45 protein-coding genes and 2 pseudogenes are annotated in these 40,643 nt (G+C 63.4%); 19 read left to right on the top strand and 28 right to left on the bottom strand.

Features of this window, described 5'->3' with window-relative positions:
- The 3 genes and pseudogenes from AKJ13_RS30925 to AKJ13_RS26920 all read left to right on the top strand — a co-directional run.
- A partial coding sequence (locus AKJ13_RS30925; protein WP_144426405.1) for a carbohydrate porin occupies nucleotides 1–198 on the top strand: 198 nt, incomplete at its 5' end.
- A 230-nt stretch (nucleotides 199–428) separates the two neighbouring features.
- Nucleotides 429–854, top strand: a pseudogene (locus AKJ13_RS26915) (hypothetical protein).
- 299 nt (nucleotides 855–1,153) lie between these two features.
- Entirely contained in the window at nucleotides 1,154–1,399 is a 246-nt protein-coding gene (locus AKJ13_RS26920; RefSeq protein WP_244471751.1) for a hypothetical protein, read from the top strand.
- A 35-nt stretch (nucleotides 1,400–1,434) separates the two neighbouring features.
- Here the strand turns inward: AKJ13_RS26920 and AKJ13_RS26925 are convergent, their stop codons facing one another.
- Entirely contained in the window at nucleotides 1,435–2,505 is a 1,071-nt protein-coding gene (locus AKJ13_RS26925) for a hypothetical protein (RefSeq protein WP_050736077.1), read from the bottom strand.
- A gap of 269 nt (nucleotides 2,506–2,774) precedes the next feature.
- Between AKJ13_RS26925 and AKJ13_RS30930 the strand changes: the two genes are divergently transcribed.
- A complete protein-coding gene (locus AKJ13_RS30930; RefSeq protein ID WP_082317151.1) occupies nucleotides 2,775–2,945 on the top strand; it encodes a DUF3606 domain-containing protein in 171 nt (56 codons plus the stop codon).
- Between the two features lie 234 nt (nucleotides 2,946–3,179).
- Here the strand turns inward: AKJ13_RS30930 and AKJ13_RS26930 are convergent, their stop codons facing one another.
- Both AKJ13_RS26930 and AKJ13_RS32905 read right to left on the bottom strand, forming a co-directional pair.
- Complete coding sequence (locus AKJ13_RS26930) at nucleotides 3,180–3,650, bottom strand: tellurite resistance TerB family protein (protein ID WP_050736078.1); 471 nt, start codon at nucleotides 3,648–3,650, stop codon at nucleotides 3,180–3,182.
- A 400-nt stretch (nucleotides 3,651–4,050) separates the two neighbouring features.
- Nucleotides 4,051–4,338: a hypothetical protein gene (locus AKJ13_RS32905; RefSeq protein ID WP_082317154.1), complete on the bottom strand. Its 288-nt coding sequence runs from the start codon at nucleotides 4,336–4,338 to the stop codon at nucleotides 4,051–4,053.
- 433 nt (nucleotides 4,339–4,771) lie between these two features.
- On the opposite strand from AKJ13_RS32905, the gene AKJ13_RS32910 reads away from it, so the two are divergent.
- Together AKJ13_RS32910 and AKJ13_RS26935 are read left to right on the top strand one after the other, a co-directional pair.
- Entirely contained in the window at nucleotides 4,772–4,999 is a 228-nt protein-coding gene (locus AKJ13_RS32910; protein WP_082317155.1) for a hypothetical protein, read from the top strand.
- A gap of 220 nt (nucleotides 5,000–5,219) precedes the next feature.
- The gene (locus tag AKJ13_RS26935) at nucleotides 5,220–5,477 is read left to right on the top strand and encodes a hypothetical protein (RefSeq protein ID WP_050736079.1); all 258 of its coding nucleotides are present in this window, start codon (nucleotides 5,220–5,222) and stop codon (nucleotides 5,475–5,477) included.
- Nucleotides 5,478–6,426: 949 nt separating this feature from the next.
- Here the strand turns inward: AKJ13_RS26935 and AKJ13_RS26940 are convergent.
- A pseudogene (locus tag AKJ13_RS26940) lies at nucleotides 6,427–6,645 on the bottom strand (transposase); the annotation flags it as partial.
- Between the two features lie 329 nt (nucleotides 6,646–6,974).
- Between AKJ13_RS26940 and AKJ13_RS30955 the strand changes: the two are divergent.
- The gene (locus AKJ13_RS30955) at nucleotides 6,975–7,742 is read left to right on the top strand and encodes an alpha/beta hydrolase (protein ID WP_244471752.1); all 768 of its coding nucleotides are present in this window, start codon (nucleotides 6,975–6,977) and stop codon (nucleotides 7,740–7,742) included.
- A 1,952-nt stretch (nucleotides 7,743–9,694) separates the two neighbouring features.
- Here the strand turns inward: AKJ13_RS30955 and AKJ13_RS32915 are convergent.
- The 6 genes from AKJ13_RS32915 to AKJ13_RS26975 form a co-directional block, all read right to left on the bottom strand.
- A complete protein-coding gene (locus AKJ13_RS32915; protein WP_244471753.1) occupies nucleotides 9,695–9,832 on the bottom strand; it encodes a hypothetical protein in 138 nt (45 codons plus the stop codon).
- Between the two features lie 226 nt (nucleotides 9,833–10,058).
- A complete protein-coding gene (locus AKJ13_RS26955) occupies nucleotides 10,059–11,714 on the bottom strand; it encodes a porin (protein WP_050736082.1) in 1,656 nt (551 codons plus the stop codon).
- A gap of 538 nt (nucleotides 11,715–12,252) precedes the next feature.
- Nucleotides 12,253–12,453 carry a hypothetical protein gene (locus tag AKJ13_RS26960; protein WP_050736083.1) on the bottom strand — a complete coding sequence of 67 codons (201 nt, stop codon included), beginning with the start codon at nucleotides 12,451–12,453 and terminating at the stop codon, nucleotides 12,253–12,255.
- 292 nt (nucleotides 12,454–12,745) lie between these two features.
- Nucleotides 12,746–12,988, bottom strand: a complete 243-nt coding sequence (locus tag AKJ13_RS26965; protein WP_050736084.1) for a hypothetical protein — start codon at nucleotides 12,986–12,988, stop codon at nucleotides 12,746–12,748.
- 98 nt (nucleotides 12,989–13,086) lie between these two features.
- Nucleotides 13,087–13,359: a hypothetical protein gene (locus AKJ13_RS26970; protein WP_244471754.1), complete on the bottom strand. Its 273-nt coding sequence runs from the start codon at nucleotides 13,357–13,359 to the stop codon at nucleotides 13,087–13,089.
- Between the two features lie 448 nt (nucleotides 13,360–13,807).
- Complete coding sequence (locus tag AKJ13_RS26975; protein ID WP_050736086.1) at nucleotides 13,808–14,089, bottom strand: hypothetical protein; 282 nt, start codon at nucleotides 14,087–14,089, stop codon at nucleotides 13,808–13,810.
- Nucleotides 14,090–14,708: 619 nt separating this feature from the next.
- On the opposite strand from AKJ13_RS26975, the gene AKJ13_RS26985 reads away from it, so the two are divergent.
- The gene (locus AKJ13_RS26985; protein WP_050736088.1) at nucleotides 14,709–14,957 is read left to right on the top strand and encodes a hypothetical protein; all 249 of its coding nucleotides are present in this window, start codon (nucleotides 14,709–14,711) and stop codon (nucleotides 14,955–14,957) included.
- A gap of 343 nt (nucleotides 14,958–15,300) precedes the next feature.
- On the opposite strand, the gene AKJ13_RS26990 is transcribed toward AKJ13_RS26985, so the two are convergent.
- Nucleotides 15,301–15,771 carry a MucR family transcriptional regulator gene (locus AKJ13_RS26990; RefSeq protein ID WP_050736089.1) on the bottom strand — a complete coding sequence of 157 codons (471 nt, stop codon included), beginning with the start codon at nucleotides 15,769–15,771 and terminating at the stop codon, nucleotides 15,301–15,303.
- 1,645 nt (nucleotides 15,772–17,416) lie between these two features.
- Here AKJ13_RS26990 and AKJ13_RS26995 point away from each other — a divergent pair.
- Together AKJ13_RS26995 and AKJ13_RS32920 are read left to right on the top strand one after the other, a co-directional pair.
- On the top strand, nucleotides 17,417–19,387 hold the full coding sequence (locus AKJ13_RS26995; RefSeq protein WP_200905714.1) for a PAS domain-containing sensor histidine kinase: 1,971 nt from the start codon (nucleotides 17,417–17,419) through the stop codon (nucleotides 19,385–19,387).
- 80 nt (nucleotides 19,388–19,467) lie between these two features.
- The gene (locus tag AKJ13_RS32920; RefSeq protein ID WP_244471755.1) at nucleotides 19,468–19,731 is read left to right on the top strand and encodes a DUF3606 domain-containing protein; all 264 of its coding nucleotides are present in this window, start codon (nucleotides 19,468–19,470) and stop codon (nucleotides 19,729–19,731) included.
- A 78-nt stretch (nucleotides 19,732–19,809) separates the two neighbouring features.
- On the opposite strand, the gene AKJ13_RS27000 is transcribed toward AKJ13_RS32920, so the two are convergent.
- From AKJ13_RS27000 to AKJ13_RS27015, 4 genes are all read right to left on the bottom strand, one after another.
- Nucleotides 19,810–20,355, bottom strand: a complete 546-nt coding sequence (locus tag AKJ13_RS27000; RefSeq protein WP_050736091.1) for a ferritin-like domain-containing protein — start codon at nucleotides 20,353–20,355, stop codon at nucleotides 19,810–19,812.
- 148 nt (nucleotides 20,356–20,503) lie between these two features.
- A complete protein-coding gene (locus tag AKJ13_RS27005; RefSeq protein WP_050736092.1) occupies nucleotides 20,504–20,884 on the bottom strand; it encodes a response regulator in 381 nt (126 codons plus the stop codon).
- A gap of 74 nt (nucleotides 20,885–20,958) precedes the next feature.
- Nucleotides 20,959–23,967, bottom strand: a complete 3,009-nt coding sequence (locus AKJ13_RS27010; RefSeq protein WP_082317159.1) for a PAS domain S-box protein — start codon at nucleotides 23,965–23,967, stop codon at nucleotides 20,959–20,961.
- A gap of 50 nt (nucleotides 23,968–24,017) precedes the next feature.
- A complete protein-coding gene (locus AKJ13_RS27015) occupies nucleotides 24,018–24,809 on the bottom strand; it encodes a helix-turn-helix domain-containing protein (protein ID WP_050736094.1) in 792 nt (263 codons plus the stop codon).
- 218 nt (nucleotides 24,810–25,027) lie between these two features.
- Here AKJ13_RS27015 and AKJ13_RS27020 point away from each other — a divergent pair, with 218 nt between their 5' ends.
- On the top strand, nucleotides 25,028–25,270 hold the full coding sequence (locus tag AKJ13_RS27020) for a hypothetical protein (RefSeq protein WP_050736095.1): 243 nt from the start codon (nucleotides 25,028–25,030) through the stop codon (nucleotides 25,268–25,270).
- 32 nt (nucleotides 25,271–25,302) lie between these two features.
- On the opposite strand, the gene AKJ13_RS27025 is transcribed toward AKJ13_RS27020, so the two are convergent.
- A complete protein-coding gene (locus AKJ13_RS27025) occupies nucleotides 25,303–25,500 on the bottom strand; it encodes a hypothetical protein (RefSeq protein WP_144426407.1) in 198 nt (65 codons plus the stop codon).
- A gap of 153 nt (nucleotides 25,501–25,653) precedes the next feature.
- Nucleotides 25,654–26,028, bottom strand: a complete 375-nt coding sequence (locus AKJ13_RS27030) for a response regulator (protein WP_050736097.1) — start codon at nucleotides 26,026–26,028, stop codon at nucleotides 25,654–25,656.
- Between the two features lie 609 nt (nucleotides 26,029–26,637).
- Between AKJ13_RS27030 and AKJ13_RS32925 the strand changes: the two genes are divergently transcribed.
- Nucleotides 26,638–26,829 carry a hypothetical protein gene (locus AKJ13_RS32925; RefSeq protein WP_244471757.1) on the top strand — a complete coding sequence of 64 codons (192 nt, stop codon included), beginning with the start codon at nucleotides 26,638–26,640 and terminating at the stop codon, nucleotides 26,827–26,829.
- A gap of 7 nt (nucleotides 26,830–26,836) precedes the next feature.
- Here AKJ13_RS32925 and AKJ13_RS32010 read toward each other — a convergent pair whose 3' ends face one another.
- Complete coding sequence (locus AKJ13_RS32010) at nucleotides 26,837–26,995, bottom strand: hypothetical protein (RefSeq protein ID WP_160320633.1); 159 nt, start codon at nucleotides 26,993–26,995, stop codon at nucleotides 26,837–26,839.
- A 183-nt stretch (nucleotides 26,996–27,178) separates the two neighbouring features.
- Between AKJ13_RS32010 and AKJ13_RS30980 the strand changes: the two genes are divergently transcribed.
- Nucleotides 27,179–27,730, top strand: a complete 552-nt coding sequence (locus AKJ13_RS30980; RefSeq protein ID WP_050736098.1) for a response regulator — start codon at nucleotides 27,179–27,181, stop codon at nucleotides 27,728–27,730.
- Nucleotides 27,731–27,785: 55 nt separating this feature from the next.
- Here AKJ13_RS30980 and AKJ13_RS32015 read toward each other — a convergent pair whose 3' ends face one another.
- Nucleotides 27,786–27,950 carry a hypothetical protein gene (locus tag AKJ13_RS32015; RefSeq protein ID WP_160320634.1) on the bottom strand — a complete coding sequence of 55 codons (165 nt, stop codon included), beginning with the start codon at nucleotides 27,948–27,950 and terminating at the stop codon, nucleotides 27,786–27,788.
- A 205-nt stretch (nucleotides 27,951–28,155) separates the two neighbouring features.
- Nucleotides 28,156–29,046, bottom strand: coding sequence for a 3'-5' exonuclease (locus tag AKJ13_RS27040; RefSeq protein ID WP_050736099.1), 891 nt, complete (start codon nucleotides 29,044–29,046; stop codon nucleotides 28,156–28,158).
- Nucleotides 29,047–29,272: 226 nt separating this feature from the next.
- Here AKJ13_RS27040 and AKJ13_RS27045 point away from each other — a divergent pair, with 226 nt between their 5' ends.
- A complete protein-coding gene (locus tag AKJ13_RS27045; RefSeq protein WP_050736100.1) occupies nucleotides 29,273–29,473 on the top strand; it encodes a hypothetical protein in 201 nt (66 codons plus the stop codon).
- Between the two features lie 395 nt (nucleotides 29,474–29,868).
- Entirely contained in the window at nucleotides 29,869–30,297 is a 429-nt protein-coding gene (locus AKJ13_RS27050; protein WP_050736101.1) for a DUF1810 domain-containing protein, read from the top strand.
- 1,246 nt (nucleotides 30,298–31,543) lie between these two features.
- Here the strand turns inward: AKJ13_RS27050 and AKJ13_RS27055 are convergent.
- From AKJ13_RS27055 to AKJ13_RS27070, 4 genes are all read right to left on the bottom strand, one after another.
- On the bottom strand, nucleotides 31,544–32,557 hold the full coding sequence (locus tag AKJ13_RS27055; protein WP_050736102.1) for a hypothetical protein: 1,014 nt from the start codon (nucleotides 32,555–32,557) through the stop codon (nucleotides 31,544–31,546).
- Nucleotides 32,558–32,704: 147 nt separating this feature from the next.
- Nucleotides 32,705–32,989, bottom strand: a complete 285-nt coding sequence (locus tag AKJ13_RS27060; RefSeq protein WP_050736103.1) for a ribbon-helix-helix domain-containing protein — start codon at nucleotides 32,987–32,989, stop codon at nucleotides 32,705–32,707.
- A complete protein-coding gene (locus AKJ13_RS27065; RefSeq protein ID WP_050736104.1) occupies nucleotides 32,964–33,617 on the bottom strand; it encodes a ParA family protein in 654 nt (217 codons plus the stop codon). Before AKJ13_RS27065 ends, AKJ13_RS27060 begins: the two co-directional genes overlap by 26 nt.
- A 315-nt stretch (nucleotides 33,618–33,932) precedes the next feature.
- Nucleotides 33,933–34,889: a toll/interleukin-1 receptor domain-containing protein gene (locus AKJ13_RS27070; RefSeq protein ID WP_050736105.1), complete on the bottom strand. Its 957-nt coding sequence runs from the start codon at nucleotides 34,887–34,889 to the stop codon at nucleotides 33,933–33,935.
- Between the two features lie 295 nt (nucleotides 34,890–35,184).
- Here AKJ13_RS27070 and AKJ13_RS27075 point away from each other — a divergent pair, with 295 nt between their 5' ends.
- From AKJ13_RS27075 to AKJ13_RS27085, 3 genes are read left to right on the top strand one after another with little or no spacing between them, the layout of a single operon-like run.
- A complete protein-coding gene (locus AKJ13_RS27075; RefSeq protein WP_050736106.1) occupies nucleotides 35,185–35,511 on the top strand; it encodes a type II toxin-antitoxin system RelE/ParE family toxin in 327 nt (108 codons plus the stop codon).
- A complete protein-coding gene (locus AKJ13_RS27080) occupies nucleotides 35,511–35,828 on the top strand; it encodes a transcriptional regulator (protein ID WP_050736107.1) in 318 nt (105 codons plus the stop codon). Before AKJ13_RS27075 ends, AKJ13_RS27080 begins: the two co-directional genes overlap by 1 nt.
- A 27-nt stretch (nucleotides 35,829–35,855) precedes the next feature.
- Entirely contained in the window at nucleotides 35,856–36,683 is an 828-nt protein-coding gene (locus tag AKJ13_RS27085) for a hypothetical protein (RefSeq protein WP_050736108.1), read from the top strand.
- A 29-nt stretch (nucleotides 36,684–36,712) separates the two neighbouring features.
- Here AKJ13_RS27085 and AKJ13_RS31675 read toward each other — a convergent pair whose 3' ends face one another.
- From AKJ13_RS31675 to AKJ13_RS27100, 4 genes are all read right to left on the bottom strand, one after another.
- The gene (locus tag AKJ13_RS31675; RefSeq protein ID WP_144426408.1) at nucleotides 36,713–36,988 is read right to left on the bottom strand and encodes a hypothetical protein; all 276 of its coding nucleotides are present in this window, start codon (nucleotides 36,986–36,988) and stop codon (nucleotides 36,713–36,715) included.
- Nucleotides 36,989–37,065: 77 nt separating this feature from the next.
- The gene (locus AKJ13_RS27090; RefSeq protein ID WP_050736109.1) at nucleotides 37,066–37,506 is read right to left on the bottom strand and encodes a hypothetical protein; all 441 of its coding nucleotides are present in this window, start codon (nucleotides 37,504–37,506) and stop codon (nucleotides 37,066–37,068) included.
- Between the two features lie 13 nt (nucleotides 37,507–37,519).
- Nucleotides 37,520–38,209, bottom strand: a complete 690-nt coding sequence (locus AKJ13_RS27095) for a helix-turn-helix domain-containing protein (RefSeq protein WP_050736110.1) — start codon at nucleotides 38,207–38,209, stop codon at nucleotides 37,520–37,522.
- 109 nt (nucleotides 38,210–38,318) lie between these two features.
- The gene (locus tag AKJ13_RS27100) at nucleotides 38,319–38,897 is read right to left on the bottom strand and encodes a recombinase family protein (protein WP_050736111.1); all 579 of its coding nucleotides are present in this window, start codon (nucleotides 38,895–38,897) and stop codon (nucleotides 38,319–38,321) included.
- 402 nt (nucleotides 38,898–39,299) lie between these two features.
- Here AKJ13_RS27100 and AKJ13_RS27105 point away from each other — a divergent pair.
- Nucleotides 39,300–40,643 (top strand): carbohydrate porin (locus tag AKJ13_RS27105; RefSeq protein ID WP_244471758.1); only part of this gene is annotated, 1,344 nt, incomplete at its 3' end.

Consider the following 40,643-nt stretch of genomic DNA (forward strand, 5'->3'; position numbering starts at 1 on the left):
GTACCGGGTCCTCGACGCAGCAGCGAGGCCGTGCTGGAGGCGACCTACCAGGCGGTCCTGGCCCCGGGCATCACCCTGCAGCCGAACTTCCAATACGTGTTCCGGCCGAGCGGCGGCACCGCCAACCCACGCGATGCCGATGGCGATCGGATCAAGAACGCCGCGGTGTTCGGCCTGCGTGCCACTATCCGCTACTAGGGCCGAAGCCGGCGGATCCTATGGGTCCCGATCCGGTGAGATCCTCAAGGGCTCATCAAGCAGCAGACAGGCGTCTGCTCCAGAACCGTTCAGGTCATGCTTCCGAAGACTAGTTCGCGCATGCGCGTGTAGCAAGCCTGCGCGCCGTCGACATGCGATGAGTCCTGTTCGAACTCGAAGGCGGCCCGAATGCTACGCTTCCTTCACATCTAGTGGCACTGTGCGCCACCATGCCGATCCGGCCCGAGCACCGCTTCTTCTACCCGATCGACTGGCGCGAGCTGTCGATGGCGATCCGCTTCGGCCGAGCCCAGGGCCGCTGCGAGAGTTGCGGGCGACCGCACGGGCAGATTGGTCTATCACCTCGGCGATGGCCGCTGGTGGGACGCTGAGGCCAACCGCTGGCGCGATGGATGGGGCGCCGGATCCGGATCGGTTCGGGCGTCGACATCCTCGGCCGCGCTCGCCCGACCAGGGTCGTCCTCGCAGCCGCACATCGGGACCACGACACCGCCAACAACGCGGACGCCAACCTCGCGGCCTTCTGTCAGCGCTGCCACATGATCCACGATCGCCCGGAGCATCAGAGGAGGCGCTGGCGCACGCTGTTCCGGCGGAAGGCGATCGGCGACTTGTTCGGTGGGCCCTACGCTTGAGGCATCGAGCCGGGATCGTCCGTGGTTAAAATTGCGTTGCGACCAACGCACAACTGCGAGTCATTCTGCAAAGCGAGCGCGAAGCACCAAGAGATTTAGGCTGATATACTAATATCTGTTAGGTGACGTGTAGCCAGACTTTGCTAGGTATAGACCTCGAAGATTAGTTTATACAGGTTGTGTCCGTGGCAATTTACAATCTACGCCGCCAGCTTCTCATCGGCGCGCCTATCGCTCTCGTTACGGCGTTGTTCGCGCTCGGGCCAGCCCAAGCCGGTCTCTCCAACGTCGTTCGTATCGTGCTGCAGAAGGGCCGACACTACGATCCCACCGACCTGTTCCTACGCCGAGGTGATATCGTCACCCTCGTCAACGGGGACGACAGCATGGTGCATCACGCCTTCATCGAGGCCGATCGGTTCGCGTTCGACGCCGGCGACCAGGAGCCGGGCAAGCAGGCGACGCTGACGCTGAAGGAGCCCGGCGACTTCATCATCCAGTGCGGCATCCACCCGAAGATGAAGCTCACCCTCCACGTCCAGTAGGAGGGCCGCCACCGGGCTCCGCGTACCGGACAGCCTCAGATCACCGGCAGGCCGGCGAGGCCTTCGTACAGGGCCTCGTGGCCGACGTAGTACAGCGCCAGGAAGGTTGCGAGCGCACCGCCGTAGTAGGCCGGCGCACAGGCGATATCGCGGACCCGCACTGGGCGCCGCACGTCATCGGCGGCGATGCCGAGCAGTACGACGATGATCCCGGAGTGACCGATCGCATCGACCTTGCCAAACTCGAACACCGCCGAGACGAAGATCGCCGCTAGGATCATCGCTGCGGCGCGCCGGACGAGTGGGGTCCAGATCAGCGCGAAGGCCAGGGTGAACTCAATGACGCCGGCCGCCTGCATGAACAGCTCGGGCGTCGCGCCCATGGTCATCTGCGGCTTGGCGGCGAGCAGCGGATCGGTCCACTGCGGGTAAGCCCACTTCTCGACTGAGGCCCACATCAGCGTGATCGCGGCGGTCCAGCGCACGATGTCGAGCGGGCGCAGGCCGAAGGGCTTCAGGTTGAGGCCTTGGCAGATCAGGTAGAAGGCCACACCCAGGAATACCGGATAGTCGGCGAGGTGGAACACGCCGTACTGCGCCGTGGCGAAGCTAAACAGGAACACGATGCCCAGGCCGGTGAGCGGCATGGTGCGGCGCCAGATCAGGCAGGCGGCCAGCGCGAGCTGGAACCACGGGATCCAGGCAACCTCAGTCTTCAGCTCGGGGGTGAGGATGATGCCGCCGAGCTCCCAGAGCGAGACGAAGAAGAAGCCCAGCGTGGCCCGGACCAGCAGCTCGGTGTCGGTCCGGATCCGGGTGGTCACGCGATCCAGCGCGTTCATGAGGGCGCCGCCCAGCGGCGTGCCCTCGGCCAGACACCCGAACATCAGGCAGACCAGGGCCAGGACAGTCAGCCCTTCGAAGTTGGTGCAGAGCACCTGTTCGAGGCCGCGCGGCTGACCGGCGACGTCGTAGGCGCAGAACCATTTCACGTGAGCGCTGGCGGAGCTCGTACCGGCGAGGAGGGCCAAAAGTGGGGCTGCGAGGCTTACTAGCGCGCGCGTACCCAGGCGACGCGTGAGCCTAAGCGCCGAGACCCGAACCATAATGACCTCGAAAGACGTGACGGACACCGGCCCGCCTACGTATTTCCTCACAAAGCAGAGCTTTACGCCAACAATTTGTTAACCTGTGTTACGTGATGGTTAATAGCGCAGATCAGTACGGGTTTAGGGTCGGGAGCATCCTTGTGGGCGGGTTGCCAGGGATCGTTCCGGCGTGCGGTGTATCACCGAGGGGCGGCGGAAACCGCAGAGGCGGCTGTTGAGTTGAAAGCGAAAATCCCGGCGCGGCCGGGAAACCGCTGGATCAGACCATGCCGACCGAGATGCATGACAAGGCCCACATCGACGTGTTCGACCGCGCCGCTCGTGAAGGTTGGGCGCTGCGCTTCGGCATCACCGAGGAACGCCTGCGCAAAGCCGTGCGCATGGTCGGCTCGCGTGTCACGAGCGTTGCCGCTTACCTCGGCCAGCCGGTTCGCTGATCGATAGGCGATGAGCCTTGGGCCGGGAACTCTACGCTAGCCCAAACGGGGATCGGTGGCTCCTGCTACGCGATCCCACCAACTGGCGAAGCTTTGTCCGCCACGAAGCCAACCCTAGCTCTGGTGGGCACATCACGGATACCGCCCTGGCCGCATTCCTAGCTGCCGACCGCGGCGGGCCTGAACATCAAGCGTTATGGTCGTGGATTGGGACGCTGGTCGAGATCGGAGAGCCTAGGTCGACAGGCTTGGCGTGATCCGAGCGACCGGGGTTTGCATCAGCTCAGACTTGTCGACGATGAGGGCCGCGGCGATCTCGGCGAGCGCCTTGTCCTCGATCTCGCTGACGCCCTCATGGTCAGCCACATCGGCAGCGACCAGGAACGCGTCCTGCCGCTGCTCCATCGGACGGCCGGCGATCGCGGCAACCCGGCGTAGGTTCTCCACCCGACCCGCTCGGGTCCGTGCCCGGGCGATTGCCTCGTACAGCGCCTCCTCCAGCATGAGGAGGTCGTAGCCCTTCTCGATGATCGGATTGGCGCGCAGACCGACCAGTGCAGTCTCAAATTCGTCGCCTGCCACTTCGCCATCGGCCACGATGACGTTTGCGGCAGCTGAAATCCCGGCCTGCATCAGCGCTTCGTCGCCGGCATAGGTTGTGAAGGTCCGGCTGAAGCGCGTCAGCAGATCCTTGAAGGCGTTCATTGCGATCCCACCGTTTTTAGACGGCCGTCCTGCAGAGGTGCAGGCGCCATGTTAGAGGCCCGGGATCAGCTTGCCTCTTCAGCAAGCTCCCTCGTTCGGCAGCTTCGAATGACCCGGCTGGCAGAGCTACAGAATAGTCCTGCGTTTCGACAAGCAGTGCTGGCCGTGCGCGGCGCTTCCAGCACCCTGAGTGGTCGAGAAGTGACGGAGGCCGAGGCTCAGTTCCTCGTGGGTATCGCACTGGCGACCTTTGCCAATGCCGGCAGCCTGAACGAGCCGAGCCTCAGTCACCTCGCACGGTTCTCAAGCACGTTGGGTACGTGTGAGACAGTCGATAGCCTGACTCAGCACTGAGCATCGAGAGATGCCCCGCGGCGAGCATCCGCGGGGCCATTGCTGCTCATTTCCCGCTTGGGGCTGCACCGCTGCCGGTGGTGCCGTTCCCAGAGCCACTGCCGGCAGGAGCACCAGGGGTATCAACCCGCGGACCACCGCTGGTACCAGGCGCCATGCCAGGTCCCATCGATCCTGCACCGGTCTCCATGGACTTCTGGGAGCTGCTCTTCACGCTGCCCGGGTTGTTCATGTTGCCCTCAGCGCTGCCGCCCCCGACCGGCGTCTGAGCCATTGCGGCACCTGAGACCGCAAGCGTGAGCGCAGCTGCTAGGGTCAGTGTCTTCATCGACATGGCGTTTTTCTCCGGCCAAATCGGTTCGATCAGGCCGGGTCTGAACGTCCTCGAAGTCGATATCGTTCAAGCTTCTTTGGGGGGCACCCGCAGTCGGCATCATCTTGCTTGCCGAATGCATTCGGTTCGGATACCGAAGCCGCCCTGGACAAAGAAAAGGCCACCCCCGAAGGAGCGGCCCGAAGTCTAGGGAGGAAACGCCCAAGAAGGGCAGCGGGATCGCGACGCCATCGCTATCCCGCAGCGCACACTTAGGCCCGTGCGACGCAACAAACAATGCCTGAGCTCCGATCAGCGCACATAGCTGTCGTGTTTCTTCGCGCCGGAAGCTCGAGCAACGGGCATAGAGACACCAACCGTTAACCACATTGTCACTCGCGTGCTGCATGTGGTCGGTAAGCACTCCTGCTCCCTCAACAGCCGAGAGCAGAGCATGACGCGAGCCGACCTCGACAAGCGCGCGGAGCTGACCGTGTGGCCTAGCCGAGGCCCAGCGCACGTCGCACAGGGTCACGAGTTCCCGACGCTACGTCAGGCTCTCGCGGCAGCGGCTAAAGCTATAAACGTTGAAGACGCGCAGCCTTGGATCATCACTGAGGATGGCGACATTCTCTCGCCTCGCTGGATCCGAGCCAACACTGGATCAAGCCGCCTGCAATAACAGGCCATGGGCCGGCGCTTGCGGTGTCCAGTCCCCCCGCCGCACCGACCCTCACGCGACTGCCCGGCCGAGGCTTCACGGGCGGCCTACGAGGAACTGGCCCACAGTCGCCTGTCGTCGCACGCTTTGCGGTGTCGCGAACGCCTTGGGGCGCGCTGACGGGAAGAAGCCGTCCTGTAACAGGCCTGGGAGAGGCTGTCGCTGGTTAGGCTCTGCCGCGTTGAGCCTTCAGCTGCCGCAGGGCCCGCTCATTCTCGCGATCAAACTGCGCCGGCGTCATCTCTCCAGCATCTACACGGCGTGCGAGCTGCTTGCGGTACTCGAGAGCGTCCTCTTCCTGCCGACTCAGCGGCACGCTTGCTCGCGCGGCCGCCTGTGTGCGCTCGGCCCATTCCGTGTAGCTGATCCGACGGGCATCGCGATCCGCTCTGAGACGGGTGACATCTTCCTGGAGAAGCGCGGCGCCTCGAAGTCCTGATCCGCCTTGCTGCGGTCCTGGGGCACCTGTTTGGCAAGCGCCCAGCCCGATCGCGGTCAGCAGGATCGCGGCAATGTGTCGGTTCATGAGCAGCCCCTCGTTTAGGGCGAGCTAACTAGCCCATGACGAGGAGGCGAGAGCGGATTTGCCACAGTGGGCCGGTCGCGAATATCGTTCGTCATATCGTCCGACTGCAGACCGTTACTGCATGGCTTGTCCCGTCCTACCACCCGCACGAGTTCTCGCTCAACCTGATCGGCCGAGGTCGACCGCTACCCCTCGGCAGCCTTCTTTCGGTTCCGTGTCCACAATCTGCCTTTGTGGATCTCCCTTATCTGTGGGGTGCAGATTTTTGCACCCTATCCCCCGAGAGCGCTGGGGCGGCGGCCCGCCCTCCCCGCCAGAGCCAAGCCAGCCCCTCCCGGCTGATGATGCGCACGACATTCGGGTCGTTATTCCGGCCTTGGTGGCGGCGCTCCTGGATGGTCAGCAGCCCGTCGCCCTCGGCCGGGCGGATTGCGGCCTACGCTAGCCGCCGGCTCACACCGGACTGTGCCGCAATGGCATCGATGCACAGTCAGCAGGCGCCGTTGCGGACGACTGCATCTCCTACGACCTGTAGTACAGAGAGCTGGCCGGTGGGGAACCGCGATCCGAGTGCGGGCGGCATTGGGCCCGAGCAAGCGAGCCGGCTGCGCCTATCAATGGCCACAGATCGCTTAGGAGCCCGCTGAAGGCGTTTCAGCGGGAACAGCGTCAACACCACCACGGCCGAGCGGAATGCCAATGGGCTCCACGGCCTCTCTAATCGCATTCCTGCGGGCATGCAGCGCTTCAGCTAGAGCTGCACCCGAGCGTGTTGGGACGGCTCGGGGTCTGAGACGTTGAGGGGTGAAGGAGGATGCCAATCCCTTCACCGTTGTCCGTCGATCTACGGCAGCGTGTCGTGCCGGCGCAATCGCGCGTTCTCGCGCTCCAGATCCTTCATCCGACGGGCCTGATCGATCTGCAGGCCGCTGTACTCCTCGCGCCAGCGTGAGTCGCTCTGCTCGGAGATCTCCGCCTCCCAACACGCTATCGCCAAACTCTTATCCTGCGCCGTCTGAACCTCAATCTGGCGCAGCTTCAGCACCACCTGCTCCGCACCCGTCTTCTGACCTCGCTTCATGTCCAACTCCTTCGGTCCTGGCTGATCCTCTCAATCAGCCCGGTTCAAAGCCAGCCGGTCACGTCACCTCCCTGGATCACCCGCCTGTTGACCTTCAGCAGATCGCCTTCCAGGCGATCAATCAGCTGTCATCGAAATTGCTTAGCCTGACATTTCCTTTGATCGGGAACGTCATGCTACTCCATCGTCGCACGCTTCTTATTACAGCGGTCACGAGCGCCCTCGCAGGTCGGTCTCATGCCGATGTCGCACCCGAGCATCTTTCGCTCTGGCCTGGAACCCCGCCCGGCGGCGGTGGCCCTACAGGACCGGTGCATGAGAAGGACGGCGTGATCTCCAACATCGCAGCCCCTACTCTCGAAGTTTTCGCGCCAGCGCAGCCGAACGGCACCGCGATGCTGATCGCGGCCGGTGGCGGCCTCACGGGCATCAGTCAAGCTACCGAGGCTTATCCCGCTGCGCGATGGCTCACTGATCAAGGTATCACGGCCTTCGTCCTCACTTACCGGTTGCCAGGAGAAGGATGGTCTGACCCGACCCCGGCCCCGCTACAGGATGGCCAACGGGCGCTGCGAATGATCCGTGCAGCGGCTGAGCAGTACCGCATAGATCCGGCTCGCGTTGGTGTGCTTGGCTTCTCAGCTGGAGGCTATGTCCTCGGTATGGTCGCCGTCCGCAGCGACTGCCGATCCTATGCGCCGGTCGATGCCGTTGACGAACAGTCGGCCCGTCCGGACTTTGCTGTGCTGCTCTATCCAGTCGTCACCTTGGGCGCTCCGTCTGATCAGACCGCAACAGCACGCAAGCAGGTGGGCGAACACGCGAGCCGGGAAGTGCGGGACACGTGGTCTGTGCAGAGCTACGTTCGCGCCAACGATCCGCCGATGTTCCTCGCACAGGCCGCCGACGATACCACGGTGAGCCCGCAGAACACGATTTTGCTTGAAGCAGCGTGCCGCGAGCACGGCGTGCCGGTCGAGATGCACCGCTTCGATGCCGGTGGCCACGGATTTGGCATGGGCCGCCCTGGGACGCCCTCGGCGGCTTGGCCTACGTTGTGTCGAGCATGGTTGGATCGACAAGGGGTCGTGCGCTGACCTCAACCAAGCCTGAGGACGACCATTATCCCGCTAAACCTCAGCCACTGAGACGAACGCGGGGCTGTATCTCGAAGTGGATGTCCGGCTCGCCATCCTCGCAACGCCGCCCTCACCTGTGACATCGCGTCTGGGAGACATTGCACTCCATCGACGGTTTTCAGCCCAACGGGAGAAGAACCTTATGACTAAAACCATCCTTGTTGCGGCCTTCGCCGCCGCGCTGGCGACACCCGCCGTCGCTCAAGTGATTGAGACCCCGACGAGCACTACCGTGATCGTTCCCCCTGGCTCACCCGGCGTTGTCACCCGCCAGCCAGGCTCGACTGGAGAAGAGGGTGCTGCCACCTACTCGCCCACCGGCCGCGCTGCAGACAGCATCGCGCCCGACTCGGCTGCAGCAGGTAATGCAAACCAGCCCTCGCGTACTGGTACAACGGGCAGCGGTGGCGGTGGTGCCGGGAACGGTGGTGGCGGCTGAATAGCCCTAAACCGAGCCAGACCCCGTCACGGTGAATGCTGGACGGGGTTGTCGCCTGCCGGCTGAACGTCATCGCGTGGTTGTCTACTACATGCCTTGCAGTCGCGAGCGCCGCGGCGAGTTTGTGCTCGTCCAGGTGAAAGTGCCGATCAAGCAGCGGCGATACGAATTCGGGAGCGGTCATAGGCTCGCCGAAGCGCATGGGTTACCTCCGCCTGAGGTGGGCCAGGTGCTCGTAGAAGTAGCTTTCCTACAGGCAGTCGCGAGGTCGACCTTGGTACACTTATGTGGGTCGCAGGTATGGCTGGAGCCACGCCGGTCTTCAGGAACGTCTTGAGGACTGAGGCTCGGGCATGAGCGTCCCGACGAATTATCCATGTGCCGACCACGAACAGAGCCGAGCCCGCCCCGATTAGGACGAGCGCGATGGCGTACCCGAGAGCCATAGGTTCGTGACCAATATGAGAGGCTGATAACCGCGGCGCGCGTCGGTGACCTCTTTCGATTTCAGGAGGTCTGACACGGTCGGGTTGCTGGCCATGCCATGGAGCTACTGCAGCCCGCCGGGGACGTCCATTGCATCAGTTAAACCGTCGCCTCCGAAGCTGAAACGATCTGTTAACCATAACGCCCCAGGTTGCTTTCAGCGATCGACTGGAGAGCCGAGCGTCGGCAGAGCAGCACCGCCCCCCTGATGACACGGTGCGGCCTCGCCGGCGCAATCGCACCAAGCCCGCACCTGGATTACCAGGGCGGGCTTTTCTCGTTGGCCCCGATTGGTCGCGAAGCAAGGTAGTGGGTCCTGACGAGGAACACACGTTGGTCCGATCCATGCCCTCCCCGAGTAAGGGGCGGACCAGTAGAGCTTTGTGCTAGCGCCGATCAGTGGGCCACCCTTGGTCCTAGAGAACAGCCCGTTCCATTCAGGAGATCCGTCAAGTGGCACCTGGAACCGTGCGCCGCACCATGGGTTGATGCAGCGCGGCACGGCGATAGCGCCAGCATCGTCGCGTTGCTGCCCTTTACGGGCGTTTCCTCCCTAGACTTGGGCCGCTCCCTCGGGGGTGGCCCCCTTGTTTCCGGCACCTCGACCCGCTGAACCCGCATGAGGCTTCCTACTGCGCTGGGCGAAACAACGCGTCATACTCCACCCTGAGGGCGGCGAGCTGGCTACGCCGTTCGAGTGCCTGAACTTGCTTCCGTCTGACCATAGCGCGTAGCTCCTCAGCCCCGCGGTCAGACAGCTCGGCTCCGGCTTCCGCGGGTTCTATTGCCATCGCCTCAATGACGAGGATATCGTCCGCAAGGGCCTCCATGTTCGCTAACATCGCTTTGCGCATATCCGAGGTGCTCATCCCTGAGCCGTGAAGTCCATGGTGATGACGGCGGTCATGACCATCGTCCGCCGTATCCCCGGCGAAGTGACCTCTTCCGCCAGCAGCTTCTTGGCCTGGGCGTGCATCTCAATCGCCTAGGCGACGGCGATTTGGTGGCCCGGCTTGAAAACGAACTGCTCGGCGTTCTCGTCATTCAGGTAGGCGGCCGTCGCCGCCCCGATCTCCTCGGACTTGCGCCGCAGGTCGCCGATGGTGGGGATCTCTTTGGCCATGGCGCCGAGATAACGTGCATCACCCTGGGGATCGAGGAGAAGGTGGGATGAACCCGCAATCCTCTTTTCTCTATATTTTTTCAATCAAGTACAAATGGCATATATTTTAAACCCTGCCGACAACGGCGCAAAAAAAGACCCGACCTTGCGGCCGGGCCAGTGGGATCCCTTTGCACGGGGACATCAAGATCGGAGCTTTGGAGAAATCCGATCCCGATCTGGAGAACTAGAAGTCGCGCTGAACGCGGAAGCGAACCTGAGAGACTGAGTCTTGCGTGGTGGTCCGCGGCACGAAAGTGCCGGCGTTGATACCCGCGACGTTGGCGTAAGCAGTCGGGCTCTTGTCGCGGTCGATCACGCGGCCGTTCTTGAGACCGATCTGGGTGTAGAAGCCCTCGACACCGATATCGAGGTCCTTCACCGGCGACCAGATCAAGCTTGCACCCGCGACGAACTGGTAGGTATCACGCAGGGCCTCGCTGAGGTTGAAGAAGGTCGTGCCCGGCGTACCAACCGCGTTCACACCAAAGGAGTTGGCACCGGCCGGGTTGGCGAGTGCGAAGGCCGCGCCCTGGGCAAGACGGGCACCGGAGCGGTAGTCCATCTCACCGTACGACCCGAAGAAGGCCGAGCGCCACTCCGGCGTCCAGTAGTGCAGGAACGAAGCCGTCGCGGTGAAGCTCGTCGACTGCTCCATCTGTCCGCTGAACGGATTGATCGTCGCGTCAGCAAAGTACTGGGCGAACTTCTGACCCTGGATCGTAGTCGCATTCTGCGAATAGCAGCCGCTGTAGGCGCAGTAACCGGTGTACATCTGCGAGCCGGAGCCGTAGGCGCCCTGCAGGTACAGGGCGTCGCCCGGCGCGATGAACGGCGTGTTGATCTTGATGCCGCCCTGCACCGCCCAGCCGTAGGAGTTGCTGGTATGCGGGATGCTGATGTTCGAGCCGGTGCCAGTACCCGCACCGTTGGCGACGTTGCCGACGTTCAGCTCATGCACGGCAGCCGAGACCTGAGCCGAACCCCAGGCCTGATCGAGACGCAACGCGCCGACGAAGTCGGGCATGCGCGAGCGCTGGATCACGTCGACGAAGCTGAACCGCGTCGGCACCCCTCCGGTGTAACCGATGAATACCGGGGCGGGCGCATTACTCTGCGCGAAATTCGCGATGTTGGCGTTACTCGTGACGCCACCCGGGTTGTTGGACGGCGAGAAGATCGGGGTCCGGCGGAAGACCGGGTCTTCGACCGAGAGCGTGGCTGATAGGCCGTTGCCCAAGGTCGCGGTGTAGGCGAGCAGGTTGGTCGAGGCGATGTCGGAGCCGAGCGTAGCGCCAGCGAACTCGAAGTCGTGAGCGTAGAAGTCGAAGAACGACGAGGCGCGACCGGCGGTGAGGCCGGCGAACTGGATGAACGCTTTGTCGACGTTCACGAACTGCTGAGCGCGGCCGAACTGGTCAATGCCGAGGGCCGGGAAGGCCTGGCCGATGCGCTGCTGAGTGCCGGAGGTGCCAACGCCGGAATAGCCGGTGCGGGAACCGGCATCGAGCCGGACGAAGGCGCGCAGGGTGCCGTAGGCGGTCTGGGTGCGGGCATCCAGGTTGATACGCATCCGGCCCTGGTAGCCCGAGGTATCACCGGCGTTCGAGCCGTTCTGACGCGAGTAGCTGGTCTGGTAGCCGCCCTCGAACCGGGCGCGGCCGGAGAGACGCAGGCAGGTGTCGGTGCCAGGAATGTAAAAAAAGCCGGCGCCGTAGGCCGAGCAGACGCGGACGTACTCGATCGGGACCGCCTTCTTGACCGGAAGGTCGGCGGCGTGCGCAGCACCGACCGCCGCGAATGCAGCAGCCGAGCTCAGCATTGAGCTCTTCAAGAACCTCATCGATAACCCCAAAGCTTCGAGACCGTTGGCATGACAGCGTCCGGTTTGTCCGGATCTCGCCACTCGATTTATTGCGACCCACGTTTGTCAGTGGGCTCCAGCAGGCTGACGGCTCCGTGAAGCGCGCCGAGACGGTCTATGCCCTAAAGATAAGATCGAGCAAATGCCTTTCTCTCGGAAGCGAGTCATCTCTTAATAGGCGTTGCATATACGCAACCAGCCGGCAAAGTACTTGATAATGATCTAAAACTCCAACCCAGCATTTCTAAGTCGGCGAAATATAGCTAGGTAACGCGTCAAACCACGAACTGACAGTCGCGTAGCGCGTTCGAGCTTGGGCCTCTGATGCGCGGTTTAGGCGTCCTCGATGGCGAGTAGGTGCAAGCAAAGCTTGTCTCGTCACCGTTCCAGTGTTCGGCTGCCACATGTTGGTGTGCTCGGCATCCGTAACGCGACGTGGTTGGTCCAGACTGCGGACTGAGGTGTCCAGGAACGCAACGCATGCTGATGACGTCCGGAATGGTGCAGCGGACGCGGACTACCAGTTCACCTGCCCGACGCGGCGTCGTTCGATCATGGCCAGCGCCTGGGTGCGCGCCTTCGTCTCTGTCGAGAGCGGAGTGTCGGAGCGCTGTACCAGCTTGCCGTGCTTGCGGATCGCCCAGTGGTAGCCGCCCGTCTCGCGCTGCGACGGGACCAGTTCGAAGGTGAACGGCTGAAGCGTTTCGGTTTCGCTCATTTCATAGGTTCTCAAGAGCCCGGTTCAGGCCGGGAGGACGTGCAGCATGCCGCCAATTGCACCGAGCATCCCCATGCCGGTCAGCCCCATAGCGATATACATTCGCATCCGGCTTTGATCGGCTGACGCCGGGCGGCTTTCATCGAGGTAGTCAGACCAATCAACCACGGGTTCCCATCGGGTTGCACAACCAGAGGGCGCGTCCCCTATGCCCGTGTCACGACGGTGAGATGACCTTGGCCGTGTTGATCGGCTCGTCAGCGAACCGGCACTACGAGCCCTCCGTTGGACTTCACCCTGCAGGTGTTGCCGTGGTGCCTGGAAGCTGGCCAGACCCGTTGGTGGTCCGGCAAGCCATCGCGAGTTCGCATCGGAGATCGTCGCACTGCGCATCGACTAAGTCGGGCAGGATATCCTCGTCGCACTCGTCGATGGCCGAGATCAGGATCAGACCTGCGGCGGTTGGCTGGAACTCAACCAGGACCTCTTGCTCGGCGTAGGGGTCGTGCGGGTCGAGGCAGTAGTGCTTGGGCATGATGCGCTCCCGGCGAGTCGGTGAAACGGCGCGGTGCGTCTCATATGTCCGTGCTGCGACAATCAAACGACATGCCCCGCTGGTCTGCTCAGCGCCACTCAGTGCGCCTTCTGGTGGTTGCGATGGGCATCCCGACGCCGATCCTTCTTCCGACGCGTCACCGGAAGCGGGGGCTCCCCGTCCTCAGGAGCTCGCTCGCTGAGCGCGAAGTCATGGAGCCGCTGGGCACGCTCAACGTCGCCATCCACGGCGCTCGTGAGGGCGTAGAAGGCGGCCCGCACGATGTCCTTCTTGGACGCTTTGGGATGTTTCTCGCGCACCGCTGCGACGAGTTCCTTCCGCTTGATCCCCGGTCCGGCCAGCCCCTGCAACGTACCAGCGAGTTCCTCGATCGAAGCAATGGCAATCCCCTCTGCCGACGACCTTGGCCCCGGCTGCGATGCGTTGGATGTCCCGTTTCATAGGCTACCGGCCGATAGAACGACAATCCGAGCCTACAGCGAGCTGGGATCGCTGCCGAAAGGGGTCAACCGACAACGCGTGAACTGCTACGGTCGCCCCATTCCGTATGGGTGAGTAAACCACTCGAGCTTCAGTGCTACCTTGTAGTCATCGAGCATCGACGTAGCCCCCATCTACGCTGTGCTGGTGAACACCGCGGATGAGGCTCTGGACGCGCTGTCGGTCGCCGCCGCTCCGCCATCCAACCTCAAGCGAGTGGCCGGACTTTCAGAATATTTGATGCTTAATATACGGCTGAAGCCGGGTTGAATAGACACAATATGATACAATATATCTAACTCGAGCGCCCGCACCGAGTTAATCTCTATCGGACTCTTCGGAACGATGCGAGAGACGCTCTTCGAGATGTGTTGCTGCGTCCACATACAACTCATAGCGCCGCAGGAACTTAGCGCGCTTTTCTGGCTTGTTCGTGCCGTCAATTTTTATCTTTGCCTTGTCCGCCTGACCACGCATCTTCTTGGCTAGTTTTTCGAACGCCTCATCGATCTTGGTGCTCACCTTGACGGCTTCCTCATTCGCCGCGTCTTTTCGGTCACGCAAGGACCCAGGGAACTTGCTCTTCATATCCTTGGCCATGAGATGCCTCCGGTCGGTATGATCAGCCTGGGGAACGGCCAAGGTGGCGTAACGATCCGAGATGGCGAACCAATCTTGGGCTCCCCTCCAGACCTCTCGGATTGGCGGTGTCACCGCGGGCTACATGCCCATCAAAGGTCCGGCGCCCGATCCGCAGCAGCTTGGCCGCCTCGTCGGTCGTGAGCAGATCAGGTTCAAGGATAGGATCCTCCCAAAGGGATGGCCAATGCCCCGCACTCCAGCACGTGTGACCCAGGCTGACATCGCACGAGCGATCAGGGCGATGCATGCTGCTGGCTACCCGCACATCTCCATCGTCGTGGCCTCCGGGCGGGTTCTACCGGGCCCTGACGGCCTGCCGGAAGGCGCGCACTTCATCGGGAAGCCATTCAGCGCCAGGATCGTACACCGCCATCTGCAGGAAGTGCTGCCTGACGAGCAAAAGTCGCAGCCGCTCAAACGATAGCCATCTCCTGAAGAGCGTGTTGCCGAGCCGTTGATAGCGCTTGGTCCGTGTGGGGCCTCGCAAAGACGTGACTGGGCCACATGCCGGCCGTTAACCTCGTTCAGAGTGTGGCCATCGTGGAGCGGCTATGGCGGCGCCATGTCAAACCGGCTCATGACGCTCGACCTGTTCGCTACTCTCGATATCGTCGAGACCGATGTTGCCGCCGTGGTGAACGCCTACATGGCCGATCCAACCACCGGCCCTGTCTCGTTCGGCGACGGCTATCGGATCGATCCAGCCGCAGCCGTCGCGGACCATCCCTTCGCCAACACGCTGATTGGCCAGCCATGGGCGAGCGCAGAGCTTCGGCGAGCCGCCGTCCGCGCCGCCATCATGCTCGCGCAGCCGGAGCGACGTTAGACCGGCGACGTGCAGTCAGCCTTCGTCGGAAGCACCGGACACCTCCTGGCGCCGTGAGGTCCAGATGACGCGGCCAGCGTCGTCCCTCAAAGCCGCCCACCCCGAGCGGGAGCCCAAGAGGCGGGAAAACCGAACCTTGGCTTCACAACCGCCCCAGCTTCGGTACAGGCAGAAATCCGCTCGCTGTCGAGCGCGATACCACTCACGCATCCTCGGTGGACCACGCATTGGAGGTGGAACACAGCCATTCCGTAAAAACCTGCGGTGCGTCAGCTTCCCTGAAGACCGTAGCGTAATTGGTCCTTCACCTGTGGCAACGCGTCAATGGCCCACCACCAAATGATCAACCTACCTTGCGGCCTTTGAGTGCGCGTTCGGCCATCGCGCCGGGCTGCCCCAACCCGATCGCCTTGGCCAGGGCGGAGCGCTGCTCGGCGTAGCTCGGAGCGACCATCGGATAGTCCGCTGACAGACCGAAGCGTTCACGGTAGCTCTGCGGGCTAAGGCCGTTGGCGGTCAGATGCCGCTTGAGGGTCTTGTAGGTCTTGCCGTCGATGAAGCTGACGATCCCGTCCTGCTGGACCGACTTGCGGATCTGGGCGGGGCTAGGTCTGGCAACCTCAACGGTCTGCACTGCTGCGTCACGTGCGCCACCAGAAGTCAGCCCCGATACCGCGTCATACACCCTGAGGATGAGATTAGGAAGCTCAGTCGCCGGTACTGAATTGTTCATGACATATGAAGCCACAAGTTCGCTGGTCAAAACGATAAACTTAGGGTCGTACAAAGGATTTTTCTCCGTGGGGAAGTGCATACAATCGCGTACCGTGCTTTCGCCCAATACCTAACACGCTTCATATGCGCAACGAATGGGTCGCCAGACACTATGGTCGTCCGCGTCGCAGCCGATCGATATTGCAGCGAATGCAGCCAACTGGGGCGGCCATAGCGCCGGTTGGACGACTGTCGTTGCGGCGGCAACGATCCGTTAACCATGACGCATCAGGTTGCTCTCAGCGACCGGCTGGGGAGCCGAGCGTCAGCAGAGCAGCACCGCCTTCCAAGTTGATTGGTGCGGCCTCGCCAACGCAGTCGCATCAGGCCCGCTACTGGAACACCAGGGCGGGCCTTGCTCATTCTACGGCAAGCTCTGCCCGTCAGCCTCATGGCATGTGGGCGTTCTCGGCCAAGGGCGTCTAAGGCGGACTGCCGATCTCGGTCACCAAAGCCAGATAACGCGGTCAGTCACCTCATAGATTGCGACCCATAGGGCGACAGCCAGCACAACGGACCCTACGACAAGGGCGCCATGCAGCCTACTACGGTCCATCGGTGATCGGCGGAAGCGAAGCGGACAGTCTTCAATCCACCCCGAGCGGTCATAGGCCCCTGCTTCGTAGACGCCCCCGAAGGAGGCCTTCCCACGGTGCGCCCTAGGCCGCGTACGACCGCGGAACGCCCCGTCGCTCCGTAGCCTGCCCTTATGCGAATGGGCTGACGCCGCCGGTTTTGGCATCCGGGTAGAAGCCGGTGTCCTCAGGATGCTCCCGCACCATTGGTGCACAGGCGTGCAGAGAACATTTTCGATCCTTTGCGAGCGTTTCGGAGCACCCTGAAACACGTCGCCATGGTTCACGTTGCTGCAGGGTGCTTCGGTCTGCTGCGCTTCGAGCAGACGGTCGAGGATCTCTACGCCGTCCGCGCAGCCGGGTTCCTCGGTGGGTCTACGGAACGGCAGACACTTCAGTGCGTGAGGTGTGATACCCCCAAGCTCGTGGCAAATCGCTGGCAAACTCGCTGGCAATGACTGGCACCCTGTGGGCCCTTGTAGCCCTTCGTGGCCGCAGCCTTTCCCCACTGCGCAGATGGGTCAGCTGATGGATGACGGCGTCGCCGGATCCGGTCTCGGCCTGAACGGCGCCGTGGCACGTCGGTGGAGGCACGGCACGACAGGGTACGGTCGGGTCCGGCAAGAGGCGTTAGAAGACGGTCGTGGTACGGTAAGCAGCACGGCAGCAGGAAGGGCATCACACCACACGCACTGAAGGTGCGAGCAGCAGTTGCACTCGGGTGGGCGATCTTGGGGGATGTGAGGATGTCGCCGCTGTTCGTGATGATCCACGGAATGGCATCCTGACCATCGATAGCCTCGGCTGCGGCGTCCAGGGCGGCGTGCAGGGTCGGGAAGCTGCGCATCTCGGCGGCGCGAGTCGGAACATGGCCGGGCTAGAGGGTGAGAGCGGGCCGTGAGCCGGCGCGTTCGGTGACCAGTTCCACCGCGGCGCCGGCAGCACGACAGCAGGCGCTCGTGGTATGTCCAGAAAACGGTCGTTTTCTTTACATGAGCGGAAACTCGCGCCCTTCAACCCTCGCGCGAAGTCCACGACAGCTTAGCACCGTTATGGTAGGACCGCGTTATGGCTGCCGAACATTCACGCCCCAGCACTCAACAAGATCATATGGAAATGACAACAAAGGCCCTTGAGGCGGCAGTCGTTCGCGATGAGCGCTACCGCTTGCTCGTTGAGTCAATCGTTGATTACGCGATTTATATGCTCGACCCGCAGGGCAATGTTGTGAGCTGGAACCGCGGCGCCCAGCGTTTCAAAGGCTATACGGACCAGGAGATCATCGGACAGCATTTCTCGCGCTTCTATACAGAGGAGGACCGGGCCACGAACTTACCAGCGCGAGCCCTGCACATCGCCGCCACAGAGGGCCGCTTCGAGCAGGAGGGCTGGCGGGTTCGCAAAGATAGCACCCTGATGTGGGCGCACGTGCTGATCGACCCGATCCGGAGTGCGGACGGCGAGCTGGTCGGCTACGCCAAGGTCACGCGGGATCTCAGCGAGCGAAAAGCCACCCAGGACGCCCTGCGCCAGAGTGAGCAGCGCTTCCGCCTGCTGGTGCAGGGGGTCCAGGACTACGCCATCTACATGCTTGACCCGCTTGGCCACGTTTCGAGCTGGAACCGCGGCGCAGAGCGCTTCAAGGGCTACACCGACGCCGAGATCATCGGCGAGCATTTCTCCCGGTTCTACACGGACGAGGACCGCGCGACAGAGTTGCCGGCGCGTGCCCTGCGGACAGCGTCGACCGAGGGCCGCTTCGAGGCCGAGGGCTGGCGCATGCGTAAGGACGGTACGCGGTTCTGGGCGCACGTCATCATCGATGCCATCCGCGGCGACCATGGCGAGCTGGTCGGCTTCGCCAAAATCACGCGCGACGTGACCGAGCGGCGGCAGGCGCAGCAGGCACTGGAGGAAACCCGGGCCCGCTTCATCCAGTCCCAGAAGATGGAAGCCATCGGGCAGCTCACCGGCGGTGTGGCGCACGACTTCAACAACCTGCTCGCCGTCGTGCTCGGCAACCTGAGCCTCGCCCGGAAGCGGCTGCCGGCGGATCCCAAACTCCGGCAGCTGATCGAGAACTCCGTTCAGGCGGCTGAGCGCGGCGCGACGCTGACCAAGCGCATGCTCGCCTTTGCCCGGCGCCAGGAACTGACCACCGACCCCATCGATGTGCCCGAACTCGTGCGCGGCATGGCCGAGCTGCTGCAGCGCTCGATCGGCTCGACCATTCCAGTCAGCACACAGTTTCCGCTGCAGCTGCCGCTGGCGTGCGCGGATGCGAGCCAGCTGGAGCTGGCGCTGCTGAACCTGACCGTGAACGCCCGTGACGCCATGCCGGAGGGTGGCGCGATCACGATCGCCGCGCGTGAGGCGCAGGCGGCGACCAATGACATCCCCGGACTGGCACCCGGCAGCTACGTCTGCCTGTCGGTGACCGACACGGGTGAGGGCATGGACGAGCAGACACTCGCCCGGGCGGCCGAGCCGTTCTTTACGACCAAGGGCGTCGGCAAGGGCACGGGACTGGGTCTCTCGATGGTGCATGGCTTTGCTGAGCAGTCGGGCGGCCGACTGATCCTCAGGAGCATTAAAGGCCAGGGCACGACCGCAGAGCTGTGGCTGCCGGAAGCCCCGGCTGGCAGTTTGAGAGACGAGGCGACTGACACAGGCCCGTCGCTGCCCCACCTCAAGGCGCTGACGGTATTGGTGGTCGATGATGACCCGCTGGTGCTGGCGAACACGGCAGCCATGCTGGAGGACCTCGGCCATGCTGTGCTTGAGGCCACCTCCGCCACCCAGGCGCTGCGGGTCCTGCGCCGGGGGGAGAGCATCGATCTCGTGATCACGGATCAGATGATGCCCGGCATGACCGGTGCGCAGCTGATTGACGCGCTCCGGGCGGAGCACGCCACCGTACCAGTGATCCTGGCCAGCGGTTATGCCGAGCTGCCCGAAGTCGGGCTGGCGGATGTAGTGCGCCTGGCCAAGCCGTTCGAGCAGGCGGATCTCGCCCGCGCGCTGATGATGAGCCTGCGTCCTGAGGCGGAGGTGGTGCAGTTCCGCCCGAAGGTGGGGTGAACTGCTGCTGCAGGGCTGAGGCACACAGCACTGCTTGTCGAGCAGAATGGCTGGGCCGACGCGCCAACTCCGTGCGCGGCATGCATGGCAACAAAATGCCCGTTGTGGTGTTCTCCCTTTATCCCAACAGCTGTATCAGGAGCGTGCCCGTTTCGGGCGCGACATCGCATTTTATGGCTGAGACCCACAACACCAGCGCGGAGCGCTCCCACCTCGACGTCTGGGATCGTTCGGCCCGTGAACAGTTCGCTGCCCGCCTGGGCATAAGCGATGAGAAGCTGCGTCAGGCGATCCGCATGGTTGGCTCACGCATCGCGACCCTGTCCTCTTACCTCAAGGTCTGACGTCGGCCTGACCGACCAAACAAGAAAAAGGGCGCCGCAGGGCGCCCTTTTCGTGTCAGCAGGCCGCTGGGGCTTGGCTCAGGCGGCCTTGCGCCCGCCCTTGCCCTTGGTGGCACCTTCGTCGGTGCTCTCCTCGGAACCCTCAACGTTGATGCGCTCGGCGATCTGCGAGAGGAGCTGGTCGGTCTTCTTCTCCTCCTGCAGCGTCTCATCGAGCAGCTTGGCCGCGTCCCCGTAGCCGAGCTGGCTGGCCCAGGTCTTCAAGGTACCGTAACGGGCGATCTCGTAGTGCTCGACCGCCTGCGCACAGCCGGCCAGCACGGCATCGGCGGCCGGGCTGTCGCCGAAGTCCTCCAGGTCCTCCTCCATCTCGGAGGTCAGGCCCTGCATGGCCTCGCAGGTCTTGGCACGCGCCGGCTTGCCGATGATCTCGAACACCTGCTGCAGGCGCTCGACCTGGACGGCGCTCTCCTCGGCGTGGGTCTCGAACGCCTGCTTCAATTCCTCATGCTCGGCGGCCTTGGCCGACTTTTTCAGCGCACGCACCGACTGCTTCTCAGCGTAGTACACGTCCTTGAGGGTCTCGTAGAACGCGTCCTGCAAGGTTTTCTGCTTGGTGGCCATATCTTCCCATCTCCCGATTGTTGATCATTCGAGGCAGCGGGAGTGATCTCACCGACGGCCAGCGTGGGGAAAACGTGGCTTTGCGCAGCAGGGTCCCAACATAATTCTGGTGAATGTCGAAAAATTCCGGGAACCAGCGAGCTCCAGCTCAGGCTGCGCGCAGCTCGCGCAGGATCTGCTGCACCAGCGTGGCCGAGTAGGGTTTATCGATGAACCGCGCCTTTTCCGGCAGGTCGCCGGGCTCTGGCCGCGTCGCGCCCGAGCAGACGATGATGGTGATCTCGGGCCAGCGCCCGGCCACCTCTCGGGCCAGGTCGAAGCCGCTGAGATCGCCGGGCATGTTCACGTCGGTGAACAGCAGGTCGACGCCGTCCCGTTCTTCCAGGAAGCGTAAGGCGTCGTCGGCGGTGGTTACTTCCAGCACCGTGAACCCGGCATCCGTGAGCGTGTCGGCGGCCTCCATCCGGAGCAGAAACTCATCCTCGGCAACCAGGGCAACGACAGGCGACGACACAGCAGGCGAACTCATGCAATCCTAAGCCGGAAGCCACAGGGAAGGTTTCAGCGTGGCCGGATACAAACCCCCGGCCCCGGATCCGGCCGCTACGCCGCCAGCTCGCCGCGCTGCTCCTGCATCGCGGCGAGCGTCGCCTCCAGTCGGCAGACCACGCCCGTGGGCGCATAGGTGAGCTTGACCTCGCCACCGACCTCTGCCGCAAAGCTGCGCTCGATCAGACGCGAGCCGAACCCGCGACGGGCTGGTTGAGTGAGGATTGGCGGCCCGCCCTGTTCAGTCCAGGTCAGGCAGAACCGGGGCGCCGCGTCGTCGTGAACCACGTGCCAGCGCAGCTCGACCACGCCGCTCTCGTTTGAGAGCGCGCCGTATTTGGCGGCGTTGGTCGCGAGCTCGTGCAGCGCCAACGCCAGCGAGAGTGCGGGCTTGGCCGCCAGCAGCACGTTGGGGCCGCTGATCCGGATGCGTGAGGCATCATGGCGGTGCACACCGAGCGCGCCCTCGATCACCTCTGCGATCGGCGCGGCGGTCCAGCTGGCCTGGGTCAGAATGTCGTGCGCTTTGCCCAGCGCGATCAGACGGGCCTGGAAGGCTTCGCGCGCTTCCTGCAGCGAGGTCGCGTTGCGCAGGGTCTGGTTGGCGATCGCCTGGATCATCGCCAGGGTGTTCTTCACCCGGTGCTGCAGTTCGCCCGTGAGCAGGCGCTGGTGTTCCTCGGCACGCTTGCGCTCGGTGATGTCGAGCATCGCGCCGATCATTCGGACTGCCTGGCCTTGGCCATTCCGGATGACATAGCCGCGGTCGAGAATGTAGGCGTAGGAGCCGTCGGCGCGCAGGAAGCGGTACTCGTCGACCCAATGCTCGCTGCCGCCATCGATCACGGCGTAGATGCTGGCCTTGATGCGCTCGCGGTCATCCGGATGGATGTGCGACTTCCACCAGGCGCCGCTCGGCCCGACCTCGTCAGCGGCATAGCCGAACAGGGTCTGCACCGCCTCGTTCCAGCGGATATGATCGCTGGCCAGGTTCCAGTCCCAGATCGCGTCGTTGGTGGCGCGTGAGGCCATCCGATAGCGCTCTTCGGTCTCGCGCAGGTCCTGCTCGGCCTGCCGGCTCGCAGTGACGTCACGCACGGTGCCGATGAAGCGCACCGCCTTGCCCTGCGCGAAGAACGTCTGTCCCTTGGCCGCAACCCAGCGCTCGATGCCGTCCTGCAGGCCGATGGTGCGGTAGACGATGTCGTAAACGCCGTTGCCGGCCGGATCGAGGACAGCCTTGACCGCTTTATCCACCCAGCTCCGATCGTCCGGGTGCAGGCCGGCCAGGAACACGTCGTAGGACACCGGCGCGTCCGGCGGCAGCCCGAACAGGGCACAGACCCGTGCATCCCAGCCGAGATCGCCGGTAACCAGGTCGTAGTCGAAGATGCCGATGTCCGTGGCCTCCACCGCCAGGCGCAGCTGGTCCTGCGCCTTCTGCAGGGCTTGTTCGGCATGCCTGCGGTCGTGGATGTCGCTGTTGCTGCCCAGCCAGCCGATGACCTTGCCTGCCTCGTCGCGCAGGGGCTCGGCGCGGATCAGAAACCAGCGGTAGACGCCATCGATGCGCCTGAGCCGGGCTTCGGTGTCGTAGAGGACCTCACGGGTGCGTGCATCCTCCCAGACCTCCAGCAGGCCGGGCAGATCGTCCGGATGGATCACCTCACCCCAGCCCAGCGGCAAGGCCTGCTCCGGCGTCTGGCCAGTGTACTCGTACCAGCGGTCGTTCAGGTAGCTGAGACTGCCGTCCGGATTGCCGAACCAGATGATCGCCGGCGAGAGATCGGTCAGGGCGGCGAAACGGGTTTCAGCCTGCTTGCGCTCATGGATGTCGAGCGAGGCGCCGATCCAGCTGCGGACCGCTCCATTGGGGTCGCGCACCGGCCGGGCCCGCGACAGGAACCAGCGGTACTGCCCGTCGGCCCGGCGCAGCGGGAACTCGACTTCGTAGGCCTCACCAGTGCGGGCCGCCGCCAGCCAGGCGCTCTGCGTTGCCGCCCGATAGTCCGGATGGATCACGCCCATCCAGCTCGCCTCGCCGGTCTCACCAGGAGGCAGACCCGTATAGTCGTACCAGTAAGCGTTGCAGTAGGTGACGTTGCCCGCTGCGTCGCCGAACCAGACCACCTGCGGGCTGACCTCGACAAGCGAGCGGAAGCGCAGCTCGCTGTCCTGCAGAGAGGCGGCATCGTCCTGCTGCTGGGTGCGGTCACGCAGGATCTTGAGGAAGCCCTGGATCTCGCCGTTTTCGGCCTTGAGCGGCATCATCTCGCCGCTGGCCCAGAACCGCGTGCCGTTCTTGCGGACATGCCAGCGCTCGTCCGGCGCGCTGCCCCGCTCCAGAGCAGTGCCCATCTCGATCTCGGGCTGGTTGATCGCCTGGTCTTCGGGTGTGAAGAACCGGTGGGTCAGCTCCCCCAGCATCTCCGCCTCACGCCAGCCGAGGATCTGCTCGGCGCCGGTGTTCCAGCGGGTCACCCGCCCGCTGCGATCCATCGCGATGATCGCGTAGTCCGTCGCGCTCTCCAGGATCCGGCCCTGCAGCACCCGTTCGGCCTGCTGCACGCGGGCAGCGCGACGCAGCTCCAGCTGCGCCATGGTTTGGCGCGCTAGGCGCTGGAGGCTGGCCTGCTGGCGTTCCGTAAGCCCACGGGGCTGTGTGTCGAGCACACAGACCGTGCCGATCGGCTGCCCGTCGTCGGTCTTGAGCAGGGCACCGGCATAGAAGCGCAAACCTGGCTCGCCGGTCACCAGGGGGTTACCCTCGAACCGCGGGTCCTTGGTCGCGTCCGGGACGTAGAGGAAGTCGCTCTGCAGGATGGCCTGGCGGCAGAACGACGTTTCCAGCGGGGTTTCGCGCACGCCGAGGCCAACCTCGGCCTTGAAGAACTGCCGGCCGTCCCCGATGAAGTTCACCACCGCGATCGGCGTGCAGCAGATCTCAGCGGCCAGCGCCGCAACGTCATCGAAGCCTTGTTCGCGCGGCGTGTCGAGGATGCCGTAACTGTCGAGCGCCTGCAGGCGCGCACCTTCGTCCTTCAGGGACTTGGCCTGCTTCATGACAGGGTCACGTCCGCGGAGGGTGTTATGTTCCATCGCGTCCTGCCGCATCAAACGGCCTGACACATCGGAGTTTTCTCGGCGGGCTGAGGCCGTAGTGACACCAGCGTGCCGCCGGCGTTGTAGACGGCGCCCAACACGGCCTCGAAGTGCCGCTTGACCGCGCCGTGGCACTCGCACGTGGCCTCTTCCATTGCCGGGCGGCTCACGATGATGATGCGCCCGCGGCGGACCTGGATCAGCCCCTGCTGCTGCAGGGTGCGGAGCGCGCGCGACAGGTAGGAGCGCTGCACGCCTAACAGCTCGGCCAGCACCTCATGGGTGATCGGCAGGACGTTGGTGCCGAGCCGGTCCTGCAGGCTCAGCAGCCAGCGGGCGCAGCGGGCCTCGATCGTGTGGCTGGCGTTGCAGGCCACCGACTGTAGCACCTGCGCGAGCAGGCAGTCGGAGTAGCGGGTGATCAGGTTGCGCAGCCCCGGTGAGGTCTGCTTGATCTGCTGCAGCACCGGCGCCTCGATGCGCAGCACGGCGCCGGGGACCTGCACGACCGCGCGGCTGAATGCTGGCAGCGAGCCCTGGCTGACCACGCCGCCGATCGCGCCCTCACGGCCGACCGTGGCGGTCTCGACCGCGCGGCCGTCGGTCAAACCGATAACGAGGGCGGCCACGCACTGGCCGAGCGGGAAGGCGATGTAACTGACGTCCTCGCCTGCCTCGAACAGCGCCTCGCCGCGCGCGTACTCCTTCAGCTCCAGGTGGGATTTGATCAGGGCCTGATCGGGCAGGCGCAGGGCGCTGAGCAGGAGGTTGCCGCTGAGCAGTGCGTCGATGTCGGGGAGCATGGGGATTAGCGGCGGGTCAGTCCTGATCGTCTTGGGCACAATCTTTATCGCAACGCTTACGCCCCTGTCTGGCCACTAGTGCTCAGATGCCCGAAAGAGTGGCGCGTTTCATCGGCTTGGCTATCCTAGAAGGGCACACGCCCTAACCCATGCAACCTTTTGCGGCTGCAGGTTTTCTAGGTTCGTGTCCGTTTGCGTCCCTGAGCCCGCACGTTGTGATGCCCCGTTATTTCATCGACTATGAGGACGGCCAGGTTGGTCTGCGCGATGAGGAGGGCACCTGCTACGCAGATCTGCACGCCGCCAGGGACGCCGCGATCGCGGCGTTGCCGGACATCGGGCGCGAGCCACCGCCCGCGGATGGGCAACGTGCGTTCAAAGCCTACGTGCGCGATGAGGCCGGCACGGTGCTGTGCACCGTGACGCTCAATCTGGCAGCCGAGTGCCATCCTGAGCGCTAGGCTTTGTGCTGGACGTCTTCATGCAGGACCGCTCAGCCGTCCGGATAAGCGCGCTGAAGCAGGGCGAGCCTGGCCCGCTTCTTCATACCTCGGATCCGGTACTGACGGCCAACGTGGCGCATGTCTTCGGCGATCGCCCGGTGACCGTCTTGCTCGGTCCAGTACGCGGCTTCGGCCAACTCGCGGGCATAGCCTTCATCCTTGATGATGCCCTCGATCGTGAGGTCCATCACCTGCCTAACTTCCTCGCGCATCGGTTGCCTGGTCTCTGGGACTACCCTTCAGGTAGTGAGGCTTGGCGGGGTCGCAAGCCGCGCCCGGACGCCCACACGTCAGGTTTTCGGCAGCGTCATCGCACCTGGGCAGGACCGCTCCGGGGGACCTCAGCCCGCGTGGCTGATGGCGCTCATCAGATCGCGCTGACGATAGGGCTTTTGCACGAACTGCCCGTGGTCAGGGACCTCGTCGTTACTCAGGCCCTGACGCCCAGAGGTCAGGACTAGACGGATGCGCGGCCAGCGCTCAGCGACGCGCGTGGCAAGGGCGAGCCCATCCATGCTCCCTGGCATGTTCACGTCGGTGAACAGCACACCGATGTCGCTACGGCTTTCCAGGATCGGCCAGGCCTCATCGGCGGTGGCCACCTCCAGCACCGTAAATCCCTCGTCCTGCAGGATGTCGACGGCGACCATGCGGACGAAGCCTTCATCTTCGACAACCAGCACGACATTCGGAACGACCGGCGGGTGAGGGCTCATATCCTTCTAACATGGGTTGTAAGGGCTGGGTTTCAGCGTGGCGGTACGCGAAAAGCTACGCCATGGCGTAGAGGACCACAGCCCCGGCCAAAACCGTCAAACCGTCCTGTGGCGTGCCGAATAGGAGCAGGGCTGTGGCGTGCGCGTGAGTTCCGGCTCGGATTTATGAGAGAGAGAAACCCCGATCAGCCGGGGGCAGCTCGGCCTTTCACAACGCTTGAATTATGAGAGGTGTCCGGCACCGGTGCGGCCGTCTGCCCCTTCGTCCGGATAAGCCAAGCTGTTAAGACCCTTGCCCAAAGGGATGGAAACATTCAATGTTGGATGTGCTGACTATTTCATATGCCGACGCCCTTTCTCTGTGCGAGCGTAGAGAAAGTGATTTATTTGATCGTAAAGCCGCGAAGATTGACGGCAGGAAGATTGTCTAAAATCGTCCGCAGCCTCGCCAAGTACAAAGATGCGCCGAACAAGGACCTAGGCGAAGGCTTAAACACCGCCTTTGACAAAATGAAGGATTAGAAGCTTAAAAGCCCGACCCTGGTTGAAGATGGCAATTGTGTTGTCGTGACAATTCCTCACACGCCCCTGGCATCGCCTGAGGTATTGGTGATGGAGTATCTCCATAAACACCCGGAAATACAAAATAATCAGGCGCGTGAGATCACGGGCATCAAATCTGAAAACCAGATGAAAGACGTGTTTTACAGGCTCCGGGACAAAGGCTTGATCCAAAGGATTGAAGGCCGAAAAGGCAACGCTGCCGCTTGGCAGCTTGCACCGGTGCCGCCGCAGGCTTGAACCGAGTTCAGTTCCAGGCTGCCGCATAAAGGACCCCGGCCCCGGCCGCGATCCCGGCCGCGAGCAAAAGCGGGTATAGGTGCAGCTCGTCGCCCATCTGGGTCAGCGGCCGGTAATCGAGATGCGGGGGCCGCATCTCCGGCACCCGGGCTGGCAGGCGGCGCATCCTCAGTGGGGAAAAGTTATTTTTCTGTTCCCGGATCAGGGGGTTCCCCCCACAACCAGCGGATGATTTTTCCGCCGTGGTCGTGCAACCCTCCACGTTTCGCGCCATTCACCCCTGAGATGTTAACGCAAATCAATTGGGCTGAAGCGATGCAGGAAGGGCATCCTTCAGTATGGGAGCTGGATGCAGCAGATCGAGAACGTTGTCTCATGCGGCATGGACGGTGCCGACAACCCCCTCCTGAACGCCGTGGCCTACGGCCTGGCGCAGTTGCTGCCCATCGAGCAGTGTGAGGATTGGCCCCAACCCTTGTTGGAGTTGCTGGCGCGGCTCGAATACCCGGACGTCGAGGAGCCCACACCCACGCCGCTGGTGGTCGTGGTCGGTCATTGTCCGACCATGTCCGAGCAGGCGGCGACGCTTTTACGCGCAAGTGAGCTGGACGTCGTCTGCTGCGATACGGGCGAGCAGGCCCTGAGCGCCTTGGAGCAGCGTGCCAGCGAGGTTGCGCTGGTCGTCGCCGATCAGCAGCTGGCCGGTCCGCTGGACGGGTTTGGCCTCGCCCAGGCGCTTCGTCGGTCCGGAATGGGGATCCCGGTGATCCTGGCGACGGCGGGCCGGCCGCAGTCCACCCTTCCACCCGCGGTCACGACGCTACCCAAGCCTTGGCTGCCGCTCGCGCTGCTGGTTGAGACCCACCGGGCGGTGCAGGTGCCCTCCCGTCTGAGCCACTGACCGCACACCGGGCCAAAAGAACCAAGCCGCATCTTTTCTATCGCTTGGAGAGACCTCAGTCCTCCTTGTCGCCGCGATGGACGCCCTTATCGCGGTTTTCCTTCAGGCGGCCGTCGTCGGAATGCTCGACTGTACCCTGGTTCGGCTTGTCCGGGTTCTTGCCGTTGGTGCGATGATTATCAGTATTCGATGCTTGGGACTGCTGCTTACTCTCGGTCATCGGCTCTCATTCTGAGTGATCGCACGCTCTTGGCGTTGCGTGTTCCGACAACGGGAGGGGTCAGCAGGCAGTTCCAGAAATTAAATTCTGTTGGCTTTTCAACTGTGCGAACTTTTGCTAGGCTAGACGCCTCATTTACGCCACCTGTGCCGTCCGGTCGGCAGATAAGTCTTTGCGCTCTCATCAAAAGTCCGCAGCGCGCGTCTCACAGGTCCGGATTGGTCCGGCTGGAGAACCGATCGCGTGCGGTGAACCGGTCCGAGGGCAGGCCGGTGACCGGCCGGCGGTAGATCCGCTCGGCCAGGTAGCCGTGCTCAATCTCGATCTGCGCCTCGTCGAGGTCGACGTACCAGGTGCGGCGCGTCGGGCTCCAGCGGTAGCGCCGCGCCTTCAGGAGGTCTTTCAGCTCCTTCGGTGCGCCCTCGGCCCAGAGCCGCACGGTGGGCTTTCTGGCGGTCTCCAGCAGGGCGGCGAGCGCCAGCGTACCGGAGAGCTGCAGCGGCCGGGCGAGCAGCGCCAGCAGGGCGTGGCAGTCGTCGATCGCCCGGTGCCCGCGATGGAAGAACCCGCAGTCGGTCAGCAGGTAGCCAAGTTTCATGCCCTCGTGGCCCTCGGCGCGCCACGGGATCTGGTGGCAGCTGCAGCCCCAGTTCTTGTCGCGGAACACCGGCCAGCGCGGTTCGCACATCTGCCGGTCGAAGCTGGCATTGTGGGCGATGATCACCGCAGCGTCGGCGGCGATCCGCGCCACTGCGGCATCGTCGATCTTCTGCCCGGCGACATCGGCATCGCTGATGCCGGTCAGCCGGGTGATCTCCGGCGGGATCGGTTTGCTGGGCTGGTGCAACTGGTTGAGGGTGTCGAGCAGGCGGTAGATCCGCCCGCTGGCGCCGTACTCGAACTTGAGGATCCCGAGCTCGATCACCTCGTCGGTGGCGAAGTCGGTGCCGGTGGTTTCCACGTCGACGACCAGGCCGATAAACGTCGGCTCGTCGGGGGCCTCCGGATGATCCGCCAGCGGCTCCAGCCGGCGCAGCACGCGGTAGTCACCCGTGCCTTCAAGCACGGCGGCGATGCTGTCGAGGGGCTGGCTCACGTGTCTGACGATCCCGGCTTGGTTCTCCCTGGCTCGGGCACCTCTGCCGGCGAGCTCTCGCCAAAAGCTTAACCTTGGATGCGACGAGCTGGCCAGCAGGATCGCGCGCGCTGTCCACAGCGGCCCTGGAACCCCGCAACAGCCTGGCCGTTGACCCGGCAGATTGTAGCTGTTCTAATTCGCAACAGCGGGCGGGACAGCCGCCTACCAGCCTTGGGAGCCACAGATGGCCAATGCGAAGTGTGAGACCTGCCGCTTCTTCGACGAGCACAAGGGCAACGGCGCCGTCGCGCAGAACGATGCCGGCCTGTGCCGCTTCAACCCGCCCGTCAGCCAGCCCGCGCCGGAAGCCAAGGGCCTCTGGCCGGTGGTGGCGAGCGCGGACTGGTGCGGCCACTACACCCCTGATATGACCGCCGCCGAGTAAGGCGCAGCGTCGCGGATGCGACGAAGGGGCCAGCCGGGAGGCTGGCCCTTTTTTGTGCCCAGCGGTCAGAAGGTAGGGACAACCGCCTCGGCGGTGCGCGGCAGGATCATCAGGATCACGTTTTCGCCGGCAGCCAGATGCGGCCGCGCCTCTGGCGCGAGCCTTCATGGCACGCTGCGCGTGCGGGGGCCTCATTACCGTCCCCCGTACCCCCGCTAGGATTTTCTCGAAGGGATCAGTTTTCTGTGTCAGCATACCCCTACGGTACAGCCAGGGATGGCGATGACCGTGAAGGGATCGGCGGCCATCGCGGCAACGGGGTGGCTGTCACCGTTTACGGCATACGGTAAACCGCATGCGGCGGACCTGCCGCGGGCCGGCGGCGTTATGACCGAATGCCTGACCCTTTTGACCTCAAGCGATTCGTCAACGCGCAGCACGGCACCTATGACCAGGCGCTGCAGGAGCTGTCAGCGGGTCACAAGCGCAGCCACTGGATGTGGTTTATCTTTCCGCAGCTCGCCGGCCTTGGATCCAGCGCGATGGCGGAGCGCTATGCGCTCAGGTCTCTCGACGAGGCGCGCGCCTACCTCCAGCACCCGGTGCTGAGTGAGCGCCTGCAGGTCTGCACCACCGCGGTCAACGGGGTGGCTGGCCGGACCGCGCAACAGGTGTTCGGCGCCCCCGACGATCTGAAATTCCGTTCGAGCATGACGCTGTTTGCGCTGGCCGCTCCGGACCGGCCTGGGTTCCGGCAGGCCTTGGAGCGATATTACGGGGGCGGGCAGGATCGGCGTACCCTTTCCCTGCTCGCTCTTAACTGACCTTCCGCCGTATACCGTAAGCCGTTTACCACAAACCGTAAGCCGCGCGGCACGAATCGACTAGCCGGAAAGCCAACCCCAAATTGGCTGCCAGCTCCGATTTCTGCGGGAACACCGGCCCCAAATTGCCCGGATTTTTGGGCCGAACGGCCGCACTAGCCTCGGGTTCACCTCAGCCACGGGGCCGATCAAGTGTCTGGTTGAGGGCCTGAACGGTCACGGGAAAGCCAGCCTCAGATTTGTCGTGGCCGCGCCGCGGGCCGAGCCCAACTGACGGATCGGCACCCCCTCGCCTACGGGATTCGCAGCCGCTTCACGACTGCATCATCACCCCACCGCGCTCAGCGCGGTGACAAAGCCTCTCAGGAGGGCTGTGAGCAGGTTTCGGCGCCTCTGCCGTCACGCTGTCGGTTCTGCCGCCCCAAACGCTTCCTGAGACCGCTCAGGTGGATTTTGCCACTCACACACTCGGGGAGCCTATCTTTGGTCGCCGTTAGGCGACCACCATCTGTAATCGAGCCGCCGGAGGCGGCTTCCGCATTGGGTGGGGGAGCGGGTTTTCGCGCAGCGAAAAGGGGTGGGGGGTGTGCCTGTTCAGACGGATCCGGAGATGCACAGCCTGTCCACGGGCTTATCCAAGGGCCAGATTCTGTGGAGTTTCTCCACAGGCCTGCGTCTCTTTAGGTCTCTTTAAGATATCTATATAAGAAGTCTTTATGAAAATTCCTTTTTATTGGCAGTGGGTTAGTACCTAAATTTGGGGCCAGGATTCCAGTAATTTGGGGCCGGACTTCCCGAATTTGGGGCCGGACTTCCCTAAATTTGGGGCTGCACTTCCGGTGGCACCCCGTGTTATCCACAGCCCTAAGGCGGCGCTTGTGAGCGCGCGCCAACGGCGGATTTCTGCCGAAATTTGGGGCCGCCGTTCCCGCACGGGCGTTTGGCCCTCTTCCGGCACGCGAGCACCTCCGAACAGGGCACTGGAATGCCGTTCTGGGCCTGAATTTGGGGCCGACTTTCCGATGTGCGGCAAGCAAACACAGGCACTTAGTGGGCAACCCTCTTGCCGTGGTATGACCGGCCGCACTACCTGCTGGACCAATTTTGGGGCTGGCTTTCCGGTTCGCCTTTAATGATTGCAAGGGTTTAGCGGCACGCACCAGCACGTAGCCTGCCAGCGGCCGGTGCGCAGTCTGTCCGCAATTTGGGGCTGCACTTCCGGACGGCAGCAAGGGAATTCAGACGCTTAGGCGGTCAACTGTGCCGCCGCCTGCCCGGCGGCCTTCGCCAGATCCATTTCCAGCTGGGTTGGCGCGGCGTGGGTGTAGTGGTAGCGGCGCGACTTCTTCCAGCCGGAGCCGGTAATCTCCTCGCGCCACTCCTTCAGGCCACCGGCGGCGACCATATCGTTGAAGGCCTGCCGGCAGTCCTTGCGGAACTGGGCGCGGGTCGCGCTGGTCTCCTTGTCCGACCACAGATCCCGGCCGGCGAGCTGTGCCAAGCGCTCCTCATCGATCCAGGCGAAGGCCGGCTGGCTGTCGATGAACGGCCAGAACGTCTTGGCGTGATCGCCCTTGAGGCGGAACTGCACGTCGGCGTTGATGCTGACCAGGTGCGCCTTCTCGATCATCTGCAGCACGCTCGGGCCATAGCGGACCGTGACGCTGCTATCGAGCTGGGCGCCTTCCCAGCTGACCTCGGTGATCAGCGGCGCGGCGCTGCCTCGGCTGTCGGGCAGGGCGCCGGTCGAACGGGTTTTCTTGATCTTGTCGAGCTCGTCGAGGGAGCGGCCCTCGTGGATCAGCACGCTGACCTGCTGAATCTCCTGGAACACGTGCACCAGGCTCAGGAGGTTGTTCACGTGCTCGGTGCGGCCCATCACGCGGATCAGCTCGCGCCAGCTTGTCCGCGTCTCGTAGTAGGTCCGCATGGGCGGAATGAACGTGCCCGGCCGGTAGTCCGGGTTGGGCATGGAGACCTTTTCGCGCTTCAGGCGAAACAGGGCGTAGATTGCATCCCGGTGCTGGCTGCCCAGCTCGCGCCCCCTCACCTCGACGACCGAGTAGCCCGGCACCTCGTAGACGCGGGTGAAATTGCTGTCGGTGATCAGGTTGACCTTGCGCGGCACGAAGGCCGAGGTCCGCGCCAGACGGTCCGGCATCACGGCCGGGTTGCGTCGGCCGCGCCGGTTCTTGAGCGTCCGCTCGCGGCGCGCGAGGCGCTGCTGTTCTTCAGGCGTGAGCGGGCGTCCGGTGGTCATGGCTGCGACTCAAGCTAGGGCATGACGGGAACAGTGGCACCAAAATTCGGGAACAGCAGCCCCAAATTTCTGCTCACTGTTGCAGCAGCCTGTCGGCACCCCGGACGGTTTACGGCTTACGGTTTACCGCAAGCCGCATGCCGCCTCTTACTTATCGGAAAACTCCGCGAGCGACGGCTGGCCGTACTTGGCCAGGACCATGTCGAGGCCTTCGCGCAGGTAGCTGTTCAGGTCGCGGTCGTGCTCGATGCACATTAGGCGCAGGCGCTTGCTGGCGGCCGGCGGCACGTAGACCGTGAGCTTGGCCTCCTGCGGCTTACCCGGACGGGCAGCCGAGGCGGACGGGTGCTGCACGACCTCGGCGGTGTCCTGGGCAACGGGCTGGCTGTGACCGCCGAGGGCGATTTCAAGCGACGCGGGTTTCTTGGCCATGCTGTTTTCCTTCCATGCGGTTGAGCGCCCACTGCAGCAGCTCGCGCACTTCGGCGGCGGCCTTGCTGGTGGTGTCGCGTTCGGTGACCCCCTGCCCTGTCGCCAGCGCGTCCATGTGGTCGGCGCGCATCGCGAGCGGTGTGTTCGCCACCGCCCCGGACAGCTGCAGGACGCGGAACGCGTCGCCGGTGCGGATCGAGCGGCCCGGCGGGCACTGGTTGAGGACGTAGGAGAACGGTTTGCCGAGGCGGGTGATGCTGCGCACGGTCGGCGCGGCAGCCTCGATATCGGCGATGCTCGGTCGGGCCGGGATCAGGCACAGGTTGGCGACCTGGATCGCCGCGGTGGCGGCCGGGGTGTCGACGCCGGGCGTGTCGATGATGACGAGCTGGACCCCCTGCTTCTTGAGGAGCCCCATGGCGGCCTCGAGCTGGCCGGCCTGGAGGGCGTTGACCTCCGGGCCGCCGGTCCCCTCCCGCCGCTCGTACCAGTTCTTGGCGGTGCCCTGCGGGTCGAGATCGATGATCGAGGTTTTGATCCCCCGTTCCTCGGCCGCAACGGCCAAGGAGACGGCCAGGCTGCTTTTTCCAGTGCCGCCCTTCTGGGTGACAAATGCGATGACGTTCATGGCGGCATCCTTTCGGGGGCGAGCCTAAACGGCAAGCGGTTAACAGCAAGCTGCACACGGTATGCGGCAAGCGGTGTGCCCTATGCGGCACACGGCAAGCGGCATGCCGTTTACGGCAAAGCCAGGAGCGATGCCAGCTGCTCAGCCTCCGTTGATGCGGGGAGCGGTTCCACATCTCAACGACCACCACCAGTTACCGCAAACGGCATACGGTAAGGCTGTTTGAACAGGGGCCTGCTGGCTGGAGCAGCGATATTCGATGCAGGGGGCGCGACCGCCGCAGTTGCGGCGTACCGCATACCGTAAGCGGCAACCCTACTCGTACTCGATCCCGGCCTGGGTGACGAAGTTGTTCCAGAGCCATTCGGCAGCCTGCTCCGGCGTGACCTTCTCGTCTCGGGAGCGTCCCAGCCCGTCGATCATGGCGTTCAGGAACAGGTTGTAGTCGTCCGCTTCGACGCTCATCCAGCCGTTCGACGTGCCGGCCTCGGCATGCGGCTGGTAGACGAAGGACAGGTCACCGACATGCATGCGACCGCCGCGGGCGTGGCGGACCGTGATGTGTGCCTCGCCGTTGCGCATCAGGGCGCGGTTGACCACCGTGCAGGTGAATGCGGTCGGCCCCATCGACTCGAACCGTGCGCGGATCTGGCCGCTGGCCTCGTGCAGCTCGGCGCAGGCCTTCTGAAAATAGGTCTGGATTGTCCGAAACGCCTGCTCGGCATACTCGGCCTTCTGGATCGCGTCGAACTGCTGTTTGACCCGCACGCGGCGGGCGGTGCCGGGCACCATCGTGCCGCCCACTTCGGCCGCAGCCTCCGGCCCGGGGGAGGGGGATGCGGTTAGGGCGCGGCGGATCCCCTCGACGGCATTGAGGTAGGCGGTGTTCTCGTTGGTCCATTCGGACACCGGCTTGCCGTCCTTGGGCAGGACCAGGATCTCGCTGAACGGCGAGTTGAGCCAGTCGCACGGTTCGAGGATCACGGCCACGATGCGCAGGCGGCCCTCCGCCTGCAGCTGCAGCGCCCGCTGGAATTCCTTTTCGTAGCAGTAGTTGGAGTTCAGGTAGTCCGGGCTGACCAGCGCGATGAAAAGGCTGCTCTGCTCCAGCCCCGCGCTGATCGTCTGCCCGACGTTGTCGCCGGGGATGATTGCGTGATCCGACCAGGCCTGCAGGCGGCCGTCCCGGCGGAGCATGGCCAGATGCTTGTGCAGGCGCTCCAGGTGTTTGTCGTCGGCGTGGGCGTAGGAGATGAAGGCGTTGTTCGGCATCGGGGACAGCGCCTCCAGGCGTGATCGGGTTGCGCTGCTCTCCGATGCGGCGGCCTTGGCAGCTCAGCAGACCAATGGCCAGGCCAGGCGTTCGTTCCGTTTTTGTTCAACGTCGCCGTTTGCGGTGACCGGCTTACCGTAAACCGTGAACGGCATGCGGTAACTTAGCCGTTTTGGCAGAAACCTGCCGTTCTGGCGGGCAGCCGCAGGGACTCGCTAAGCCGCTCCGGTGTACCGAAGAGCCAGCAGCCTGTCAGAGCGGGCTTGATTGGTAACATATACGGTACTATAGTGAATGGAGATCAGGGAGTTTCTGGACGCCCGCGGAGGGAGCCCGTTCGCCAGCTGGTTCGATGATCTGGACGCCCAGGCGGCGGCCAAGGTCACGGTGGCGCTGACGCGGATGGAGCGCGGCAATCTCTCGAACGCCAAGGCGGTCGGGGGAGGGGTCCAGGAGTTCCGGATCGACTGGGGTCCCGGCTACCGGCTGTATTTCGGCCGGGATGGGGACACGCTGATCATCCTGCTGTGTGGCGGCACCAAGCGCCGGCAGCAGGACGACATCGCCGAGGCGCAGGCGCACTGGGCGGAGTACAAACGACGCAAGAAGGAGGAGGGGTGATGGCCCTGACCCGCAGCTTCAAGGACACCGTGAAGGCGCGCGCCGAGCGCGACCCGGCGTTCCGCGACGCCCTGCTCACCGAGGCGGTCGACCAGTTCCTGGCCGGCGACCTCGACACGGGCAAAGCGGTCCTCCGCGACTACATCAATGCGACGATCGGCTTTGAGCGCCTGGCGGCGGAGACCGGCAGCTCATCCAAGAGCCTGATGCGCATGCTCAGCCCGACCGGCAATCCCACAGCCAGCAACCTGTTCAGCGTGCTGAGCACGGTGCAGAAGGCGGCTGGTGTCCAACTCGAAGTTGCGACCGCCCGTTAAAGAGCCAACTAGAATAGTAGAGCGGGTATGGCAGCGAACCAGTTCGAGCGGCACGGCAGAGCCCGCGCCAAGCTCAAGCAGATCTTTGCGATCCCTGAGCGGGTCAGCGTCATTCACTATTCCTGTGAGAGCTTTTACGATCTTCCAGACGGACGATCGCCCCGCATCACATCAATAGCAGTTCGCAAGCTGGACAACGCCCAGACTGAGTCGTTCTCTATTCATCAGATCGCAGAGATCAGGGGCGTCAGCCTCAAAAGCGCCGACATCGAGCCCTCGTACAACGAGTATGAGAAGCTTATGCTCAATGAATTCTTCGAGTTTATGCGCAACAACACAGAGCGCACGTTCGTGCACTGGAACATGCGCGACAAAAATTACGGGTTTCGCGCGATCGAACATCGCTACAAAGTCCTGGGCGGTAACCCTATCGTCCTACCCGACGATCGGAAACTCGATCTGTCGCGGCTTCTAATCGATCTGTATGGCGTGGCCTACATTGGCCACCCGCGTCTTGAGACCTTGCTGGAGAAGAACAGCATCGAAGCTCTGGATTTTATGACAGGCGCGCAGGAAGCAGAGGCTTTTAATCAGGGCAAATACGTTGATTTGCATCGCTCAACGCTGCGCAAGGTAGATGTGTTCTGCAACTTGGCACAGCGCGCGTTCGATAAGACCCTAAAGGTCAACACTAGTTGGAAAGAGACCCATGGACTATCGTTACGAACGCTACTCTACCTCGCCAAAAAGCACTGGATCTACACCACCCTGATCGTGTTGGGTGGTGCAGGAGGTGCCTTAGGGGGGATCTATAAGGGTTATACAGCTTTGATGGCTGCGCTTGGCTATAGCTGAGGGGCACAAGCTCGGGTCGGGCGCCCGCGTTAGGCGGGTCGGCGGCGGCTGAACGTTCCGAAAACCTTCCGATCCCATTCATTGACATCAGTCGGGATATTGAGCTGTCCCAGATCCACGCCCGTTGATGGCGTAGACGTATAACCTCCGCTCACGTTGGCGGCAGCCAAGGCCGCATTGGCGTAAGAGCCAAGATTTTCCTCACCAAACATGACCTTGTAGCGGCCACCGGGCTCGGGAATGAGACCGACCACACCATGGTGGGTCTGGAACTGATAGTAATGGATCTGCCAATCTTCGTTCATATACAGCTCTTTCCTCTTTACGGTTTACGGCAAACGGTAAGCCGCAAACGGCCCTTTGTGCAAGGGTAGAGCTTGTCTCAGTACCGAAACGGGTAGGGGCCAAGGAACAGGTCGCCCAGCGCTTTGCGAACCCGATAGGTGAACCAGCGCTGGCGCTGGTGTTCCTCTCGGTCGTGCAGGATGTGGCAACGCTGGCAGAGCGCCTTGAGGTTGGCCGGCGCGTTATTGCCCGGGTCGTGATCCAGGTGGGCACAGGCCAAATACACCCGGGTAGTATGATGTTCGGTGCTGGCCGGCAGGGCTTCAGGGGGCGCCAACTTCAGCTTGCGGCCCTTGCCGCTGCGCCACGTCCGCGCAACGTCGTCCCACCAGCGCCCGTCGCCCAGATGGCAGATCAGCTGGCCGTGCGGCCGGCCGCAGCCTTCGCAGCAGCCCTTGGCCCGCTCGAAGCGGATCACTTGCGAGAGCTGCACCCAGTCGATCGGGTAGAAAAAGCGGTTTTCCGGACGGATCGGCATGGTCGTTCGACTCCTACCACGCCATCTTGGCCTGCCGGGGAACACGGATGGTCTCCGGCATCGCACCAGTTGACCCCGCAACCAGATGTACCACCGTGGCCGGCATACTTTTGGCAACCTCATTGAGACGAACCTGCACCTCTCGGGTCCCGGCACTCATCGAGATGCCTTCGCTGGCGAGTTCGTCGAGAAGCGCTTGAAGATCCCGATTGACCTCCAGCTTCTGGGTCGGGCTGTAGCAGTCGTTGATATCGCCGTAGTCTTGAAAATATTCTTGGAGACCAGCTAACGCCTCCTCCGCTGCGTCGCTCAATTCGCCAAACCGGCTGTGCTGCCATGCTGTGGCAAGTTCGGCGATCTCCCGGAGCGCGCGGCCAGTCTTCACTGGTGTGATGCTGACAGGCAGCGTGTCTCGCTCTAGCCGCTCTTGTTCAGCCTTAAGCCGCTCCAGGTTTGGCATCGGCCAGGGCTTGTTGAAGGCGTCGATGTCTTCCCAGTCCAAGGCCCGGGCAAGGGCCCGTCGGGTATCCACACTGCTGGGTTCACCCCCTTCGACACGCTGAACCGTCCTTACGGTGATGCCGGCCAACTCAGCCAGCGTCTCCTGCGTCCATCCCCGACCTTCACGCCACGTGACGATGACCTGGCCTAACTCCTCGTTGGTCAGGCGACGTGACTCAAAGATGCTCTCACTGTTTGTCATGTTTGGTGCTCCCTCTTTGCAGAAGGACCGTGCGTGAGGTGCCCGTTTAGGGCCACGACAGCACCACGACAGCGAAACGCCAGGGAAGGACAGAAGGTCATGTCTTCCCCTATGCTACCGCTTGGCTGCGCGTCCGCGCCTGCGGGAAGTAGGTGTAGAAGGTCATGCGGCTGACCCCGAGGCGCTTGGCAATCTCGGCGATCGAGATGTTGCCGGCCGCGAGCAGGGCACGCCCCACCTCCAGATCCCCCTCTGACAACGCTTTGCGCCGGCCGCCCTTGCGACCGCGGGCAACGGCGGCCTTGAGGCCTTCCATCGTCCGCTCACGGTTAAGGTCGAGAAAATACTCGGCCATGGCGCCGTGCATCTGCAGGGCGAAGCGGCCGTGGGCGGTGGCGCTGTCAAAAGACTCGGTCAAGCTGCGGAAGTGGATCTCTTTCAGGCGCAGCCCGTCGATCGTGCGCATCATCTCGACGAGGGAGCGGCCGAGCCGGTCGAGCTTCCAGACCACCAGCACATCGATCGGACGCAGATAGGCGAGGGCGGCCTCGAACTCGGGCCGCTTGGTGCCGGCCTTGCCGCTCTTTTTCTCCTCGAAAATCTTTTCGCAGCCGGCCTTCAGCAGGGCATCGCGCTGCAGGTCCAGGTTCTGGTCGAGAGTGGACACACGCGCGTAGCCGACAAGCATGTCAGGATAGTCCCACAACGACGTTTTTCTTACAATAGTTTTCCTGACATATTTTCCTTACACAAACAGGGCCGTTTTAAGGTGCAGGGGAGGGGTCCGGCCAACATGTAAGGAAAACGATCGTTTTTCGTACACAACCGATCGCGCTACCTACCGTTGCGTTCTAATAGGGTTTGCTGAATGAAACGGTTACGCTGGAACATGACCGCTTCCGACCCGAAGCCGACATCGTGAGTGGGTACCAAACGTCAGTTTTCGACTACTGGATCTCAGAGCGGCAAGTTAAGCTGGGCGATACCCTGGCATCAGTGTCCAGATGTGCCCTTGCCATAGCGCTGTCATGGATTTTGAGTTTTGTCCCACAGCACGAGGTGAGCGGTTCAGAAGCGGGTTGTCCGAGACGTGGTGTGGGTCAAAGGGCTGGCCGTTTTTGGGGCTGGCCTGGTGCTGGCTGGGCAGGCAGCAAACGCACAAGACCTTCTCGCGCCTCTGTCCGAGGTCGCTCGTATCGCGTCGGAAACACCCTTCCTCCTGAACCCACGCGGTGCCGGTGGCGATCCACAGACATCGGTGGCCCAGCCAGACACCTCAGCCAAGCCATCCGCCAATCTGACCACCTCAATCCAAGATCCGCTCGGTCCCTACGGTGATCCTGGTGGGGTGCGCAGTTTCCTGCTGCAGAAGGGCATCAGTTACAGTCTGACCTACATCGGCGAGAGCTTCGGCAACGTGACGGGTGGTTCACGCCGCGGCGGTGTTGCTGAGGGCCGCCTCGACGTTCAGTTCGACGCCGACCTCGACAAGCTGCTCGGCTGGCAGGGTGCCATCATCCACTCCAACCTCTACCAGATCCACGGCACCGGCATCTCGCGCTACTTCGTCAACAACTTCATCACCGTCAGCGCCATTGAAGCGCTGCCGTCCTCTCGCCTTTACGAGCTTTGGTTCGAGCAGCGGCTGTTCGACGATCAGCTCAGCATCCGCGTCGGCCAGCTTGCCAGCGATACCGAGTTTGCCGTCAGCCAGACCGGTACGCTGTTCATCAACTCGACCTTCGGCTGGCCCAACATCATGGCCGTCATCCTGCCGAGCGGCGGCCCCATCTACCCGCTCGCTACGCCGGGCATCCGAGCCAAGTACGTGCCAAATAGAAACTTTTCGCTGCAGGTCGGCGTGTTCAACGGTGATCCGGCCGGCGCGGCGCGGGGGGACAACAACCCCGATCCGCAACGGCGAAACCGCACGGGTACGAACTTTCGCATCAACGACCCGGCCCTGGTCATCGCGGAGGCGGCCTACGCCTACGGTTTGGAGGCACACGACGACATCGAACCCGGGACCGTGACGCTGGGCGGCTGGTACCATTTCGGTCGCTTCAACAGCCAGAGCCGTGATCAATCAGGTCGGTCACTCTCGGACGTTGACAGCATTGGAATTGGGCGGCGTTTCCGCGGCGACAGCGGCATCTACGCGATGATCGACCAGACGGTGTACCGCGAGCCGGACGACCCGAACGACGGCGCCTCCGTGTTCATGCGCGTGTCTTCCTCGCCCACCGACCGCAACCTGCTCGACTTCTACTTCGATGCGGGGATCGGCTACAAAGGCCTGCTGCCAGGCCGATCCGACGACACGGTCGGCGTGGCGTTCGCCCTGTCACGGATCTCGCGCAGTACACGACAGTTCGACACTGATGCGATTTTCCTGACCGGTGTACCGGGTCCTCGACGCAGCAGCGAGGCCGTG

The sequence above is a fragment of the Methylobacterium sp. ARG-1 genome, from assembly GCF_001262595.1.
Lineage (GTDB): Bacteria > Pseudomonadota > Alphaproteobacteria > Rhizobiales > Beijerinckiaceae > Methylobacterium > Methylobacterium brachiatum.

Coding starts and splice junctions, on each gene's coding strand:
- AKJ13_RS32920 (WP_244471755.1), top strand. CDS start 19,468: ATGCATGGCAACAAAATGCCCGTTGTGGTGTTCTCCCTTTATCCCAAC.
- AKJ13_RS27060 (WP_050736103.1), bottom strand. CDS start 32,989: ATGGCCAAGAAACCCGCGTCGCTTGAAATCGCCCTCGGCGGTCACAGC.
- AKJ13_RS27000 (WP_050736091.1), bottom strand. CDS start 20,355: ATGGCCACCAAGCAGAAAACCTTGCAGGACGCGTTCTACGAGACCCTC.
- AKJ13_RS32915 (WP_244471753.1), bottom strand. CDS start 9,832: ATGGCCAAAGAGATCCCCACCATCGGCGACCTGCGGCGCAAGTCCGAG.
- AKJ13_RS26990 (WP_050736089.1), bottom strand. CDS start 15,771: ATGCACTTCCCCACGGAGAAAAATCCTTTGTACGACCCTAAGTTTATC.
- AKJ13_RS32905 (WP_082317154.1), bottom strand. CDS start 4,338: ATGTCGATGAAGACACTGACCCTAGCAGCTGCGCTCACGCTTGCGGTC.
- AKJ13_RS30980 (WP_050736098.1), top strand. CDS start 27,179: ATGCAGCAGATCGAGAACGTTGTCTCATGCGGCATGGACGGTGCCGAC.
- AKJ13_RS27050 (WP_050736101.1), top strand. CDS start 29,869: ATGCCTGACCCTTTTGACCTCAAGCGATTCGTCAACGCGCAGCACGGC.
- AKJ13_RS27045 (WP_050736100.1), top strand. CDS start 29,273: ATGGCCAATGCGAAGTGTGAGACCTGCCGCTTCTTCGACGAGCACAAG.
- AKJ13_RS26925 (WP_050736077.1), bottom strand. CDS start 2,505: ATGGTTCGGGTCTCGGCGCTTAGGCTCACGCGTCGCCTGGGTACGCGC.
- AKJ13_RS27090 (WP_050736109.1), bottom strand. CDS start 37,506: ATGCCGATCCGTCCGGAAAACCGCTTTTTCTACCCGATCGACTGGGTG.
- AKJ13_RS27020 (WP_050736095.1), top strand. CDS start 25,028: ATGCCCCGTTATTTCATCGACTATGAGGACGGCCAGGTTGGTCTGCGC.
- AKJ13_RS27100 (WP_050736111.1), bottom strand. CDS start 38,897: ATGCTTGTCGGCTACGCGCGTGTGTCCACTCTCGACCAGAACCTGGAC.
- AKJ13_RS27010 (WP_082317159.1), bottom strand. CDS start 23,967: ATGAAGCAGGCCAAGTCCCTGAAGGACGAAGGTGCGCGCCTGCAGGCG.
- AKJ13_RS26955 (WP_050736082.1), bottom strand. CDS start 11,714: ATGAGGTTCTTGAAGAGCTCAATGCTGAGCTCGGCTGCTGCATTCGCG.
- AKJ13_RS26930 (WP_050736078.1), bottom strand. CDS start 3,650: ATGAACGCCTTCAAGGATCTGCTGACGCGCTTCAGCCGGACCTTCACA.
- AKJ13_RS26985 (WP_050736088.1), top strand. CDS start 14,709: ATGACGCTCGACCTGTTCGCTACTCTCGATATCGTCGAGACCGATGTT.
- AKJ13_RS26975 (WP_050736086.1), bottom strand. CDS start 14,089: ATGGCCAAGGATATGAAGAGCAAGTTCCCTGGGTCCTTGCGTGACCGA.
- AKJ13_RS26965 (WP_050736084.1), bottom strand. CDS start 12,988: ATGCCCAAGCACTACTGCCTCGACCCGCACGACCCCTACGCCGAGCAA.
- AKJ13_RS27005 (WP_050736092.1), bottom strand. CDS start 20,884: ATGAGTTCGCCTGCTGTGTCGTCGCCTGTCGTTGCCCTGGTTGCCGAG.
- AKJ13_RS32010 (WP_160320633.1), bottom strand. CDS start 26,995: ATGCGCCGCCTGCCAGCCCGGGTGCCGGAGATGCGGCCCCCGCATCTC.
- AKJ13_RS27075 (WP_050736106.1), top strand. CDS start 35,185: ATGGAGATCAGGGAGTTTCTGGACGCCCGCGGAGGGAGCCCGTTCGCC.
- AKJ13_RS27080 (WP_050736107.1), top strand. CDS start 35,511: ATGGCCCTGACCCGCAGCTTCAAGGACACCGTGAAGGCGCGCGCCGAG.
- AKJ13_RS27095 (WP_050736110.1), bottom strand. CDS start 38,209: ATGACAAACAGTGAGAGCATCTTTGAGTCACGTCGCCTGACCAACGAG.
- AKJ13_RS26960 (WP_050736083.1), bottom strand. CDS start 12,453: ATGAGCGAAACCGAAACGCTTCAGCCGTTCACCTTCGAACTGGTCCCG.
- AKJ13_RS31675 (WP_144426408.1), bottom strand. CDS start 36,988: ATGAACGAAGATTGGCAGATCCATTACTATCAGTTCCAGACCCACCAT.
- AKJ13_RS27055 (WP_050736102.1), bottom strand. CDS start 32,557: ATGACCACCGGACGCCCGCTCACGCCTGAAGAACAGCAGCGCCTCGCG.
- AKJ13_RS27065 (WP_050736104.1), bottom strand. CDS start 33,617: ATGAACGTCATCGCATTTGTCACCCAGAAGGGCGGCACTGGAAAAAGC.
- AKJ13_RS26995 (WP_200905714.1), top strand. CDS start 17,417: ATGGAAATGACAACAAAGGCCCTTGAGGCGGCAGTCGTTCGCGATGAG.
- AKJ13_RS27025 (WP_144426407.1), bottom strand. CDS start 25,500: ATGGACCTCACGATCGAGGGCATCATCAAGGATGAAGGCTATGCCCGC.
- AKJ13_RS30930 (WP_082317151.1), top strand. CDS start 2,775: ATGCCGACCGAGATGCATGACAAGGCCCACATCGACGTGTTCGACCGC.
- AKJ13_RS32910 (WP_082317155.1), top strand. CDS start 4,772: ATGACGCGAGCCGACCTCGACAAGCGCGCGGAGCTGACCGTGTGGCCT.
- AKJ13_RS27085 (WP_050736108.1), top strand. CDS start 35,856: ATGGCAGCGAACCAGTTCGAGCGGCACGGCAGAGCCCGCGCCAAGCTC.
- AKJ13_RS32015 (WP_160320634.1), bottom strand. CDS start 27,950: ATGACCGAGAGTAAGCAGCAGTCCCAAGCATCGAATACTGATAATCAT.
- AKJ13_RS27070 (WP_050736105.1), bottom strand. CDS start 34,889: ATGCCGAACAACGCCTTCATCTCCTACGCCCACGCCGACGACAAACAC.
- AKJ13_RS27030 (WP_050736097.1), bottom strand. CDS start 26,028: ATGAGCCCTCACCCGCCGGTCGTTCCGAATGTCGTGCTGGTTGTCGAA.
- AKJ13_RS27015 (WP_050736094.1), bottom strand. CDS start 24,809: ATGCTCCCCGACATCGACGCACTGCTCAGCGGCAACCTCCTGCTCAGC.